The organism is Enterobacter sp. ECC-019 (assembly GCF_043974075.1).
Lineage (GTDB): Bacteria > Pseudomonadota > Gammaproteobacteria > Enterobacterales > Enterobacteriaceae > Enterobacter > Enterobacter asburiae_D.
Genome location: NZ_CP143759.1, coordinates 1,663,474 through 1,721,144, shown reverse-complemented (window position 1 = coordinate 1,721,144; position 57,671 = coordinate 1,663,474). Strand labels below are relative to the sequence as shown.

Annotated in this window: 53 protein-coding genes (1 of these 53 running past the window's edge); 21 read left to right on the top strand and 32 right to left on the bottom strand. The window is 55.6% G+C overall.

The features are described from left to right. Both V1566_RS08025 and V1566_RS08020 read right to left on the bottom strand, forming a co-directional pair. On the bottom strand, positions 1-1,702 hold the 5' portion of the coding sequence (locus V1566_RS08025) for a SmdA family multidrug ABC transporter permease/ATP-binding protein (protein WP_395305539.1). It extends 71 nt beyond the left edge of the window; the window shows 1,702 of its 1,773 coding nt (coding positions 1-1,702); the start codon lies at positions 1,700-1,702; the stop codon falls past the left edge of the window. A gap of 30 nt (positions 1,703-1,732) precedes the next feature. Further along, the gene (locus V1566_RS08020) at positions 1,733-2,191 is read right to left on the bottom strand and encodes an Lrp/AsnC family transcriptional regulator (protein ID WP_023310581.1); all 459 of its coding nucleotides are present in this window, start codon (positions 2,189-2,191) and stop codon (positions 1,733-1,735) included. A 115-nt stretch (positions 2,192-2,306) separates the two neighbouring features. Here V1566_RS08020 and V1566_RS08015 point away from each other — a divergent pair, with 115 nt between their 5' ends. After that, complete coding sequence (locus V1566_RS08015) at positions 2,307-3,353, top strand: PLP-dependent cysteine synthase family protein (protein ID WP_048989744.1); 1,047 nt, start codon at positions 2,307-2,309, stop codon at positions 3,351-3,353. 41 nt (positions 3,354-3,394) lie between these two features. Here V1566_RS08015 and cof read toward each other — a convergent pair whose 3' ends face one another. Then, a complete protein-coding gene (gene cof / locus V1566_RS08010) occupies positions 3,395-4,213 on the bottom strand; it encodes an HMP-PP phosphatase (protein WP_395305538.1) in 819 nt (272 codons plus the stop codon). Positions 4,214-4,314: 101 nt separating this feature from the next. On the opposite strand from cof, the gene V1566_RS08005 reads away from it, so the two are divergent. Beyond that, a complete protein-coding gene (locus V1566_RS08005; RefSeq protein WP_395305537.1) occupies positions 4,315-6,015 on the top strand; it encodes an SgrR family transcriptional regulator in 1,701 nt (566 codons plus the stop codon). Between the two features lie 65 nt (positions 6,016-6,080). After that, entirely contained in the window at positions 6,081-6,776 is a 696-nt protein-coding gene (queC, locus tag V1566_RS08000) for a 7-cyano-7-deazaguanine synthase QueC (protein ID WP_032646166.1), read from the top strand. Positions 6,777-6,778: 2 nt separating this feature from the next. Here queC and V1566_RS07995 read toward each other — a convergent pair whose 3' ends face one another. From V1566_RS07995 to bolA, 10 genes are all read right to left on the bottom strand, one after another. After that, positions 6,779-7,108 carry an addiction module antidote protein gene (locus V1566_RS07995; RefSeq protein ID WP_395305536.1) on the bottom strand — a complete coding sequence of 110 codons (330 nt, stop codon included), beginning with the start codon at positions 7,106-7,108 and terminating at the stop codon, positions 6,779-6,781. Between the two features lie 312 nt (positions 7,109-7,420). Beyond that, positions 7,421-7,819 carry a YbgC/FadM family acyl-CoA thioesterase gene (locus tag V1566_RS07990; RefSeq protein ID WP_395305535.1) on the bottom strand — a complete coding sequence of 133 codons (399 nt, stop codon included), beginning with the start codon at positions 7,817-7,819 and terminating at the stop codon, positions 7,421-7,423. A 99-nt stretch (positions 7,820-7,918) separates the two neighbouring features. Further along, positions 7,919-8,299, bottom strand: coding sequence for a helix-hairpin-helix domain-containing protein (locus V1566_RS07985; protein WP_252034555.1), 381 nt, complete (start codon positions 8,297-8,299; stop codon positions 7,919-7,921). A gap of 148 nt (positions 8,300-8,447) precedes the next feature. Further along, positions 8,448-10,319 (bottom strand): peptidylprolyl isomerase, encoded by a 1,872-nt coding sequence (gene ppiD / locus V1566_RS07980; protein WP_395305534.1) that lies wholly within the window; start codon positions 10,317-10,319, stop codon positions 8,448-8,450. A gap of 212 nt (positions 10,320-10,531) precedes the next feature. Continuing rightward, the gene (hupB, locus tag V1566_RS07975) at positions 10,532-10,804 is read right to left on the bottom strand and encodes a nucleoid-associated protein HU-beta (RefSeq protein WP_002444653.1); all 273 of its coding nucleotides are present in this window, start codon (positions 10,802-10,804) and stop codon (positions 10,532-10,534) included. 210 nt (positions 10,805-11,014) lie between these two features. Next, positions 11,015-13,369: an endopeptidase La gene (gene lon, locus V1566_RS07970; RefSeq protein ID WP_023334706.1), complete on the bottom strand. Its 2,355-nt coding sequence runs from the start codon at positions 13,367-13,369 to the stop codon at positions 11,015-11,017. Between the two features lie 182 nt (positions 13,370-13,551). Beyond that, on the bottom strand, positions 13,552-14,826 hold the full coding sequence (gene clpX / locus V1566_RS07965) for an ATP-dependent protease ATP-binding subunit ClpX (protein ID WP_395305533.1): 1,275 nt from the start codon (positions 14,824-14,826) through the stop codon (positions 13,552-13,554). 126 nt (positions 14,827-14,952) lie between these two features. Further along, complete coding sequence (gene clpP / locus V1566_RS07960) at positions 14,953-15,576, bottom strand: ATP-dependent Clp endopeptidase proteolytic subunit ClpP (protein ID WP_010428105.1); 624 nt, start codon at positions 15,574-15,576, stop codon at positions 14,953-14,955. Positions 15,577-15,836: 260 nt separating this feature from the next. Then, positions 15,837-17,135: a trigger factor gene (gene tig / locus V1566_RS07955; protein WP_063144770.1), complete on the bottom strand. Its 1,299-nt coding sequence runs from the start codon at positions 17,133-17,135 to the stop codon at positions 15,837-15,839. Positions 17,136-17,465: 330 nt separating this feature from the next. Beyond that, positions 17,466-17,783 (bottom strand): transcriptional regulator BolA, encoded by a 318-nt coding sequence (gene bolA / locus V1566_RS07950; RefSeq protein ID WP_021241655.1) that lies wholly within the window; start codon positions 17,781-17,783, stop codon positions 17,466-17,468. 305 nt (positions 17,784-18,088) lie between these two features. Between bolA and V1566_RS07945 the strand changes: the two genes are divergently transcribed. From V1566_RS07945 to V1566_RS07910, 8 genes are all read left to right on the top strand, one after another. After that, positions 18,089-18,667 carry a lipoprotein gene (locus tag V1566_RS07945; protein ID WP_023310568.1) on the top strand — a complete coding sequence of 193 codons (579 nt, stop codon included), beginning with the start codon at positions 18,089-18,091 and terminating at the stop codon, positions 18,665-18,667. Positions 18,668-18,713: 46 nt separating this feature from the next. Then, positions 18,714-20,189, top strand: a complete 1,476-nt coding sequence (gene ampG, locus V1566_RS07940; RefSeq protein ID WP_395305532.1) for a muropeptide MFS transporter AmpG — start codon at positions 18,714-18,716, stop codon at positions 20,187-20,189. A gap of 478 nt (positions 20,190-20,667) precedes the next feature. After that, complete coding sequence (cyoA, locus tag V1566_RS07935) at positions 20,668-21,615, top strand: cytochrome o ubiquinol oxidase subunit II (protein WP_395305531.1); 948 nt, start codon at positions 20,668-20,670, stop codon at positions 21,613-21,615. A gap of 16 nt (positions 21,616-21,631) precedes the next feature. Beyond that, entirely contained in the window at positions 21,632-23,623 is a 1,992-nt protein-coding gene (gene cyoB / locus V1566_RS07930) for a cytochrome o ubiquinol oxidase subunit I (RefSeq protein WP_063144774.1), read from the top strand. Continuing rightward, positions 23,613-24,227, top strand: coding sequence for a cytochrome o ubiquinol oxidase subunit III (locus tag V1566_RS07925; RefSeq protein WP_023334703.1), 615 nt, complete (start codon positions 23,613-23,615; stop codon positions 24,225-24,227). The genes cyoB and V1566_RS07925 overlap by 11 nt, the downstream gene beginning before the upstream one ends. Beyond that, the gene (locus V1566_RS07920) at positions 24,227-24,553 is read left to right on the top strand and encodes a cytochrome o ubiquinol oxidase subunit IV (protein WP_006176899.1); all 327 of its coding nucleotides are present in this window, start codon (positions 24,227-24,229) and stop codon (positions 24,551-24,553) included. Before V1566_RS07925 ends, V1566_RS07920 begins: the two co-directional genes overlap by 1 nt. Positions 24,554-24,564: 11 nt before the next feature. Further along, on the top strand, positions 24,565-25,452 hold the full coding sequence (gene cyoE, locus V1566_RS07915; RefSeq protein ID WP_013095848.1) for a heme o synthase: 888 nt from the start codon (positions 24,565-24,567) through the stop codon (positions 25,450-25,452). A 149-nt stretch (positions 25,453-25,601) separates the two neighbouring features. Beyond that, complete coding sequence (locus V1566_RS07910) at positions 25,602-26,963, top strand: MFS transporter (RefSeq protein WP_395305530.1); 1,362 nt, start codon at positions 25,602-25,604, stop codon at positions 26,961-26,963. Positions 26,964-26,994: 31 nt separating this feature from the next. Here V1566_RS07910 and V1566_RS07905 read toward each other — a convergent pair whose 3' ends face one another. After that, positions 26,995-27,486, bottom strand: a complete 492-nt coding sequence (locus tag V1566_RS07905) for a YajQ family cyclic di-GMP-binding protein (protein WP_042320808.1) — start codon at positions 27,484-27,486, stop codon at positions 26,995-26,997. Between the two features lie 125 nt (positions 27,487-27,611). Here V1566_RS07905 and panE point away from each other — a divergent pair, with 125 nt between their 5' ends. After that, positions 27,612-28,523: a 2-dehydropantoate 2-reductase gene (gene panE / locus V1566_RS07900; RefSeq protein ID WP_395305529.1), complete on the top strand. Its 912-nt coding sequence runs from the start codon at positions 27,612-27,614 to the stop codon at positions 28,521-28,523. Next, positions 28,486-29,079 carry a protein deglycase YajL gene (gene yajL, locus V1566_RS07895; RefSeq protein WP_395305528.1) on the top strand — a complete coding sequence of 198 codons (594 nt, stop codon included), beginning with the start codon at positions 28,486-28,488 and terminating at the stop codon, positions 29,077-29,079. Before panE ends, yajL begins: the two co-directional genes overlap by 38 nt. Positions 29,080-29,173: 94 nt before the next feature. Here the strand turns inward: yajL and thiI are convergent, their stop codons facing one another. After that, positions 29,174-30,622, bottom strand: coding sequence for a tRNA uracil 4-sulfurtransferase ThiI (gene thiI, locus V1566_RS07890; protein ID WP_395305527.1), 1,449 nt, complete (start codon positions 30,620-30,622; stop codon positions 29,174-29,176). Between the two features lie 191 nt (positions 30,623-30,813). On the opposite strand from thiI, the gene xseB reads away from it, so the two are divergent. From xseB to V1566_RS07870, 4 genes are all read left to right on the top strand, one after another. After that, positions 30,814-31,056, top strand: coding sequence for an exodeoxyribonuclease VII small subunit (xseB, locus tag V1566_RS07885; RefSeq protein ID WP_008503331.1), 243 nt, complete (start codon positions 30,814-30,816; stop codon positions 31,054-31,056). After that, entirely contained in the window at positions 31,057-31,956 is a 900-nt protein-coding gene (gene ispA / locus V1566_RS07880) for a (2E,6E)-farnesyl diphosphate synthase (RefSeq protein WP_008503332.1), read from the top strand. Between the two features lie 24 nt (positions 31,957-31,980). Beyond that, entirely contained in the window at positions 31,981-33,843 is a 1,863-nt protein-coding gene (dxs, locus tag V1566_RS07875; protein WP_395305526.1) for a 1-deoxy-D-xylulose-5-phosphate synthase, read from the top strand. A 65-nt stretch (positions 33,844-33,908) separates the two neighbouring features. Then, positions 33,909-34,883, top strand: coding sequence for an aldo/keto reductase (locus V1566_RS07870; RefSeq protein ID WP_395305525.1), 975 nt, complete (start codon positions 33,909-33,911; stop codon positions 34,881-34,883). 61 nt (positions 34,884-34,944) lie between these two features. Here V1566_RS07870 and thiL read toward each other — a convergent pair whose 3' ends face one another. The 5 genes from thiL to nrdR all read right to left on the bottom strand — a co-directional run bounded on the left by thiL (position 34,945) and on the right by nrdR (position 38,549). Next, complete coding sequence (gene thiL, locus V1566_RS07865) at positions 34,945-35,916, bottom strand: thiamine-phosphate kinase (RefSeq protein WP_395305524.1); 972 nt, start codon at positions 35,914-35,916, stop codon at positions 34,945-34,947. A gap of 76 nt (positions 35,917-35,992) precedes the next feature. Next, on the bottom strand, positions 35,993-36,412 hold the full coding sequence (gene nusB / locus V1566_RS07860) for a transcription antitermination factor NusB (protein ID WP_006809908.1): 420 nt from the start codon (positions 36,410-36,412) through the stop codon (positions 35,993-35,995). A 21-nt stretch (positions 36,413-36,433) separates the two neighbouring features. Beyond that, positions 36,434-36,904, bottom strand: coding sequence for a 6,7-dimethyl-8-ribityllumazine synthase (gene ribE, locus V1566_RS07855; RefSeq protein ID WP_006176874.1), 471 nt, complete (start codon positions 36,902-36,904; stop codon positions 36,434-36,436). A gap of 87 nt (positions 36,905-36,991) precedes the next feature. Continuing rightward, on the bottom strand, positions 36,992-38,095 hold the full coding sequence (gene ribD / locus V1566_RS07850) for a bifunctional diaminohydroxyphosphoribosylaminopyrimidine deaminase/5-amino-6-(5-phosphoribosylamino)uracil reductase RibD (protein ID WP_395305523.1): 1,104 nt from the start codon (positions 38,093-38,095) through the stop codon (positions 36,992-36,994). 4 nt (positions 38,096-38,099) lie between these two features. Further along, a complete protein-coding gene (gene nrdR, locus V1566_RS07845; RefSeq protein WP_059306740.1) occupies positions 38,100-38,549 on the bottom strand; it encodes a transcriptional regulator NrdR in 450 nt (149 codons plus the stop codon). A gap of 152 nt (positions 38,550-38,701) precedes the next feature. Between nrdR and V1566_RS07840 the strand changes: the two genes are divergently transcribed. After that, positions 38,702-39,241: a DUF3251 domain-containing protein gene (locus V1566_RS07840; protein ID WP_395305522.1), complete on the top strand. Its 540-nt coding sequence runs from the start codon at positions 38,702-38,704 to the stop codon at positions 39,239-39,241. A 267-nt stretch (positions 39,242-39,508) separates the two neighbouring features. Further along, positions 39,509-40,372, top strand: coding sequence for a nucleoside-specific channel-forming protein Tsx (locus tag V1566_RS07835; RefSeq protein WP_024906806.1), 864 nt, complete (start codon positions 39,509-39,511; stop codon positions 40,370-40,372). Between the two features lie 88 nt (positions 40,373-40,460). Here the strand turns inward: V1566_RS07835 and V1566_RS07830 are convergent, their stop codons facing one another. From V1566_RS07830 to queA, 7 genes are all read right to left on the bottom strand, one after another. After that, a complete protein-coding gene (locus V1566_RS07830; RefSeq protein ID WP_395305521.1) occupies positions 40,461-41,141 on the bottom strand; it encodes a helix-turn-helix transcriptional regulator in 681 nt (226 codons plus the stop codon). 14 nt (positions 41,142-41,155) lie between these two features. Continuing rightward, positions 41,156-41,521 (bottom strand): VOC family protein, encoded by a 366-nt coding sequence (locus tag V1566_RS07825; protein ID WP_023310553.1) that lies wholly within the window; start codon positions 41,519-41,521, stop codon positions 41,156-41,158. Positions 41,522-41,663: 142 nt separating this feature from the next. Beyond that, positions 41,664-42,635, bottom strand: a complete 972-nt coding sequence (gene secF / locus V1566_RS07820) for a protein translocase subunit SecF (RefSeq protein ID WP_114977918.1) — start codon at positions 42,633-42,635, stop codon at positions 41,664-41,666. 10 nt (positions 42,636-42,645) lie between these two features. After that, positions 42,646-44,493, bottom strand: coding sequence for a protein translocase subunit SecD (secD, locus tag V1566_RS07815; RefSeq protein WP_072250572.1), 1,848 nt, complete (start codon positions 44,491-44,493; stop codon positions 42,646-42,648). Positions 44,494-44,520: 27 nt separating this feature from the next. Beyond that, the gene (yajC, locus tag V1566_RS07810; protein WP_042320789.1) at positions 44,521-44,853 is read right to left on the bottom strand and encodes a preprotein translocase subunit YajC; all 333 of its coding nucleotides are present in this window, start codon (positions 44,851-44,853) and stop codon (positions 44,521-44,523) included. Positions 44,854-44,875: 22 nt separating this feature from the next. Further along, a complete protein-coding gene (gene tgt, locus V1566_RS07805) occupies positions 44,876-46,003 on the bottom strand; it encodes a tRNA guanosine(34) transglycosylase Tgt (RefSeq protein WP_003859110.1) in 1,128 nt (375 codons plus the stop codon). Positions 46,004-46,056: 53 nt separating this feature from the next. Further along, entirely contained in the window at positions 46,057-47,127 is a 1,071-nt protein-coding gene (gene queA, locus V1566_RS07800) for a tRNA preQ1(34) S-adenosylmethionine ribosyltransferase-isomerase QueA (RefSeq protein ID WP_395305520.1), read from the bottom strand. A gap of 92 nt (positions 47,128-47,219) precedes the next feature. Here queA and acpH point away from each other — a divergent pair, with 92 nt between their 5' ends. Both acpH and V1566_RS07790 read left to right on the top strand, forming a co-directional pair. After that, the gene (gene acpH, locus V1566_RS07795) at positions 47,220-47,801 is read left to right on the top strand and encodes an ACP phosphodiesterase (protein WP_024906800.1); all 582 of its coding nucleotides are present in this window, start codon (positions 47,220-47,222) and stop codon (positions 47,799-47,801) included. 127 nt (positions 47,802-47,928) lie between these two features. Continuing rightward, on the top strand, positions 47,929-48,531 hold the full coding sequence (locus V1566_RS07790) for a peroxiredoxin (protein ID WP_014168840.1): 603 nt from the start codon (positions 47,929-47,931) through the stop codon (positions 48,529-48,531). Between the two features lie 43 nt (positions 48,532-48,574). On the opposite strand, the gene V1566_RS07785 is transcribed toward V1566_RS07790, so the two are convergent. The 5 genes from V1566_RS07785 to brnQ form a co-directional block, all read right to left on the bottom strand. Further along, on the bottom strand, positions 48,575-49,960 hold the full coding sequence (locus tag V1566_RS07785) for a DUF3999 domain-containing protein (RefSeq protein WP_395305519.1): 1,386 nt from the start codon (positions 49,958-49,960) through the stop codon (positions 48,575-48,577). Then, positions 49,957-52,572 (bottom strand): DUF2339 domain-containing protein, encoded by a 2,616-nt coding sequence (locus V1566_RS07780; RefSeq protein ID WP_395305518.1) that lies wholly within the window; start codon positions 52,570-52,572, stop codon positions 49,957-49,959. The genes V1566_RS07785 and V1566_RS07780 overlap by 4 nt, the downstream gene beginning before the upstream one ends. An 88-nt stretch (positions 52,573-52,660) precedes the next feature. After that, positions 52,661-54,478: a maltodextrin glucosidase gene (gene malZ / locus V1566_RS07775; protein WP_395305517.1), complete on the bottom strand. Its 1,818-nt coding sequence runs from the start codon at positions 54,476-54,478 to the stop codon at positions 52,661-52,663. A gap of 164 nt (positions 54,479-54,642) precedes the next feature. Next, positions 54,643-56,016, bottom strand: a complete 1,374-nt coding sequence (proY, locus tag V1566_RS07770; protein WP_395305516.1) for a proline-specific permease ProY — start codon at positions 56,014-56,016, stop codon at positions 54,643-54,645. An 81-nt stretch (positions 56,017-56,097) separates the two neighbouring features. Continuing rightward, positions 56,098-57,417, bottom strand: coding sequence for a branched-chain amino acid transporter carrier protein BrnQ (brnQ, locus tag V1566_RS07765; protein ID WP_024906795.1), 1,320 nt, complete (start codon positions 57,415-57,417; stop codon positions 56,098-56,100). Between the last annotated feature and the right edge of the window lie 254 nt (positions 57,418-57,671).

Genomic DNA, 57,671 nt, shown 5'->3' with positions numbered 1-57,671 from the left:
ACATATCGCGATACCAGCCCGGCTGCTCGGCAAGCGTTTCATGCTGTCCGCGCTGGGCAATGTGTCCGTGCTGCAATACCAGAATTTCGCTGGCCTCAGTGAGCGCCGACAAACGGTGGGCGCTGATAATCACCGTGCGTCCGTCGCCCCACTGGCGAAGGTTATGCAAAATTTGATGCTCGGTACGGCCGTCCACGGCGGAAAGCGCATCATCCAGGATCAGGATTTCAGCATTCAGCAGCAGGGCGCGGGCAATAGAGATACGCTGCTTTTGCCCGCCGGACAGCATGACGCCGCGCTCCCCGACTTCCGTTTCGTAGCCCTGCGGCAGACGCAAAATGTCATCATGAACGCTGGCCAAACGCGCCACATGCTCAATTTCTTCCTGCGTTGCCGCAGGGCGTCCCAGGGCAATGTTGTTGGCCACGGTGTCCGAAAATAAAAACGGCGTCTGGCTGACGACCGCCAGGCGACCACGCCACTCATCCAGTTGCAGCCTGGTCAGGGGAATATCGTGGAAGCGGATATCGCCTTCGGTGACGTCAAAGTGGCGCTGAAGCAGAGAGAGTACGGTACTTTTGCCGGATCCCGTCGGGCCGCAGATGCCCAGCATCTGCCCTGGCTGCAGGGTAAAGCTGACGTTTTCCAGCACCGGATGCTCCGTATGCGGGTAGACAAACTTGCGGACGTCGACGGTCATGACGCCGCGCCCTTCCGGCACCGCTTCGCTACCGTCGATGACCACCGGCGCTTCGGCCAGCATGGCGCGAATGCGGCTATAGGCGGCGCTGCCGCGCTCCACGATGTTAAACATCCAGGCCAACGCCAGCATCGGCCAGATCATGAGCCCCAGATACATCGCAAAGCTGGTCAATTGCCCCAGGGTCAACGAGCCCTGCACCACCATCCAGCTTCCGCCGCCAATCGCCAGCAGGTTTGCCATGCCAATCGCGATATAAATCGTCGGGTCAAACCGGGCGTCGATACGCGCGACGCGCATGTTCTTCGCTCCCGTGTCCGCCGCATCGGCTGCAAACAGTGCAGACTGACGGTCTTCCAGGCCAAACGCTTTGATCATGCGGATGCTGGTCATGCTCTCCTGGGTGCGATCGTTCAGAGAAGAAAACGCCGCCTGCGCCAGCTTAAAGCGCTCGTGCAGCTGTTCACCGTAGCGATTAATCGCCAGCGCCATGATCGGCATCGGCAGCAGGGCAAGCAGGGTCAACTGCCAGCTGATCTGCGTGGACATCACGATCAGCACCGCACAGCCCATCACCAGCGAGTCCACCAGCGTCAGCACCCCTTCCCCGGCGGCAAAAACCACGCGATCGACGTCGTTAGTCGCGCGGGCGATGAGATCCCCGGTGCGATGGCGCAGATAAAATTCGGGATGCTGTCGGCTCAGCTGGCGGTAAAAATCTTCACGCAGCTCAACGGCCAGCTGATAGGACGCACCAAACAGCAGCACGCGCCAGACGTAGCGCAGCAGATAAACAATGACGGCCGTCAGCACCAGCGTGCCGACCCACATCAACACCCGTGCGGTGGTGTAATGCTGTTCGGTGACGCCATCCACGACATACCCCACCACTTTCGGCGGGATCAGCTGCAGGATGGCAATGATAATAAGCAGGCATACTGCGCCGAGGTAGCGTTGCCACTCCCGACGAAAGTACCAGCTTAGTTGGGCAAATAATCGCACGCGGTTTGTTCCTGAAGGTATTTTACGAAGTTATTCAATAGGTAATGCTGTGGTGTATTTAATCTGTTCCATGGCGAAGCTTGAGGTGACGTCCGACAAACCCGGTACGCTGTTCACCAGCCGCTTGTAGAAATCATCATAGCGCTTCATGTCGGCCACCTGGACGCGCATCAGGTAATCGTACTCTCCGGCCATACGCCAGAAACCGAGCACCTCGGGCATCTCCGACACCTGAGTAACGAAGCGGCAATACCACTCGCTGCTGTGATGCTGGGTTTTTATCAGCACAAATGCCGTCAGCCCAAGACCCAGCTTTTCGGGATCTAACAGCGCGACGCGTCCCAGAAGAATGCCGTCATCTTCCAGCTTCTTAAGGCGCTTCCAGCACGGGGTGGTGGTCAGATTAACGGCATCTGCCAGCGCCTGCAAAGAGAGGGTACAGTCATTTTGCAGCAATGAAAGGAGCTTGCGGTCAATTTTATCTAGCATACCCACCTCACAGAGAAAAATTTTCTCCCTTCATTCTATTTTAAAGGCCAGATAGCAACAATTTTTTCTGTGCTTTTCGCTATGCTAGGCACAAAATGACAAACGGATAACGACGATGAATAGCACCTGGGTTAAACATGCGATCAGCGAAATCAATGCCGACTATCAGCGCTCGGCGGATACGCACCTGATTCGCCTTTCCCTGCCGGGATTTGACGGCATTCAGCTCTATCTGAAAGACGAAAGCACCCATCCTACCGGTAGCCTGAAGCATCGCCTGGCGCGCTCACTGTTTTTATACGGTTTGTGTAACGGCTGGATCAAAGAAGGCACCACCATCATTGAATCCTCATCCGGTTCAACGGCGGTGTCCGAAGCCTATTTTGCCCGCCTGCTGGGCCTGCCGTTTATCGCGGTGATGCCGTCCTGCACCGCAAAACGCAAAATCGAGCAGATCGAATTTTACGGCGGTCGCTGCCACTTTGTGGAAAGCGCCTGCGAAATCTACGCCGCCTCCGAAATGCTGGCCCGTGAGCTGAACGGCCACTATATGGACCAGTTCACCTTCGCCGAGCGCGCAACGGACTGGCGCGGCAATAACAACATTGCCGACAGTATTTTCCGCCAGATGACCCACGAACCGCATCCGGTTCCGTCGTACATTGTCATGAGCGCCGGTACCGGCGGCACCTCAGCCACGATCGGACGCTACATCCGCTGTCAGGGCTACGATACCCAACTGATGGTGGTTGACCCGCAGAACTCCGTGTTCCTCGACTACTGGCAAAACCGCGATGCCGGTCTGCGCAGCCCGGTGGGCAGTAAAATTGAAGGGATTGGCCGCCCGCGCGTGGAGCCCTCTTTCATCCCCGACGTTGTGGATGAGATGATGCGCGTGCCGGATGCCGCAAGCGTGGCAACGGCGCACTGGCTGGAAACGCAGCTTGGGCGCAAAGTGGGCGCATCGACGGGCACCAATATGTGGGGCGCACTGCAGCTTGCCGCACGTATGCGCGAAGAGGGCCGCACCGGCTCCATCGTCACTCTGCTGTGCGACAGCGGCGAGCGCTATCTCGAGACCTACTACAATGCGGAGTGGGTACAGGCCAACATCGGCGATATCACCCCGTGGAAAGCGCAGATTGCACAGCTTGTGAAATAAAAAAAAGCCAGACCGAAGTCTGGCTTGCTGGATGGGTCTCACTATTCGGGGGAATACGGGAGGTTGTTGTTGTCCAGCCAATGCGTCAAAAAATGGGACACTGCTTCATTGCGGCAGTGGCCAATAACCGGCAGATGGGGAAGTTCTGCTTTCAGTTGCGCCATCGCATTCCCCATGATCAGACCGCGACCTACGCTACCCAGCATTTCGCGGTCGTTCATGGCGTCACCAAACGCCATACACTCCTGCAGCGTTAAGCCCAGATGGTCACTCAGTACCGCCAGAGCGGAACCTTTGTTACAGCCCACCGGCAGCACTTCCAGACAATCCACCGCCGAGAAGGTCAGGTGCGCCCGGTCGCCCAGCGCCTCATTCAGTTGAATCCTTAAGCGGCACAGATCGTCATGATCGCCGCAGAAGCAGATCTTAGTGACCGCATGGGCGGGGATCCGACGCAGATCGATAAGCTGGTATTTGAATCCGCTGTATACATGCGCGTGCAATAATTCCGGGATTTCGCTTCCGGTAAACCAGCCCCGATCGTTAAAGACGTGGATACTGGCCTGCGTGTCCCAGGAGCTGTGCAGCACGATGTCCGCCACTTCCGGGTTAAGATCCTGTCGGTGCAGCACATCGCCTTCTACGGAGTGAATTCGCGTCCCGTTGCCGGTGATCAGAAAAGCGTCGAGGGAAAACGCCCCCAGCAAATGGCGCATCTCCAGCACATGACGCCCGGTGGCAAACGTCAGGGTGACATTACGCTCGTGCAGGCGCTTCAGCGTGTTCAGGGTTTTTTCTCCTAAACGGTGATCCGGCATTAACAGCGTACCGTCCATATCAAATGCAGCGAGCCGAGCCATGATTACTCCCGAAATGTGATGCGGTTAACTTGTGCATCAGTATCGTGTGAGATATACGGAAGTAATAGTGAATAGATGATAATTATTGTTCCGGGTTTCTTATGCGCCAGCTCAATCGACTCAACCGGTATCACCGCCTGTGGCAGCCTTCCCAGGGGGCAATGCAACAGGTCACCATCAGCGAACTCGCCGCCCGCTGTTTTTGCAGCGAGCGGCATGTCCGAACCCTGCTGCGTCAGGCCCAGGAGGCGGGCTGGCTGCGCTGGCGAGCGCAGTCTGGGCGCGGTAAGCGGGGTGAGCTGACGTTCCATGTCGCGCCGGAGTCACTGCGCAATGCGATGATGGAGGAGGCGCTGAAGAGCGGGCAGCAGCATAACGCGCTGGAACTGGCCCAGCTTGCCCCCGCAGAATTACGATCGTTGCTGCATCCGTTTTTGGGCGGGCAGTGGCAAAACGACACGCCGACGCTGCGCATCCCCTATTACCGTTCGCTGGATCCGCTTCAGCCGGGGTTTTTACCTGGCCGGGCGGAGCAGCATCTGGCGGGACAGGTATTCTCAGGTTTAACGCGTTTTCACGGCAACAGCAGTGAACCCACGGGCGATCTTGCTCATCACTGGGAGGTGTCGGAGGACGGTTTGCGCTGGCATTTCTACATTCGTTCCACTCTGCACTGGCATAACGGCGATAAAATCGAAACCGGACAGCTTCAGCAAAGCCTGGATGCGCTTTTTGCCTTGCCTGCCCTGCGTAAACTGTTCCAGAGCGTCTTACGCGTTGACGTTACCCATCCTCAGTGTCTCACCTTTATGCTGCACCAGCCGGATTACTGGCTGGCTCACCGCCTGGCCACCTACTGTAGTCGGCTCGCACATCCCGAACAGCCCATGACGGGCAGCGGCCCCTTCAGAGTCAGCGTGTATGAACCGGATCTGGTTCGTCTGGAAAGCCACGAACAGTACCATCTCAGCCATCCGCTGCTTAAGGCTATCGAGTACTGGATCACACCGTCGCTGTTTGACTATGGGTTAGGGACCAGCTGTCGCCATCCGGTGCAGATCGCCATTGGCGAGCCGGATGAACTGGAGAGCCTGCGCCTGGTGACGAACAGCACCAGTCTGGGCTTTTGTTATCTCACCCTGAAGCAAAGCCCGCACCTGAGCGAAATGCAGGCTCGACGACTCATCAACATCATTCATCTCTCGACGCTTCTGCATACGCTTCCGCTCAATGAAGGGCTGATTACCCCGACAGAGGAGTTACTCCCCGGATGGGCGATCCCTCAGTGGCCGGATTTAACACATGTCCCTCTGCCGAAGAAATTAACCCTGATTTATCATTTACCGGTTGAGTTACACACGATGGCGCGCCAGCTAAAACAGTACCTTGCAAAACACGACTGCGAGCTTACGGCGATCTTTTACGATGCGAAAACCTGGGACGGGTGCCATCAACTGGCGGACGCGGACATCATGATGGGCGACAGGCTGATTGGCGAAGCGCCGGAATATACGCTTGAACAGTGGCTGCGCTGTGATGCCCTCTGGCCACACGTGCTTAGCGCACCGCAATATGCTCATCTGCAGGCCACCCTGGATGCGGTACAGACCCAGGCAGACGAACAGGCCAGACGTGCCGGGCTCAGGGCCATTTTCTCCCGGCTCATGGAAAAGGCGGTGATAACTCCCCTGTTCAATTATCAATACCAGGTCAGCGCCCCGCCGGGGGTCAACGGCATACGTCTCAACACCCGCGGCTGGTTTGATTTTACCGAAGCCTGGCTGCCCGCCCCTAAATCGTGAAGAAGCTGGTCGCCGTCGTGGTCAGACGGTAACATAACGCTTTACCGTAACAGTCGAGATGATTTATGAAACGTGCCGTCGTCGTGTTCAGCGGAGGACAAGACTCTACTACCTGCCTGGTCCAGGCCCTTCATCAGTACGATGAAGTTCACTGTGTCACTTTCGATTATGGTCAGCGTCACCGCGCTGAAATCGACGTTGCGCGTGAACTTGCCCTGAAACTGGGCGCACGCGCGCATAAGGTGCTGGACGTTACGCTGTTAAATGAACTGGCCGTGAGCAGCCTCACCCGGGACAGTATCCCCGTCCCGGACTACGAACCTGATGCCAGCGGCATTCCGAATACCTTCGTGCCGGGCCGTAATATCCTCTTCCTGACCCTGACGGCGATCTACGCCTATCAGGTAAAGGCCGAAGCGGTGATCACCGGCGTGTGCGAGACCGACTTTTCCGGCTACCCGGATTGTCGCGATGAGTTCGTGAAAGCCTTAAACCACGCCGTCAATCTGGGGATGGCGAAAGAGACGCGCTTTGAAACCCCGCTCATGTGGCTGGATAAAGCCGAAACCTGGGCGCTGGCGGACTACTGGGGCAAGCTGGACCTGGTTCGCAGCGAAACGCTCACCTGCTATAACGGTATCAAAGGCGACGGTTGCGGCCAGTGCGCGGCCTGTAATCTTCGCGCTAACGGGCTGAACCACTATCTTGCCGATAAAGTCGGCGTGATGGCCGCAATGCAGAAAAAGACCGGGCTTAAATAGAGTTATTTGACCGTGCTGTCGAACAGTTTCACACCGGCAGCACGGGTGACTTTCATCAGCGTTGTCAGCGTTGGGTTGCCGTTGTCTGATAAGGTTCGGTATAGCTGCTGACGGGACAGACCTGCTTTGGTAGAAATTTCTCCGATACCGCCTCGCGCTTCGATGACCTGACGGAGTGCAATGAGATAGGCAGGGATCCCCTGGTCTTCATAGATCTCTTCCAGTGCTGTTTGCAGATAACGCTGAGCGTAGGAAGGATTCTCTCGCAGCATTTTCACAACAGCATCATGGTGGCTAACGGAGCTCGAATATTCTCGTTCAGCGGCGCTCATTGGAATGTCCTTTTGTTTGATGATCTTTCCAGTAATCTATTGCCAGTTTGATATCTGCTTTTTGGCTCTTTTTGTCACCACCGATCAGTAACAATAAAACCTGCCGATTCTCTACTGAAAATTACGTTTTATCGCACGGTTAATCCGCATAAGGATCCGGAAAACCATATCCGGATCCTTTCGATTCATTCTGGCAACCCACTCCTCAAACGGTACTTTTCCGTCACGGGTCCGGTAACGTTCAACAACGTAGTCCCTGTCCATAATTCTATCCCTGAAAAATCCTTTTGTCTTTTATAAAAGACAAACTTTCTAAGCGATCATCAACTCCAGCTTTTCGCGCAGCTCCCCTTCCAGCGGCAGAGCTTTCTGCGTTTTCAGATCGATACAGACAAAGGTGATCAGCGCATCAGCCACCACCTGCCCTTCTGGATCGAGCGTCACCATCTGGCTTAACACCCCGCTTTTGCCATTGATCTGTTGTACCTGGCTGGTCACCGTGAGCACATCGCCCAGCACGGCCGGACGGCGGTAGTTGGTGTTGATATTGACGACTACGAACGCGATGTTGTGCGCGGTCAGCCACTGAAAGCTTTCGCTGTTTTCCAGCCCGTCCCAGCGCGCTTCTTCAAGAAACTCAAGATAGCGAGCGTTGTTCACATGCTGGTAAACGTCGAGATGAAAACCGCGTACTTTGATTTTTGTCTGCATAGCGCTATAGCCTTTACTGTTATTGTAGGATGAGAGATCATAACTGGTATGACCTCTTTATCCTGGCAAAATTTTGCCGCAGTGCAAGAAATTGCGTAATTACAACGTCAGGTGTGAGAGGTTGCGCTCAACCAGCGCGCTGCCCATGCCCGGCACCTGTTTGAGATCGTCGACCGTCTTGAAAGGACCATACTCTTCGCGGTAGCTGACGATGGCCTGCGCTTTTTTCAGGCCGACACCATTCATCGCGCGAGCCAGATCTTCCGCAGAGGCCGAATTGATGCTGACCCGCGTACCGTCATCATCCGCATTTTTACCGGCGTCAGTCGCTTTGGTTTGCCCTTGCACCGGCGCTGCCGCATCGGACTTGCTCTGCGTAGCCTGCGCTTTGGCGGCAGGCGTCGCCGCCAGCGCGCCCGCGCTCATCCCGGTGGTGGCAATGGCCAGCGTAATTAACAGTGCTTTGATTCCACATTTCATGCTGTTATCTCCTTGTTTGTTGACAGCCACGTCACGATAGCCGCCAGATAAACCCGGCACAAACAGCAGATTGCAGAAATGGAAAAGGCCGCGAAAGCGGCCTTTAGTTTTTGCAGAGCGTTACGAAAATCTGCGAGCAGACACGTAATTACTGCTGCTGAGTCATCACATCACCCAGCTTGATTTTGGCTTCTTTACGCAGGTTGCTCATCATGGCTTCGAAGGCAATCTGAGCATTGTTCTGGGTAATCCCCTGAACCATTGCTTTCTTCTGCGCTTCTGGCAGGGTGCCGGCTTTCACTTCATCCAGCGCCAGCAGAACGACGTTGCCCTGCGTATCGGTGGTGGTACCGAAGCTTGGCTTGTCCTTCGCAGGCAGAGTCAGACCAAACGCGGCCTGGCTGATTGGGTCCTGGCCGGTACGACTCAGCGTTTTCGCTTCACCGAAGCTCAGGCCAGCCGCTTTCAGCGCGTCTTCTTTACCCGCTTTCAGATCGGACAGAATCTTCTCAGCATCCAGCTTCGCCTGCTGTTCCGCTTTGTTGTGCTTAACCTGGGCAACGACCTGATCCTTCACGTCCGCCAGCGGTTTGACCGCTTCTGGCTTGTGCTCGCTGACGCGCAACACAAACGCACGATCGCCGTCGACGGTAATGATGTCAGAGTTACTGCCCGGCGTGCCGTTCTCGCCCACCAGACCACCATTGAAGATGGCATCGGAAACCGGCTTGAAGTTCAGCTCTTCCGGCAGGTTGTCACGACCAAACCAGCCCGTCTCAACCGCCTTCACACCCGCCGCCTGCTCTGCACCTGCCAGAGATTCGTTATCGTTGCTGGCAGCATCGCTCACCTTCTGCTGCAGCGCATAGTAGGCATCCAGCGCTTTTTCCTGTTTCACTTTCGCCGCGATATCTTCGCGAACGTCAGCCAGCGGCTTGGTTTTCGCCGCGGTGATGTCGTCCAGACGCACGACCAGGAAACCGACGGAAGACTTAATGACGCCTGAAAGCTGACCTTTCTCTTTCAGACCGGCATTTTTCAGCTCGTCCGGCGTGGTCGCGTCTTCCAGCCAGCCCATATCACCGCCGTTTTTCGCAGAGATAATGTCGGTGGATTTCGCTTTCGCAACAGTCGCGAAATCAGCGCCTTTGTTCAGCTCATCCAGCGCCGCTTTAGCATCAGCCTCGGTCTTCGTCTGAATCACGCTGTAGCGGTTACGCTGCGGCTGAGTAAACTGATCCTGATGCTGGTCGTAGTAAGACTGGATTTCTGCATCAGACGCGGTTTCCTGCAGCGCGGCTGCATCCAGCTTGATGTAGCTCACGCGGAACTGCTCTGGAGAAACAAAGGAATTCTTGTTCTGCTCGTAGTAAGCGTTAACGTCAGCGTCGCTCACCTGCTGTTTCGCCGCCAGGGCGTTCACATCAATGGTCGCTTCGCGTACAACGCGCTGCTGCGCCACCAGCGCGGCCAGTTCGTCCGTTTCACCTTTGAGCATGAAATCGGTGCCCACAACGGCATTGATGAGCTGCTGAGTGGTCAGCTGGTTACGCAGCGCCTGAGCGTACTGATCGGCCGTCATCCCCATCTGGTTGACGATACTGTTGTAACGCGCGTTGTCGAATTTACCGTTAGACTGGAAGGCCTGGGTGGAGAAGATGGCTTTTTTCACCTGCTCATCACTGATGCCAAGGCCCAGTTTTTTGGCGTACTGGTCCAGCAGCGCTTCGTCAATAAGACGGTTCAGTGTCTGTTGGCGCAGGGTCTTCATGTACCCTTCGTTCGCTGCCAGTTCAGAGAATTGGTCGCCCAGCTGTTGCTGCATACGGTTACGTTCACCGGCAAAAGCATTCTCGAACTGACCACGGCTGATTTCCTGGCCATTCACTTTTGCGGCATAGTTTGCGCCACCGCCAATAAGGTAACTGCTCACGCCGGTCAATATGAACGACACGATAATGATACCGAAAATAATCTTGAGCACGAGACTGTTAGCAGCCGTGCGTAAGCTGTCCATCATGGTGTAACAACACTCCGCTGTAGGTGACTGGTTACCTGACGCTGACGGAAAATCCTGCCCGTCGCGCGTGAAGGCGTATTGTGACAAGAAAACGGGGCGATTGTCAGCCCACAACTCGCATAAACTCGCACAAATCAGGTCTGGACAAACAAAAAAGGCACATCAAATGATGCGCCCTTGTACTTTCCGGCTTCCCTGAAACGGGAAAGCAATCAGTTTACTGCGTCTTTCAGCGCTTTACCTGCACGGAAACCCGGCACTTTAGCAGCAGCAATGGTGATCTCTTTACCGGTCTGAGGGTTGCGGCCAGTACGGGCAGCACGCTCTTTAACAGCAAAAGTACCGAAGCCTACCAGTGCAACGTCGTCCCCAGCCTGCAGAGATTCAGTAACAGAAGCAATTAATGCATCTAACGCACGTCCAGCTGCAGCTTTAGAAATATCAGCACCAGCAGCAATTTTGTCAATCAGTTGAGATTTATTCACTGTTCTCTTCCTCTCTTTATAATTTATATCGCGCCTGAATCCTTCACAACGCGACCGCGCAGCAGTTATATCAGGCCTGCCATGACCTTACAACACCCGTTGTTGATGGCTGACCTAATCAGCAATCTAAATTAGCTATACAAAAAAAGGCTGGCAAGTGCGAAATGACTTACCAGCCTTATTTTTATTGACGCTCTTTGCGCGAGGTCACTATTTTGCGGTTACAACCTGCATTCCGGACGGTTCATTCTGCAATGCGAGACTGAGAACTTCCTCAATTCGCTTCACAGGATGGATCTGCAGATCGGCAATCACGTTGTCCGGAATCTCTTCCAGATCGCGTTTATTTTCGTAAGGGATCAATACGGTTTTGATCCCACCGCGGTGTGCCGCCAGCAGTTTTTCTTTTAAACCACCAATCGGCAGAACCTGACCACGCAGCGTAATTTCACCGGTCATTGCCACATCGGCACGCACCGGGTTCCCTGTCAGGCAGGAAACCAGCGCGGTACACATGGCAATACCCGCGCTTGGACCATCTTTCGGCGTCGCCCCTTCCGGAACGTGCACGTGGATGTCGCGTTTTTCGTAGAAATCAGGGTTGATACCCAGTTTCTCCGCGCGCGCGCGCACCACGGTCAGCGCCGCCTGGATGGATTCCTGCATCACTTCACCCAGCGAGCCGGTGTAGGTCAGCTTCCCTTTGCCCGGCACACAGGCGGTTTCGATGGTCAGCAGATCGCCGCCCACTTCCGTCCATGCCAGGCCGGTCACCTGACCAACGCGGTTTTCGTTATCCGCGCGACCGTAGTCAAAGCGCTGAACGCCCAGGTACGCATGCAGATTGTCGCCGTTAATCACAATGTGTTTCAGGCTCTTATCCAGCAGCAGCTGTTTCACCGCTTTACGACACAGTTTAGAGATTTCACGCTCAAGGCTACGCACGCCCGCTTCACGGGTGTAGTAGCGAATGATGCCGATAATCGCGCTGTCCTCGACGGTCAGCTCGTTGGCTTTCAGCGCGTTACGCTCAATCTGTTTCGGCAGCAGGTGCTGCTTAGCGATATTCAGCTTCTCATCTTCGGTATAACCGGAGAGACGGATCACTTCCATACGGTCCAGCAGCGGGGCCGGAATGTTCATGGAGTTGGAGGTCGCCACGAACATCACATCGCTCAGGTCGTAGTCCACTTCCAGATAGTGATCGCTGAACGCCACGTTCTGTTCTGGATCAAGCACTTCCAGCAGTGCAGACGCAGGGTCGCCACGCATGTCCGACGACATCTTGTCGATCTCATCGAGCAGGAACAGCGGGTTTTTAACGCCCACTTTCGCCATCTTCTGGATCAGTTTACCAGGCATAGATCCGATGTAGGTACGGCGGTGACCGCGGATTTCCGCTTCATCGCGTACGCCACCCAGCGCCATACGGATATACTTACGTCCGGTCGCTTTGGCGATGGACTGACCCAGAGAGGTTTTACCCACCCCCGGCGGTCCTACCAGGCACAGAATTGGGCCTTTGATTTTGTTTACACGGCTTTGTACCGCGAGGTACTCAAGAATGCGGTCTTTCACGCGTTCCAGGCCGTAGTGGTCGGTATCCAGGATTTCCTGCGCCTGACGCAGGTCTTTTTTGACCTTGCTGCGGGCGTTCCACGGAACCTGCACCATCCACTCAATGTAGCCGCGTACAACGGTTGCTTCAGCCGACATTGGAGACATCATTTTCAGCTTCTGCAGTTCTGCTTCGGCTTTCTCTTTCGCCTCTTTCGGCATCTTCGCCGCGTCGATCTTACGCTTCAGCGCTTCGTTTTCGTCCGGCGCATCGTCCATCTCGCCCAGTTCTTTCTGAATGGCCTTCATTTGCTCATTCAGATAGTACTCGCGCTGAGATTTCTCCATCTGCTTTTTCACGCGGTTGCGAATACGCTTCTCAACCTGCAGCAGATCGATTTCAGACTCCATCATCGCCATCAGATATTCCAGACGTTCGTTAACGTCTGACATTTCCAGCACGGACTGTTTGTCAGCCAGCTTCAGCGGCATATGGGCAGCGATGGTGTCCGCCAGACGCGCAGGATCGTCGATGCTGTTCAGCGACGTCAGCACTTCTGGTGGGATTTTCTTGTTCAGCTTGATATAGCCTTCAAACTGGCTAATCGCGGTGCGCACCAGCACTTCCTGCTCGCGCTCATCAAGCTCAGGCGAATCAAGGTACTCTGCCTTCGCAGAGAAGTGCTCGCCGTCGTCTGACAAAGTGGTAATACGCGCACGCTGCAGGCCTTCTACCAGCACCTTCACGGTGCCGTCAGGCAGCTTCAGCATCTGCAAAATAGAGGCCACGGTCCCGACGGTGAAAAGATCGTTTACACCCGGCTCATCCGTTGATGCTTCTTTCTGCGCCACCAGCATGATTTTTTTATCATGATCCATGGCGGCTTCGAGGCAACGGATAGATTTTTCCCGCCCTACAAATAAGGGTATGACCATGTGCGGATAAACCACCACATCGCGCAACGGCAATACGGGGATTTCAATGCGTTCAGAACGCTCAGGATTCATAGAGCTCTCTCTTAGTTAGTGTCCGCCAGGTAAGCTGGTCATGTCACTGTGCTTCACATAACCATTAACATGTATCCAGTATATGGGGATGTTTGCCACACATTCAACGCTATGAATACGGAAAAAGTAAAGGGGAGATAAAATCCCCCCTTTTTGATTAACTGCTTGTATGATTTGGTGAATTATTCGCCAGATGCCTGCTGTGCTTCCGGTTTGCCGTAAATCAGCAGCGGCTTGGTTTGACCGCTAATCACGGACTCGTCAATTACAACTTTCTCAACGTCTTCCATCGACGGCAGATCGTACATGGTGTCGAGCAGTGCCGCTTCGACAATTGAACGAAGACCACGGGCACCGGTTTTACGGATCATCGCTTTCTTGGCAATGGCATTCAGCGCTTCGTCGCGGAATTCCAGATCAACGCCTTCCAGATTGAACAGCGCCTGATACTGCTTGGTTAGCGCATTTTTCGGCTCTTTCAGGATCTGGATCAGCGCGTCTTCGCTCAGCTCATTCAGCGTTGCCACAACTGGCAGACGGCCAATGAATTCAGGGATCAGACCGAATTTGATCAGATCTTCCGGTTCAACCTGAGACAGCAGTTCGCCTTCGTTTGGTTTTTCGGACGTCGATTTCACCGTTGCGCCAAAACCAATGCCGGAGCCGGTTTCAACACGGTGGGAAATGACTTTATCCAGACCAGCAAACGCACCACCACAGATGAACAGGATCTTGGAGGTATCAACCTGGAGGAACTCCTGCTGCGGATGTTTACGGCCACCCTGTGGCGGAACGGCGGCAACCGTACCTTCGATCAGCTTCAGCAGTGCCTGCTGTACGCCTTCACCCGATACGTCACGGGTGATAGACGGGTTGTCTGATTTACGGGAGATCTTGTCGATCTCATCGATGTAAACAATCCCGCGCTGGGCTTTCTGCACGTCGTAATCGCACTTCTGCAGCAGTTTCTGGATGATGTTTTCGACGTCCTCACCCACATAACCGGCCTCGGTCAGGGTGGTGGCATCCGCCATTGTGAACGGAACGTCAAGCAGGCGCGCCAGGGTTTCAGCCAGCAGCGTTTTACCGGAACCGGTTGGGCCGATCAGCAGAATGTTACTTTTACCCAGTTCTACGCCATTGCTGGTGTCGCCGTTACGCAGACGTTTGTAGTGGTTATAGACCGCTACCGCCAGCACTTTCTTGGCCTGTTCCTGTCCGATGACGTAGTCGTCAAGGTGATGACGAATTTCATGCGGCGTTGGCAGCGCGCTGCGCTCACGGTGCGGTGCGACTTCTTTAATCTCTTCGCGAATGATGTCGTTACATAAATCGACACATTCGTCGCAGATATACACGGACGGCCCGGCAATCAGTTTACGCACTTCATGCTGGCTTTTGCCGCAAAAAGAGCAGTACAGCAGTTTGCCCGAACCATCTTTGCGTTTATCTGTCATGAGTCCAAACCTCTTTTTAAGTTCTTTGTGCCGCACATGACGACGCAAATGCCATTCTAAGACGCAAGCTGCAATAAGCAGCGTGCCGCCCTACCTTAGTATAGCGGCACACTCGCGTCGCGGGCATCAATTACGATGGGTCAACACGGAGTCGACTAAGCCGTACTCAACTGCCTCTGGAGCAGAGAGGAAGCGATCGCGCTCGGTATCGCGCTCGATCTGCTCGAGTGGTTGACCCGTATGCTGCGCCATAAGTTCATTCATGCGCGCTTTTACTTTCAGAATTTCGCGGGCGTGGATTTCGATATCCGTCGCCTGCCCCTGGTAACCGCCCAGCGGCTGGTGAATCATCACGCGGGAATTTGGCAAGCAGAAACGCTTACCTTTCGCCCCTGCTGTTAACAGGAACGCGCCCATCGATGCAGCCTGACCCATACAGATAGTGCTTACATCAGGCTTGATGAATTGCATGGTGTCATAAATAGACATTCCTGCTGTAATCACGCCACCCGGGGAGTTGATGTACAGGTAAATGTCTTTTTCCGGGTTTTCCGCTTCCAGAAACAGCATCTGCGCCACGATCAGGTTAGCCATGTGGTCTTCCACCTGGCCGGTCAGAAAGATAACGCGTTCCTTGAGCAGACGGGAATAGATATCAAAAGAACGCTCACCACGTGAGGTCTGTTCAATAACCATTGGCACCAGAGCCATATGGGGTGCAAAGTTATCTCGTTCGCCACTGTATGACATTTCCGTCTCCTGGATCAAAATTGAAAACACCTGCTGTACTGATTGTAACCTTACGGACGGATTATCAGCCAGTCTCATTCATCGTGATTACGTACTTATGGGGTTTACAGTGCCCTATTTCAAGCATAACAACCTTTTGTTGTTACGCTAACACCGAAAGGGCGTTTTAGCACTCTTCCTGGGCTATCGCTGTGATAAAAAAAACCCGCTGCCGCAAGGCAACGGGTTTTCTGTTCAAACTTTAAACCTTTGGGGCGAAATTACGCCTGCTGGTTCATCAGTTCGTTGAAAGAGGTCGCTTTTTCGGTCACTTTCGCTTTCGCCAGTACCGCTTCAACAGCCTGCTCTTCCAGGGCAACGTTGCGCATGTTGTCCATCAGCTCTTTGTTCTTACCGTAGAACTCAACAACTTCTGATGGATCTTCGTATGCAGAAGCCATCTCTTCGATCAGGCCTTTCACACGCTCTTCGTCAGCTTTCAGCTCGTGGGTACGAATCACTTCGCCCAGCAGCAGGCCAACAACAACGCGGCGTTTCGCTTGCTCTTCGAACAGCTCGCGTGGCAGTTCCATCGCTTGCTGCTGGTTGCCACCGAAACGCTGTGCAGCCTGACGGCGCAGAACGTCGATTTCGCTGTCGATCAGGGCAGCTGGAACGTCGATTTCGTTGGCTTTCACCAGACCTTCGATCGCCTGAGATTTCACACGGTTACGCACCGCGCCGTTCAGTTCGCGTTCCATGTTCTTACGCACTTCGGTACGCAGACCCGCTACGGAACCATCTTCCACGCCGAAACGCTTGATGAATTCTTCAGTCAGTTCTGGCAGTTCGCGCTCTTCAACTTTCTTCAGGTTGATAGCGAACTTCGCTGCTTTCCCTTTCAGGTTTTCAGCGTGGTACTCTTCCGGGAAGGTCACGTCGATGGTGAACTCTTCGCCAGCCTTGTGGCCTTTGATACCGTCTTCGAAGCCTGGGATCATACGACCCTGGCCCATAGCCAGTACGAAGTCAGACGCTTTGCCGCCTTCGAACTCTTCGCCGTCTACAGAACCGGTGAAGTCGATGGTGACACGGTCTTCAGCGTCAACAGCGCCTTCTTTCTCTTTCCAGTTCGCCTGCTGCTTGCGCAGGGTATCCAGCATGCCGTCAACGTCTTCGTCAGTCACGGAAACAACTGGTTTTTCAACTTCGATAGATTCCAGACCTTTCAGCTCAACTTCCGGGTACACTTCGAACTCTACGGAGTAGGTGAAGTCTTCGCCCAGTTTGTATTCGCCTGGAACGTAGTTCGGCGCGCCGGCCGGATTGATTTTTTCTTTGATGATCGCATCAATAAAGTTACGGCTCATCAGTTCACCCAGCACATCCTGACGCACGGAAGCGCCATAACGCTGAGCAACAACATTCATTGGTACTTTGCCCTTGCGGAAGCCGTCAATACGTACTTTTTTTGCTACGTTGACCAGCTCGCTTTTCACAGCAGTTTCGATGCTGTCAGCAGCGATAGTAATCGTTACACGGCGGCCAAGGCCTTGAGTGGTTTCAACTGAAACTTGCATCTTGTTACCTCAAAAAAATCACAGTGCTCGGTCAACTCTGAATCTGTCTGTTATACCGGGATGCTCTCTTAGTGCAGATTCACATTCCCTGTCGCCAGAATCATCCCGAAGACATTCAATAAGACGCGGCATTATAGCGGCATCACTTAGGTGAGTCGAGAACGGTTGGGGCATGTTGCTGCGGCTTTTTTCACACTTTAAGGCTATTTTTAGCCTTAAAATCGCACCATCCGCTCAAAACTCAGACAAAACAAAACGGCCCGGAGGCCGTTTTGAGGAAATCTGTAAGCAACATACTGGAAAAGCTCCAGCCGTTGCAAATCCGATTTATCAGGCGATAGTGCCTGCACCGCGACAGGGCGGTGATGCGAAAACCGTATCCTGCAAGCCTTCCCATTCCTTAATGGTGTAGGTATGCAGTGCCAGCGCATGCACGGTCGTGGAGAGCTCTTCCGTCAAGGTGCTGTAGATCAAGCGGTGTCGATTCAGGAAACGTTCTCCCGTGAAGCGATCGCTGACCAGAACCACTTTAAAGTGGCTTTCAGAACCTGCCGGCACGTTATGACGATAGCTTTCGTCGACGACTTCGAGGAACACAGGGTTGAACGCTGCCCTTAATTTATCTTCTATATGCTCACGTATCATCATGAAATTACTCCTCCGACAACGCCAGGATGTCACCCATCCCTTTAAATGTTAGCCGCTTTTACCGTTTCCATTACACCTTGACAACAAATATTTAGCTTTCGTCTGATTTTCTCATTCAAACGAATGAAGTTCACTGTGAGACTCATACGTTTTGTCATACACGGAATGGGAAAAACGGTGAACTGGTCAGTTTTCGGACAAGGCGATGAATTTACATGCGTTGACCACTTCCCCTCGCCGTTGGCAATGTTATGATGGCGACAATTTTTCTCTTTATATGCTTACGATTCGTTGAGAACCCGAAAATGTTAAAAAAACTCTTCTTTCCGTTGGTAGCCCTTTTTATGCTGGCAGGCTGTGCTACTCCGCCTACCACTATTGATGTCTCACCAAAAATCACCCTGCCTCAGCAGGACCCAAGCCTGATGGGCGTCACCGTGAGCATTAACGGTGCCGATCAGCGTCAGGATCAGGCGCTGGCAAAAGTGACCCGCGATAACCAGCAGGTTACCCTTACCGCGTCCCGCGACCTGCGCTTCCTGCTCCAGGAAGTGCTGGAGAAACAAATGACCGCTCGCGGCTACATGATTGGCCCAAGCGGCGCGGTCGATCTGCAGATCATCGTGAACAACCTGTACGCTGACGTGTCTCAGGGCAACGTGCGCTACAACATCGCGACCAAAGCGGATATCGCCATCATTGCCACCGCGAAGAATGGCAACAAGATGACCAAAAACTACCGCGCCAGCTACTCTGTTGAAGGTGCGTTCCAGGCCTCCAACCAGAACATTGCTAACGCCGTCAATAGCGTGCTGACCGACACCATCGCCGATATGGCGCAGGACACCAGCATTCACGATTTCATCAAGCAGAACGCGCGTTAATCCCGCTCGCTGACCCGGTGTATCACCGGGTCAGTTTTATAAGAACATGTCCAGCCATTACTTACGCATTTTTCAGCAACCGAAATCAGCTATCCTGCTGATCCTCGGCTTCGCCTCGGGTTTACCCCTCGCACTCACTTCCGGCACGCTTCAGGCATGGATGACGGTTGAGAACATCGATCTTAAAACGATTGGTTTCTTCTCGCTTGTGGGCCAGGCCTATGTCTTTAAGTTCCTGTGGTCTCCGGTCATGGATCGCTATACGCCGCCTTTTCTCGGGCGTCGACGCGGCTGGTTAGTGATGACGCAGATCCTGCTGCTGCTGGCCATTGCGGCGATGGGTTTTCTTGAACCTACCACGCAGCTTCGCTGGATGGCGGCACTTGCGGTAGTGATTGCCTTCTGTTCCGCCTCTCAGGATATCGTGTTCGACGCCTGGAAGACGGACGTGTTACCTGCGGAAGAGCGCGGCGCCGGTGCGGCAATCAGCGTGCTGGGCTATCGCCTCGGGATGCTGGTTTCCGGCGGGCTGGCGCTGTGGCTCGCCGACCGTTACCTCGGCTGGCAGGGCATGTACTGGCTGATGGCCGCCCTGCTGATCCCCTGCATTATCGCGACGCTGTTCGCGCCCGAACCGAGTGACGTCATCCCGGTTCCCCGCTCGCTGGAGCAGGCCGTCGCCGAACCGCTTCGTGACTTCTTTGGCCGCAACAACGCCTGGCTGATCCTGTTACTTATCGTCCTTTATAAGCTGGGCGATGCCTTTGCCATGAGTCTGACCACCACCTTCCTGATCCGGGGCGTCGGTTTTGACGCCGGCGAAGTCGGCGTGGTGAATAAAACGCTGGGGCTGTTTGCGACCATCGTCGGCGCACTTTATGGCGGCGTGCTGATGCAGCGCCTGACGCTGTTTCGCGCGCTGCTGATTTTCGGCATCCTTCAGGGCGCCTCTAACGCAGGCTACTGGCTGCTGTCGATTACCGACAAACATACAATCAGCATGGCCGCAGCGGTGTTCTTCGAAAACCTCTGCGGCGGTATGGGCACCGCGGCGTTTGTCGCCCTGCTGATGACCCTGTGCAACAAGTCGTTTTCCGCCACCCAGTTCGCGCTGCTCTCGGCGCTCTCCGCCGTTGGCCGGGTGTACGTTGGCCCGATTGCCGGCTGGTTCGTGGAAGCCCACGGCTGGCCAACATTTTATCTCTTCTCGGTCGTGGCTGCCGTGCCGGGAATTTTATTGCTGCTGGTCTGCCGTCAGACGCTGGAATATACCCAGCGAACAGAACACTTTATGCCGCGCACCGAATATCACCGCGCCTACCGTTTTGCGTTACGTCTGTTAATGGTGGGCTGCGCTGCTCTCGCACTCTGGCTGGTGGTGCTCATTATTAATGCCAGCACGTCACTGGCACTCCCCTTCGAAGCCCTTCTGCTGGACGCAGGCGCCCTGCTGGCTATCGCCGGGATCCTGACCGGGGGTCTGCTCGATTTCATGGCGTTGCGTAAAACGCAAGTGACCTGAAGAAAAATGCGAAAGGTTATTTCCCGTTGTAATCACTAAGCGAAATTATAACGGCGAAATAGCCACCAACCGCTAAAAAAAATATTTGTTGTTTTGTGCGGGATAGGATTTGGAAATTATTGGCTCCCATTCCAAAACGCTATTTTTCATTAAACGATTCAGCATGAGAAAGTTTGATTTTTCGTTTTTTAGATGTCTTTTTATTGATAATTAATTGTTAATTTTTTGTTTATTTTCAACAATGGTTATACCAATTGTCCCTTTTAGGGTATGCTTGGGGGTCCTTTCGTTATAAAGCCCACGCCATGCGGCTTCAGTCATAAAAACCGACATAATTTGCAACACTTGTGACACGTGCGGCAGAACCCGGTAACACCTTCCTGACACAGGCCTAATGATGTTTACAGTAATGTAACCTTCCCGTAAAATGCCCGCACACTTTAAACGCCACCAGACTCCGTGGAATTGAGGTCGTTAAATGAGACTCGGGAAATACAATAAAAGTTTGGGATGGTTGTCATTATTCGCGGGCACTGTATTACTCAGTGGCTGCGATTCTGCACTACTAGACCCCAAAGGACAGATTGGACTGGAACAACGTTCACTGATTTTGACGGCATTTGGCCTGATGATGATTGTGGTTATTCCTGCCATTTTGATGGCTGTTGGTTTCGCCTGGAAGTATCGTGCGAGCAATAAAGATGCGAAGTATAGCCCTAACTGGTCACACTCCAATAAAGTGGAAGCTGTGGTCTGGACGGTACCTATTCTGATCATCCTGTTCCTTGCCGTACTGACCTGGAAAACCACTCACGCACTTGAGCCAAGCAAACCGCTGGTTCACGATGAGAAACCTATTACCATTGAAGTGGTCTCCATGGACTGGAAATGGTTCTTCATCTATCCAGAGCAGGGTATTGCTACCGTGAATGAAATCGCCTTCCCGGCGAACACTCCGGTTCAGTTCAAAGTGACCTCCAACTCCGTAATGAACTCCTTCTTCATCCCACGTCTGGGTAGCCAGATTTACGCGATGGCCGGAATGCAGACTAACCTGCATCTTATCGCGAATGAAGCAGGCACCTATGATGGTATCTCCGCCAGCTATAGCGGCCCGGGCTTCTCAGGTATGAAGTTCAAAGCTATTGCGACGCCGGACCGTGCCGCTTTCGACCAGTGGGTTGAAAAAGCGAAGCAGTCTCCAAACACCATGTCTGACATGGCGGCGTTCGATAAAGTGGCTGCACCTAGCGAATACAACAAGGTGGAGTACTTCTCTAACGTGAAACCCGATTTGTTCAAAGAGGTTATTGGCAAATTTATGGATCACGGTAAGAGCATGGACATGACCCAGCCTGAAGGCGAGCACAGCGCGCATGAAGGTATGGAAGGCATGGACATGAGCCACGCGGAAACCGCTCACTAAGGGGCCGAGGAAGAAAATGTTCGGAAAATTGACACTGGATGCAGTGCCGTATCACGAACCGATTATCGTGATTACGGTGGCTGCAATTATCATTGGTGGCGCGGCCTTACTGGCCCTGATCACTTACTTCGGTAAGTGGAGCTACCTGTGGAACGAGTGGCTGACTTCGGTTGACCACAAAAAACTCGGTATCATGTACTGCATCGTCGGTATCGTCATGTTAATTCGTGGCTTTGCGGATGCGATCATGATGCGTAGCCAGCAGGCACTCGCTTCTGCGGGTGAAGCCGGCTTCCTGCCGCCGCACCACTACGATCAGATCTTTACCGCCCACGGCGTTATCATGATCTTCTTCGTGGCGATGCCGCTGGTTATCGGTCTGATGAACGTTGTCGTTCCGCTGCAAATCGGCGCGCGCGACGTGGCGTTCCCGTTCCTGAACAACCTGAGCTTCTGGTTCACGGTTGTCGGCGTTATCCTGGTTAACCTGTCACTGGGTGTGGGCGAATTCGCGCAGACCGGCTGGCTGGCTTACCCGCCGCTGTCAGGAATTGAGTACAGTCCGGGCGTTGGCGTCGACTACTGGATTTGGGCGCTTCAGCTCTCCGGTGTCGGTACTACCCTGACCGGTATCAACTTCTTCGTGACCATTATCAAGATGCGTGCCCCTGGCATGACCATGTTCAAGATGCCGGTATTTACCTGGGCATCTCTGTGCGCCAACATCCTGATTATTGCCTCCTTCCCAATTCTGACCGTCACCGTCGCGCTGCTGACCCTGGACCGCTACCTGGGCACCCATTTCTTCACGAATGATATGGGTGGCAACATGATGATGTACATCAACCTGATTTGGGCCTGGGGTCACCCGGAAGTGTACATTCTGGTTCTGCCTGTGTTCGGTGTGTTCTCCGAAATCGCGGCAACCTTCTCGCGTAAACGTCTGTTTGGTTACACCTCTCTGGTGTGGGCAACCGTGTGTATTACCGTTCTGTCGTTCATCGTTTGGCTGCACCACTTCTTCACCATGGGTGCGGGCGCGAACGTAAACGCCTTCTTCGGTATCACCACTATGATTATCGCCATCCCTACCGGGGTGAAGATCTTCAACTGGCTGTTCACCATGTACCAGGGCCGTATCGTGTTCCACTCAGCGATGCTGTGGACCATCGGCTTCATCGTAACCTTCTCCGTAGGTGGGATGACCGGCGTACTGCTGGCGGTACCAGGTGCTGACTTCGTTCTGCACAACAGTCTGTTCCTGATTGCGCACTTCCATAACGTTATCATCGGTGGCGTGGTCTTCGGCTGCTTCGCTGGCGTAACCTACTGGTGGCCAAAAGCGTTCGGCTTCACGCTGAACGAAAAATGGGGTAAACGCGCGTTCTGGTTCTGGATCATCGGCTTCTTCGTCGCATTTATGCCGCTGTACGTGCTGGGCTTCATGGGTATGACCCGTCGTCTGAGCCAGCAGATCGATCCGCAGTTCCACCCAATGCTGATGGTTGCAGCGGGCGGCGCCGTGCTGATTGCCTGTGGTATCGCGTCTCAGCTGATTCAGTTCTACGTGTCTATTCGCGACCGCGACCAGAACCGTGACCTGACCGGTGATCCATGGGGTGGCCGTACGCTGGAGTGGGCAACCTCTTCTCCACCTCCTTTCTATAACTTTGCCATCGTGCCGCAGGTTCATGAACGCGACGCATTCTGGGAAATGAAAGAAAAAGGTGAAGCGTACAAGCAACCAGCTCATTACGAAGAGATCCACATGCCGAAAAACAGCGGTGCGGGCATTGTGATTGCCGCTTTCGCAACGGTATTTGGTTTCGCAATGATCTGGCACATCTGGTGGATGGCGATTGTTGGCTTCGCCGGCATCGTAATCAGCTGGATTGTGAAGAGCTTTGACGAGGACGTGGACTACTACGTACCAGTCCGTGAAGTTGAGAAGCTGGAAAATCAGCATTTCGACGAGATTTCTAAAGCGGGGCTGAAAAATGGCAACTGATACTCTGGCGCACTCAACTGCCCACGCGCATGAGCATGCGCACCACGATACAGGACCGACCAAAGTCTTCGGTTTCTGGATCTACCTGATGAGCGACTGCATTCTGTTCTGCTGTCTGTTCGCGACCTATGCCGTTCTGGTGAACGGCACGGCGGGCGGCCCGGCTGGCAAGGACATCTTTGAACTGCCGTTCGTTCTGGTTGAAACCGCACTGCTGTTATTCAGCTCCATCACCTACGGCATGGCGGCTATCGCCATGTACAAAAACAACAAGAGCCAGGTTGTTTCCTGGCTGGCGTTGACCTGGCTGTTTGGTGCTGGATTTATCGGGATGGAAATCTATGAATTCCATCACCTGATTCTGGAAGGTTTCGGTCCGGATCGCAGTGGCTTCCTGTCAGCGTTCTTCGCGCTGGTGGGTACCCACGGTCTGCACGTTACCTCTGGTCTGATCTGGATGGCGGTACTGATGTTCCAGGTATCCCGTCGCGGCCTGACCAGCACTAACCGTACCCGTATCATGTGCCTGAGCCTGTTCTGGCACTTCCTGGACGTGGTGTGGATCTGTGTGTTCTCTGTTGTATATCTGATGGGGGCGATGTAATGAGTCATTCAAACGATCATGGCGCTTCCCACGGTAGCGTAAAAACCTACATGACAGGTTTCATCCTGTCGATCATCCTGACGGTGATCCCGTTCTGGATGGTGATGAGCGGTTCTGCGTCTAAGCCGGTTATTCTGGGTGCAATCCTGGTAACTGCGGTGATTCAGATTCTGGTGCATCTGGTTTGCTTCCTGCACATGAACACCAAGTCCGATGAAGGCTGGAATATGACCGCCTTTATCTTTACCGTGATTATCATCGCTATCCTGGTAGTCGGTTCCATCTGGATTATGTGGAACCTCAACTACAACATGATGGTTCACTAAGAGCGGCGAGTATGTTTAAGCAATACCTGCAAGTAACGAAACCAGGCATCATCTTTGGCAACCTGATCTCCGTGATCGGAGGGTTCCTGTTGGCCTCTAAGGGCAGCATTGATTACACCCTCTTTATCTACACGCTGGTCGGTGTGTCACTGGTTGTTGCGTCCGGTTGTGTATTTAACAACTACATCGACATGGATATCGACAAGAAGATGGAAAGGACCAAAAATCGGGTGCTGGTGAAAGGCCTGATCGCCCCTTCCGTCTCGCTGGTGTACGCCACCTTGCTGGGTATTGCTGGCTTTATGCTGCTGTGGTTTGGTGCTAACCCGCTGGCCTGCTGGCTGGGGGTGATGGGGTTCGTAGTGTATGTGGGCGTCTATAGCCTGTATATGAAACGCCACTCCGTCTACGGCACGCTGATTGGTTCTCTCTCCGGCGCTGCGCCGCCGGTGATTGGCTACTGCGCGGTCACGAACGAGTTCGACAGCGGTGCGCTGATCCTGCTGGCTATCTTTAGCCTGTGGCAGATGCCGCACTCCTATGCCATCGCGATTTTCCGCTTTAAGGATTATCAGGCAGCGAACATCCCGGTTCTGCCGGTCGTGAAAGGCATTTCCGTTGCAAAGAACCACATCACGCTGTACATCATCGCCTTTGCCGTGGCAACGCTGATGCTTTCTCTGGGTGGTTACGCCGGATACAAATATCTGGCGGTAGCGGCTGCGGTGAGCGTCTGGTGGCTCGGTATGGCGCTGCGCGGTTACAAAGTGGAAGATGACAAAGTCTGGGCGCGCAAACTGTTTGTGTTCTCGATTGTGGCCATCACCTCGCTGTCCGTGATGATGTCCGTGGACTTCATGGTGCCAGATTCACACAACCTGCTGACTTACGTCTGGTAAGCCACAACAGGTGAATAAAGGGGTGCTTCGGCACCCTTTTTTATTCACCGAATTTATTAATAACGCATGTAATATTTGTTAAATAACCCTTTATTTACCCCGCCCCTTCCCCGCACTACACTATGGCCTGCTTTTGAACTGAGGTGGTAATGAACGATTATAAAATGACGCCAGGCGAGCTACGCGCGACCTGGGGCTTAGGGACTGTCTTCTCGCTACGGATGCTTGGCATGTTTATGGTCCTGCCTGTTCTGACCACGTACGGTATGGCGCTGCAGGGAGCCAGCGAGGCGCTGATTGGGCTCGCGATCGGCATCTACGGTCTGGCGCAGGCGGTGTTCCAGATCCCGTTTGGCCTGCTCTCTGACCGGGTGGGTCGAAAGCCGCTGATCGTCGGCGGACTGCTGGTCTTTGTGCTCGGAAGCGTTATTGCCGCCCTCTCCCACTCCATCTGGGGGATTATTCTCGGCCGCGCCCTGCAGGGTTCCGGCGCGATTGCCGCCGCGGTGATGGCGCTGCTGTCAGACTTAACCCGCGAGCAGAACCGCACCAAAGCGATGGCGTTCATCGGCGTGAGCTTTGGCGTGACCTTTGCGATTGCGATGGTGCTGGGCCCCATCATTACCCACACATTGGGTCTGCACGCCCTGTTCTGGATGATTGCCGTGCTGGCGACTATCGGTATTGCCCTAACCCTGTGGGTCGTGCCAGACAGTAAGAACCACGTTCTGAACCGTGAATCGGGGATGGTAAAAGGCTGCTTCAGCAAAGTGATTGTCGAGCCGCGCCTGCTGAAGCTGAATTTTGGCATTATGTGTCTGCACATCCTGCTGATGTCGACCTTTGTCGCCCTGCCCGGCCAGCTTGCCGCAGCGGGTTTCCCGGCGGCTGAGCACTGGAAAATCTATCTGGTCACGATGCTGATTTCGTTTGTCTCCGTCGTGCCGTTCATCATCTACGCCGAAGTGAAGCGCAAAATGAAGCGCGTCTTCGTGGGCTGCGTGGCGGTACTGCTGATTGCCGAAATTGTGCTCTGGGGTGCCGGCCCGCACTTCTGGGAACTGATTGCCGGCGTACAGCTGTTCTTCCTGGCCTTTAACCTGATGGAAGCACTGCTCCCGTCGCTGATCAGCAAAGAGTCCCCCGCCGGGTATAAAGGTACGGCGATGGGCATCTACTCCACCAGCCAGTTTCTCGGCGTGGCGATCGGCGGCTCGCTCGGCGGCTGGGTGGACGGCCTGTTTGATTCACAAACCGTGTTTCTCGCCGGCGCGCTATTGGCGACAGTCTGGCTGCTGATCGCCAGCACCATGAAAGAGCCGCGCTACGTGAGCAGCCTGCGCGTAGAAATTCCGGATGATGTGGAGATTAGCGATGCGCTGAAACAGCGTCTGGAAGCCAAAGAGGGCGTGACGGACGTGCTCATTGTCGCGGAAGAGCGCAGCGCTTACGTCAAAATAGACAGTAAAATGACCAACCGCTTCGAAGTCGAGCAGGCGCTCAAAGCGTGAAAAAAAGCCCGGTTAAACCGGGCTTTTTATATTAATCGCGGAAGTTTTTAAACTGGAACGGTTGTCCCAGATCGCCGCCGCGGATCAGCGCCATCACGCCCTGCAGGTCGTCACGGGATTTACCCGTCACGCGAATCTCTTCGCCCTGGATCTGCGCCTGCACCTTCAGCTTGCTGTCTTTAATGAGCTTAACGATCTTCTTCTGCACCGCACTCTCGATGCCCTGCTTCAGCTTGGCTTCAACGAACCAGGTTTTGCCGCTGTGGACAAACTCTTCCGGCACATCCAGAGACGTCCCTTCGATGCCGCGCTTTAACAGCTTGGCGCGCAAGATATCGAGCAGCTGATTCACCTGGAAATCTGACTCGCTCAGCACCTTAATGGTTTTATTGGCATCGTTCAGCTCAAACGTTGCCTCAACGCCACGAAAATCGAAACGTGACTCAACTTCACGGCTTGCGTTGTCCACGCCGTTGCGAACTTCCTGGATATCAACTTCGGAAACAATATCGAAAGATGGCATCTTTTCTTCTCCCTTCATTTTTGTTGCGTTGCATAATACCCGCAACAAGGCATAACTCAAAAGCATAGTCGACGGCGCTATACTTAGGCCGTAACACCTGGCGCAGTTGCAGGTGAGGAGGAACAATGAAAATTACGGTGCTCGGATGCGGAGCGCTAGGTCAGCTGTGGCTGACCGCGCTGTGCAAGCACGGACATGAGGTTCAGGGCTGGCTGCGCGTGCCCCAGCCCTATTGCAGTGTAAACCTGATTGGTGAAGACGGAAGCATCTTTAACGAATCCCTCACCGCGAACGATCCTGATTTCCTGGCGCAAAGCGACCTTTTACTGGTGACGCTCAAAGCGTGGCAGGTCTCAGACGCGGTAAAGACACTGGCCGCGCAGCTCCCCCACACTTCGCCCATACTGCTGCTGCATAACGGCATGGGGACCCTTGATGAGCTGAAAAGCGTCCCGCAGCCCCTGCTGATGGCGACCACCACGCACGCTGCACGTCGTGACGGCAACATCATCGTGCATGTCGCCAGCGGCGTAACGCATATCGGCCCGGCCAGAACGCAGGATGGCGACTACAGTTACCTGGCTGATGTGCTGCAAAAGGTGCTGCCGGACGTGGCCTGGCACAACAACATCCGCCCTCAGCTGTGGCGTAAGCTTGCGGTAAATTGCGTGATCAATCCGCTGACGGCGCTGTGGGACTGCCCGAACGGGGAGCTGAAAAATCATCCGCAGGACGTTGCGATGTTGTGTGCGGAAGTCGCGGCAGTCGTTGAGCGGGAAGGCCTGCATACCTCGGCAGACGATTTGCGCTGCTATGTCGAGCAGGTCATTGAGAGTACAGCAGAAAACATCTCCTCGATGTTGCAGGATGTTCGGGCATTACGCCACACGGAGATCGACTACATCACTGGCTATCTGCTTAAACGCGCCCGCGCGCACGGCATCGCCGTACCGGAAAACGCCCGTCTGTATGACCTGGTTAAACGTAAGGAGAGTGAATATGAGCGCGTCAGCCCTGATCTGTCTCGCCCCTGGTAGCGAAGAGATGGAAGCGGTCACCACCATTGATTTGATGGTGCGCGGCGGCATTAAGGTCACCACCGCCAGCGTCGCCAGCGATGGCAATCTGGAAATCACCTGTTCACGCGGGGTGAAAATCCTCGCGGATGCCCCCCTTGTTCAGGTGGCTGATGGAGATTACGACATCATCGTGCTGCCCGGCGGCTTAAAAGGCGCGGAATGTTTTCGCGACAGCCCGCTGCTGGTCGAGACCGTGCGTCAGTTTCATGTATCCGGCCGCATCGTCGCGGCAATCTGTGCCGCCGCCGGAACGGTTCTGATTCCGCACGATATCTTCCCCATCGGCAACATGACCGGTTTCCCGGGGCTTAAGGATACAATCCCGGAAGAGCATTGGGTGGATAAACGCGTCGTCTGGGACCCGCGCGTCAACCTGCTAACCAGCCAGGGGCCCGGCACCGCAATTGATTTTGGCTTAAAGATTATTGACCTGCTGGTCGGACGCGAGAAAGCGTATGAAGTGGCGTCATCGCTGGTGATGCCGGCGGGGATTTATAATTACTATGAAGAGTAGTGCATAAAAAAAGCCGGGTGGCGGCTACGCCTTACCCGGCCTACAAATGCACGGTACCGTAGGCCCGGTAAGCGAAGCGCCACCGGGCAATGAACTACGGGCGATACACTTTCACATTCGCAAAGCCCTGCTCGCGCAGGTACAGCGCCTGCAGGCGGCTCATCACCCCGCGCTCACACCACAGCAGGTACGTTTTGCTCTGGTCGAGATCGCCAAATTTCGTGCTCAGCTTATAGAACGGCAGGGAAACCACGTCGACGCCTTCAACCTTCAGCGGCTTATCATCCTGCTCGTCAATGGAGCGGATATCCAGAATCGCATCGTTAGCGCCAAAACCGCTGACGGTTTCAACTTCAACGACTTCCTGCTCGGTCTGCTGGGCAATTTCGCGGATATCAATGTTGGAGGCTTCCTCCACCACTTTGTCCAGAATGGCAAAATCGAAGTTCTCTTCTTCCGCTTCGATCTTCGCCTTCACCGCTTTCACCGTTGGGCTTTTTGAGATCACGCCGCAGTATTCCGGCATGGTGCGGGCAAAATCTTCGGTGCCGATTTCACGCGCCAGATCGATGATGTGCTCTTTGTCGTGGGAGATCAGCGGACGCAGGATCAGCGTATCAGACACGTTGTCGATCAGACGCAGGTTGGTCAGCGTCTGGCTGGAGACCTGGCCCAGCGCTTCGCCGGTGACCAGCGCCTGCACGCCGTAGCGTTCAGCCACTTTGGACGCCGCGCGCACCATCATGCGCTTCAGCACCACGCCCATCTGGCCGTCATCCACTTTTTCGAGGATTTCGCCAACCACGGGTTCGAAGTTGATCGCCACGAAACGCACGCGGTGGGAACTGCCGAAGCGGTTCCACAGGTAATGCGCGACCTGACGAACGCCGATTTCGTGCGCCGCGCCGCCCAGGTTGAAGAAGCAGTAGTGCACACGGCAGCCGCGACGCATCAGCATATAGCTGGAGACGCCGGAGTCGAAGCCGCCGGAGATCAGGGACAATACGTCTTCCTGGGTGCCAATCGGGAAGCCGCCGATACCTTCATAGCGCCCTTTCACCAGCAGCAGGCGATCGTTCTCGATCTCCAGGTTCACGGTCACGTCCGGGTTGGTCAGACGTACGCGCGCCGTTTCAACGTGCTGATTCAGACCGCCGCCGACGTAACGCTCCACTTCAATGGAGCTGAACTCATGCTTGCCGCGACGCTTCACGCGCACGCAGAAGGTTTTGCCTTCGATCTGGTCGCGGTACTGGACCAGCGCTTTCTCGAAGATGTCGTGCATATCGCTGAACGGAACATCTTCCACTTCCAGGATATGGTGGATCCCCGGAATACGGGTCAGCGCGTCGCGAATATCAAGACGTTTGTTTTCGTCTTTGGCGCGCACTTCAACGTGGTCCCAGTGGCGCACCACGGCGAGGGTTTCGTCGTAGTGCTTTAATACGTTACGAATGTTCCCGGTGAGAATTTTAATAAAGCGCAAACGCACAGATTGGCTTTTGATGGTGATTTCAGGGAACAATTTAATGATAAACTTCATGGCGGCAATGTTTCTTAGGCAAGCGTATTAAGGCTTGTAATGGAAAAGAGTACAGCAGCCCACACCCGTGGCTGCATCCAGGCGCGCAAGTATACCACCATCGCGCCGCTCCTGTGCACATTGCGCGTTATTTGATAATTGCCCTGAGTCCGTTACCATGTCGGGGCTGAGAATATAAGAGTCAATTCACTATGCCGAAGAAGAACGATGCACCGGCCAGTTTCGAAACTGCGCTGAGTGAACTGGAGCAAATCGTTACCCGTCTTGAGAGCGGCGATCTCCCGCTGGAAGAGGCGCTCAACGAATTCGAGCGTGGCGTACAGCTGGCGCGCCAGGGGCAGGTCAAACTGCAGCAGGCCGAGCAGCGCGTGCAAATCCTGCTTTCCGACAGCGAAGACGCGAAAACTACGCCTTTCACACCGGACGCCGAGTAAATGGATTTTGCCAATGAGCTTCAGGCGCGTGTCGTACGCGCCAACGACGCCCTGCGCCGTTTTATTGCGCCACAGCCTTTTCAGAACACTCCACTGGTTGAAGCCATGCACTATGGCGCACTCTTGGGTGGAAAGCGCCTGCGCCCGTTCCTGGTGTACGCCACAGGCAATATGTTTGGTATCAGCGATAACACGCTGGACGCCCCGGCAGCCGCCGTGGAGTGCATCCATGCCTACTCGCTGATCCACGACGATCTCCCTGCCATGGACGACGACGATTTGCGTCGGGGTCAACCCACCTGCCATATCAAGTTTGGCGAGGCGAATGCCATTCTGGCGGGGGATGCCCTGCAAACGCTGGCGTTCTCGATTCTGAGCGATGCGCCGATGGCGGAAGTGGCTGACCGCGACCGCCTGGCGATGATCTCCGAGCTGGCAATGGCCAGCGGCGTGGCCGGCATGTGCGGCGGACAGGCGCTGGATCTTGAAGCGGAAGGACGTCAGGTTAATCTGGAACAGCTGGAGCGTATTCATCGCCATAAAACAGGGGCCTTGATTCGTTCCGCCGTTCGCCTGGGCGCGCTGAGCGCGGGTGAACAAGGGCGCAAAGCCCTGCCGATTCTGGACAGATACGCAGAAAGTATCGGTCTGGCATTCCAGGTTCAGGATGACATTCTGGATGTGGTGGGCGATACTGCAACATTGGGAAAACGTCAGGGTGCGGACCAGCAGCTTGGCAAAAGTACCTACCCCGCCCTGCTGGGCCTCGAGCAAGCCCAACGTAAAGCCCGGGATCTGATTGACGATGCCCGCCAGTCGCTAAATGAACTGGCCGCGCAATCGCTGGATACCTCGGCACTGGAAGCGCTAGCGGACTATATAATCCAGCGTGATAAATAAACTATATATCTCGATGAGCCTTTGATGAGTTTTGATATTGCCAAATACCCGACACTGGCGTTAGTTGACTCCACCCAGGAGTTACGTCTGTTGCCGAAAGAGAGCCTGCCGAAGCTGTGCGACGAGCTGCGTCGCTACCTGCTCGACAGCGTTAGCCGCTCCAGCGGCCATTTCGCCTCCGGGCTTGGCACGGTTGAGCTGACCGTGGCGCTGCATTACGTCTATAACACGCCGTTCGATCAGCTCATCTGGGACGTGGGCCACCAGGCTTATCCGCACAAAATTCTGACCGGACGTCGCGATAAAATTGGCACCATTCGTCAGAAAGGCGGCCTGCACCCGTTCCCGTGGCGCGGTGAGAGCGAGTATGACGTACTGAGCGTCGGCCACTCCTCAACGTCCATTTCCGCGGGCATCGGTATTGCCGTTGCCGCAGAAAAAGAGAACAAGCAGCGCCGCACCGTCTGCGTGATTGGCGACGGTGCCATCACCGCCGGGATGGCCTTCGAAGCCATGAACCATGCGGGCGATATCAAGCCGGACATGCTGGTTATCCTTAACGATAACGAAATGTCGATCTCCGAGAACGTCGGCGCGCTGAACAACCATCTGGCCCAGCTGCTCTCCGGCAAGCTTTACTCCTCGCTGCGTGAAGGCGGCAAGAAAGTCTTCTCCGGCGTACCGCCAATTAAAGAGCTGCTCAAGCGCACCGAAGAACACATTAAAGGCATGGTCGTGCCGGGCACCCTGTTTGAAGAGCTGGGCTTTAACTATATTGGACCGGTTGACGGCCATGACGTGCTGGGTCTGGTGACCACGCTCAAGAACATGCGCGACCTGAAAGGCCCGCAGTTCCTGCACATCATGACCAAAAAAGGGCGTGGCTACGAACCGGCGGAAAAAGATCCGATCACCTTCCACGCGGTACCGAAATTTGACCCGTCGAGCGGCTGTCTGCCAAAAAGCAGCGGCGGCATGCCGAGCTATTCAAAAATCTTCGGCGACTGGCTGTGCGAAACCGCAGCGAAAGACAACAAGCTGATGGCGATCACCCCGGCCATGCGTGAAGGCTCCGGCATGGTGGAGTTCTCCAGAAAATACCCTGACCAGTATTTTGACGTGGCCATTGCCGAGCAGCATGCGGTGACGTTTGCAGCGGGCCTGGCGATTGGCGGCTACAAGCCGGTTGTCGCTATCTACTCCACCTTCCTGCAACGCGCCTACGATCAGGTGATCCACGACGTGGCGATTCAGAAGCTGCCAGTACTGTTTGCTATCGATCGTGCGGGCATCGTCGGTGCCGACGGCCAGACGCACCAGGGCGCGTTTGACCTGTCGTTCCTGCGCTGTATTCCGGATATGGTTGTCATGACGCCAAGCGACGAGAACGAATGTCGTCAGATGTTGTTTACCGGCTACCACTATCAGGATGGTCCAAGCGCCGTTCGCTACCCGCGCGGCAATGCGGTAGGCGTTGAGCTCCAGCCGCTGGAAAAACTGCCGATCGGTAAAGGTCAGGTGAAGCGTCGCGGTGAAAAAGTGGCGATCCTGAACTTCGGCACGCTGATGCCAGAGGCGGCGAAAGCGGCTGAAGCGCTGAATGCGACCCTGGTGGACATGCGTTTTGTGAAGCCGCTCGACGACTCTCTGATCCTGAGTATGGCTGAGACGCATGACGTGCTGGTCACGCTGGAAGAAAACGCCATCATGGGCGGCGCGGGCAGCGGCGTGAACGAGGTGCTGATGGCAAATCGTAAAGCCGTGCCGGTGCTGAACCTCGGCCTGCCGGATCATTTCATTCCTCAGGGTACCCAGGATGAAGCCCGTGCGGCTATTGGCCTGGACGCCGCCGGGATCGAAGCCAAAATCCGCGCCTGGCTGGACTGACCCCTTCCCCCCTTTTCCGCTCCTGCTATGCTTAAACCTGGTGTTTAAACAGCAGGAGCGGAACCGTGCAATACACAACATTAGGAAAAACGGGCCTTAAGGTTTCCCGACTTTGTCTGGGCTGCATGACCTTTGGCGAACCCGATCGGGGTAATCACGCCTGGACGCTGCCGGAAGAGAGCAGCCGTCCGATTATCAAACGCGCCATCGAGGGCGGCATTAACTTCTTTGACACCGCCAACAGCTACTCCGACGGCAGCAGCGAGGAGATTGTCGGTCGCGCCCTGCGCGATTTTGCCCGTCGTGATGACATCGTCGTCGCCACCAAGGTCTACTATCCGGTGGGCGACCTGGCTGAGGGCCTTTCTCGCGCGCAGATCCTGCGCTCCATTGATGACAGCCTCAGACGCCTGAACATGGATTACGTCGACCTGCTGCAAATTCACCGCTGGGATTACAACACGCCAGTCGAGGAGACGCTTGAAGCGCTGAACGACGTGGTCAAAGCCGGTAAAGCACGCTACATCGGCGCATCGTCTATGCACGCGTCGCAGTTTGCCCAGGCGCTGGATCTCCAGGCGCAGCATGGCTGGGCGCGCTTTGTCACCATGCAGGATCACTACAATCTGATCTATCGTGAAGAAGAGCGCGAGATGCTGCCGCTGTGCCATCAGGAGGGCGTGGCGGTGATTCCGTGGAGCCCGCTGGCGCGCGGCCGCCTGACCCGCCCGTGGGGTGAAACCACGGCTCGCCTGGTATCGGATGAAGTGGGGAAAAATCTCTATGGCGGTACAGAAGCCAGCGATGCGCTAATTGCCGAACGCTTAGCCGGAATTGCCGACGATACCGGGGCAACCCGCGCCCAGGTAGCGCTGGCCTGGCTGCTGGGCAAGCGCGGGGTCGCGTCGCCGATTATTGGAACGTCGCGGGAAGAACAGCTGGATGAGTTGCTGAATGCGGTGGATATCACGCTAACGCCGGAGCAGATTGCCGAGCTGGAGACGCCGTATCAGCAGCATCCGGTGGTAGGATTTAAATAAGCCCATCTTTTGTAGGCCGGGTAAGGCAGAGCCGCCACCCGGCAATACAGAGCGCACAAACTTACGCGAAGTGATCGTACCCTTTCCAGTCCAGCGTAACGGGCGCACCGTCTTTCACAAACTTCAGCCCTTCACTCTCCGGCATGATCTGACCGATGCAGGTAAATTTCGCGCCGAGATGCGCTAACGCCACGTCCAGCGTTCCACGGTTGAGCTCAGGCACCGTGAAGCACAGCTCGTAGTCTTCACCCCCGGACAGCGCCCAGCGCAGCGCCTGCTCAGGCTCCACATGGCGAAGCAGTTGCTCAGACAGCGGGAAGAGATCCAGGTCAACGCGCGCACCCACGCCGCTGGCCTTCAGGATATGCCCGAGATCGGAGATCAGCCCGTCAGAGAGATCGATAGCCGAGCTTGCCCGCTCGCGCAGCGCCTGGCCGTGCAGAATACGCGGCGTTGGCCGCAGATGGCGTTTCACCAGATACGCCGCATCGTCAGCCTCTTCAACCGTTAAACGGCTCTGAAGGATCGCCAGCCCTGCCGCGCTGTCTCCCGGCGTACCGGTCACGTAGATCCAGTCGCCTGGTTTTGCACCCGAGCGCTTCAGCGCGCGGCCGAGCGGCACATAGCCGTGGATCGCCAGCGTCATCGACAGCGGCCCGGCGGTGGTATCACCGCCAATCAGCTGCATATCGTAGTAGTTGAGCTGCTCAAACAGCGCATCGCTGAAGGCTTCCAGCCAGGCTTCATTCACCTCTGGCAGGGTCAGGGCCAGCGTCAGCCACGCGGGATCGGCGCCCATCGCCGCCAGATCGCTGACGTTAACCGCCAGCGCTTTATACGCCAGATCCGCAGGATCGATATCCGGCAAGAAATGACGTCCGCACACCAGGGTGTCGGTGCTGATTGCCAGCGTCTGTTTTTCGGGAATATTGAGAAGTGCACAGTCATCGCCAATGCCGGTTTCAACATCAAGACGAGAGGTTCTGACACGGTCGAAATAACGGGCAATCAGGGAGAATTCGCCGCATGCCATACGTTATGCCTCAGCAAATAAAAGAAAAACCGGAGCCGCACTGCCCGTCAGGCAACGCAGGACTCCGGTTTGCGGATCACTTTTTGTGGGGACGGATCGCAGGTGCTGCTTTATCAAGTACGCCGTTTACGAACTTGTGGCTGTCTTCAGCGCCGAAGGTTTTCGCCAGTTCGATCGCTTCGTTGATGGCCACTTTGTACGGCACATCATCACGTTTAGACAGCTCAAACAGCGCGATACGCAACACTGCTTTTTCTACCTGACCCAGCTCTTCGAGCAGGCGGGACAGGTAAGGCTTCATCAGACCATCGAGATACGCGCTATTAGTCGCCACTCCCGACAGCAGTTCACGGAAGTACAGAACGTCAACGTCTTTCACGTCCTGTTCTGACAGGAACTGGTATTCAACATCAGCGATGTCGTTCTGGGACAACTGCCAGGAGTAAAGTGCCTGGACGGCACATTCACGGGCGCGGCGACGAGCAGCAGGTTTCACGGAATTCCCCTTACAAAAAAATCAGGCCTTGATGGCTTTCAATACATTGATCATTTCAAGCGCGGTCAGTGCAGCTTCTGCACCTTTGTTACCGGCTTTAGTGCCAGCACGTTCGATGGCTTGTTCAATACTTTCGGTGGTCAGCACGCCGAACGCGACAGGAATTTCAGCATCCTGCGCAACGTGTGCCAGACCGTTGCTTGCACCGCCCGCAACGTATTCGAAGTGCGCAGTGCCACCACGAATAACGGTACCCAGCGCAATCACCGCGTCGTATTTACCGGTTTTCGCCAGCGCGCCCGCCGCCAGTGGCAGTTCGTAAGCGCCTGGAACCCAAACAACGGTAATGTTGTCATCTTTAACCTGGCCGATGCGTTTCAGGGCGTCAATCGCACCTTCCAGCAGGCTGTCGTTGATGAAGTTGTTGAAACGCGCAATGGTGATGGCGACGCGAGCGTCCGGGGTAGCTACAGCAGCTTCAATAATGTTCATACTCTTCCTTTACGGGTTCATTTGGCCCCGCAGGGGGGCGGATTTTATCATAATACTTTGCGCGCTGCTTCCCTATTTCGGGAGCAATTACGCTGTCGTTAAGTGGAGGCAGACATCCGGACCTACCGGACGAATCTCGCTAAATTTGAGTTGCGGTGCGTCGGCCAGTTTTTCAAGGCCGGGCAGCACAAACAGGCCGCGCGCGTCGTGACCTAACAGTTTAGGCGCAACGTAAACAATCAGTTCATCCACCAGCCCGGCCTGTAAGAGCGCACCGGCGAGCGTTGGCCCCGCTTCGACCCAGATGCTGTTCACCTGCTGCTTGCCGAGCAACATCATCAGCACCACCAGATCCAGATGACCGTTATGCTCCGGCACCATAATGCTGCGCACGCCTTCCGGCCATTCGCGCGTATCGTCTTTGGTGCGGGCAATCCAGGTTTCACCCGGCTGCTGGACAATGCGGTGCTCCGGCGTCACCCGATTCTGGCTATCAATGACAATACGCAGCGGCTGACGCAGGTTCTCCTGCGGGTAAAGCGCCTGGGTATCGGCATTCAGTTCGTCCCAGCGCACGGTCATAGCCGGATCGTCAGCCAGAACGGTTTCACTGCTGGTGAGAATAGCATGGCTTTGCGCGCGCAGACGTTGCACATCGCGCCTTGCCTGTGGCGAGGTTACCCACTGGCTTTCACCGTTTGCCATCGCCGTACGACCGTCCAGCGAGGCGCCCAGCTTGAGCTGAATATACGGGAACCCCGTGCGCATGCGCTTCAGAAAGCCTTTGTTGAGCGCTTCCGCGTCCTGCATCATCAGGCCATGGCTGACGTCAATGCCTTCCTGCTGCAGACGATACAGACCGCGTCCGGCTACCTGCGGATTCGGGTCCTGCATCGATGCAACCACGCGTGAAACACCCGCCGCGATCAGCGCTTCGCAGCACGGCGGCGTACGCCCGTGATGGCTGCAGGGCTCCAGCGTGACGTAGGCTGTGGCACCGCGCGCTTTCTCACCGGCCATGCGCAGCGCATGAACCTCGGCATGCGGCTCGCCAGCTCGATAGTGAAACCCCTCCCCCACGATCTTGCCATCTTTAACGATAACGCACCCGACGTTCGGGTTAGGATGGGTGGTAAAACGACCGCGCTGCGCCAGCTTCATGGCTCTCGCCATGTAAATCTCATCCTGCATGAGCTTAATCCTGTAAGCGGGCGATCTCTTCGCCAAACTCTTTGATATCTTCGAAGCTGCGGTAAACAGAGGCGAAGCGGATATAGGCGACCTTATCGAGCTTTTTCAGCTGCTCCATCACCTGGTTGCCGATCATTTTGCTTGGCACTTCACGCTCACCCAAACCACGAAGGTAAGATTTTATGTGGTTTAACGCCATCTCAACGTCGTCCGCGCTGACGGGACGTTTTTCGAGGGCCTTCAGCATCCCGCTGCGCAGTTTTTCTTCGTTAAACGGCTCGCGCACGTCGTTACTTTTTACCACGCGCGGCATTACCAGCTCTGCAACCTCAAAGGTCGTGAAACGCTCGTTGCACACCAGACACTGCCGACGACGGCGTACGGATGACCCTTCGCCCACGAGACGAGAGTCGATGACTTTGGTATCCACAGCGGAGCAGAATGGGCAATGCATACGGTATCCCTGTTATCCGGTTAACTGATTTTCATTTTACCCTGATCTGGCCTGACAACAAAGGAAGAGCTTTTTGAGACAAAGGATCTATGTCAGGCGGCACGTTGCTGGCTACCATTATGGGGATCCGTTATTCCAAGGAAATAAACGCAATGACAAGACGTTACCTGAGAATTTTACTGGTGGGGAGCCTCTTCACTCTCAGTGCCTGCGCACAGCAAACCGAAGTCCGTCAGATGAAACAGAGCGTGAATACGCTCAATACGGCGATGGACAAGCTGAACAAAGAAACGGTGAAGATCACCCAACAAAACGCGCTGAATGCCAAATCCAGCAGCGGGGTTTATCTCCTGCCGGGCGCGAATACGCCTGCGCGGCTCAATAGTCAAATTGGCACGCTGAAAATGTCGCTGGTGAACGTGGCGGCGAATGCAAATGGTACTCGCGCAACATTACGCATCCAGGGCGAGTCCAACGATCCGCTGCCAGCCTTCAGCGGCACCGTCGAATGGGGGCAAATCCAGGGCACCACTGAGAGCTACCAGGAGGTGAATGTTAACAGTCAGCTTTTCACCGCACCGGCCAGCGTGCTGGCTCCAGGCGATGTTGACATTCCGCTGCAGCTTAACGGACTGACTCCGGAGCAGTTAGGTTTTATCCGCATTCACGATATCCAGCCCGCCGCGCAGTAACCCCTCTTTTAGCGGAGTGCAATGTCACTCCGCTAACATTTACATTTCGTATGGATTGGCAACATAAATGATTGCCGCTACAATCCCGGCCGTTTAAAGTACGCAAACGTGAACGCAATCGATTACGTGCATGAGAGATATGTGAAACAACACATATTTTTGTGAGCAGGGATTCCTATAATAGGCACCGCAGAAACACGAAATATTTTGAAACGCAATTCGCGCATTTTTCACTCCCGGAAGGGAATTTCAATCAGTGGCATGATTATGAAAAAAACATTACTCGCAGCCGGTGCTGTACTGGCACTTTCTTCCTCTTTCACTGTTAACGCAGCGGAAAACGATAAACCACAATACCTCTCCGACTGGTGGCACCAGAGCGTTAACGTCGTCGGCAGCTACCACACCCGCTTTTCTCCGAAGCTGAACAACGACGTTTATCTGGAATACGAAGCGTTTGCTAAAAAAGACTGGTTTGATTTCTACGGCTACATCGATATTCCTAAGACCTTTGACTGGGGTAACGGTAACGATAAAGGTATCTGGTCCGACGGTTCCCCGCTGTTCATGGAAATCGAACCGCGTTTCTCTATCGATAAACTGACGGGCACTGACCTGAGCTTTGGTCCATTCAAAGAGTGGTACTTCGCGAACAACTATATCTACGATATGGGTGATAACAAAGGCAGCCGTCAGAGCACCTGGTACATGGGTCTGGGTACAGACATCGATACAGGTCTGCCAATGGGCCTGTCTCTGAACGTGTATGCTAAATATCAGTGGCAGAACTATGGCGCTTCTAACGAAAACGAGTGGGATGGCTACCGTTTCAAAGTGAAATACTTTGTGCCAATCACTCAGGTTTGGGGTGGCCAACTGACCTACATCGGCTTCACCAACTTTGACTGGGGCTCAGATCTGGGTGATGACAAGAACCGTACCAGCAACTCTATCGCGTCCAGCCACGTTCTGGCTCTGAACTACGATCACTGGCACTATTCCGTAGTCGCGCGTTATTTCCATAATGGCGGCCAGTGGAAAGGTGGAGATACCGTGAACTGGGGTGAGGGTGACTTCACTTCTAAATCAACAGGTTGGGGTGGCTACTTGGTTGTAGGTTATAACTTCTAATCAGCGCGGGTTTCGCCCGGTGGCGCTACGCTTACCGGGCCTACGATCCGAATGTAGGCCGGGTAAGGCGTAGCCGCCACCCGGCTTTTTACTGCTTAACCTTCCGCAAAAAATCTGCCAGAGACCTGTCCGCACTCTCGCTAAACCGCCTCTCCGTCAGCACAATATTGAGGCATCGGTCAAGCCGGAAACAGCGATAGTCATCGCGCCGTTCGCACCACGCCGCCAGCAGCCAGCGCTCCCCCCAGAAGAACAGCCCCAGCGGCTGAACCTCGCGCTTTGAGAGCTGCCCGGCTTCATCACGGTAATGCAGCGCCAGCACGCGCTGGGCGGAAATTGCCTGATGAATCATGTCAAAATCGCTGCGGGAGTGGCTTTGCATGCAAAAATCCGGGGCGTAGATCCGCGTCTGCTCCGCCTTCCGACGACTCTCCTCTGGCAGGATAGCCAGCACCTTCTCCTGAGCCGACTCCAGCTCGCGCGACAGCGATTCCCCTCCCCAGGTTTTGAGCAGGCGAATCGCGACGATCAGTGCCTCTGACTCCTTATTTGTCAGCATCAGTGGCGGCAGGTCAAAACCCGACATCAGCCGATATCCGCTCCCTGCCTCACCTTCCACCGGCACACCGGAAAGCGACAGGTCGCGGATATCGCGGTAGACCGTGCGCTCGGACACGCCAAGCCGGTCCGCCAGAAGCGCTGCCGTTGTCAGACGCCTGCCCCGCAGGATCTGCACAATCTGAAACAAACGGTCAGCGCGTCGGGTCATCTCTTATTCCGCTCTCAGGCAGGTTGATGGAGGCCGACGCGGTTACCCTCGCTGTCGGTAAACAATGCGATAGTGCCAATGCCATGCGGCAGTTCCAGCGGGCCAAACACGCACTCGCCGCCCGCAGAGGCGATGCGATCGAGCGTGGCCGCCAGATTGTCAGTATGCAGGTAAATAATAGCGCCCTGCAAAGACGGTGTAACGCCGTCAAATTTTGCCAGCGCCCCGCCGGTACCCGGATCCTCATGCGGGAAAACGGCCAGCTCCGCGCAGTCCATTTTCTCGCGACGCAGCGCGAGCTGCATCACTGGCTCATAAAATTTGATAGCGCGATCCATATCCGCGACCGGAATTTCAAACCAGTTAATTACGCTTTTCATACATCCTCCTGACTGTTGTTTGGGTTCAGAAGGAGTCTACGACAGGGCTCCTGACAGCATACTGTCAGGAGTGTTTGTCAGGATCAGATAAAAAAAATCCCGGTCAACCGACCGGGATTTCGATAACGCGCTAAACGTCGTCTTACGGCAAAATGGACGGCTGATCCGCCCCTTCTTTCTCGACTTTCTGCTGGAGCAAGTGCTCGCGCTTCATACCGAGTTTCAGTGCCAGTGCGGACGCGACGTAGATAGAAGACGCCGTACCGATGGTGACACCAATCAGCATGGTCAGCGAGAAGCCTTCCAGTACCGGGCCACCGAAGAGATAGAGCATAAGGATAACCATTAAGGTCGTTCCGGATGTGATCAAGGTACGGTGCAGCGTCTGGGTCAACGACACGTTAAAGATTTCGTACGGCGTACCGCGACGGATCTTACGGAAGTTTTCACGAATACGGTCAGATACCACGATACTGTCGTTCAGTGAGTAACCGATAACGGACATCAGGGATGCCACAATCGTCAGGTCAATCTCAATGTGGAACAGCGACAATACGCCCATGGTGATCACCACGTCGTGCGCAAGAGCGATAACCACACCTGCCGCCAGTCGCCACTCGAAGCGGAAGCCAACGTAGATCAGGATGGAGATCAGCGCCACCATCAGCGCCATCGCACCGGTTTGCGCCAGATCCGCGCCCACACTCGGGCCGACGAACTCAATACGCTTCACCGCCGCATTCTGGCTGGTCGATTCATTAATGACGTTCAGAACCTTGCTACCCAGCTCCTGGCTGCCGTTGGCATCGTGTACCGGCGGCATACGCACCATGATATCGCGACTGCTGCCGAAGTTTTGCAGCAGCGGCTCTTCAAAGCCCGCTTTCTGCAGCGATTCGCGCATCTGGTCCATATCGATCGGTTTTTCCAGGGAGATTTCAATTACCGTACCACCGGTAAAATCGAGACCCCAGTTAAAGCCTTTCACGCCCATAATGACGATGGACAGAATCAGCAGAAAACCTGAAATGCCGAAGGCCCAGTAGTCCCAGCGCATAAAGTCCCAGACTTTACGGCCATGGTTTAATTGTTCAACAGTATATTCCTGTGCCACAACGCACTCCTCAGATAGACAGCTTTTTGACGCGCTTGCCGCCGTACAGCAGGTTCACGATGGCACGGGTGCCGACAATAGCGGTAAACATCGACGTTGCAACACCGATACCGGTTGTAATCGCAAAGCCTTTGATCGCGCCAGTACCCACTGCATACAGGATAAGAACCTTAATCAGTGTTGTTACGTTCGCATCGAAGATGGAGCTGAACGCCCCTTTGTAGCCTTCTTCAATCGCCTGTTGCACAGAGCGACCGTTGCTCAACTCTTCTTTGATACGTTCGTTTATCAGTACGTTGGCGTCGACCGCCACCGCAAGGGTCAGAACGATACCCGCAATCCCCGGCATGGTCAGCGTCGCCCCCGGCAGCAGGGACATGATGCCGATGATCAGCACCAGGTTAGCCAGCAGCGCAGACGTCGCAATCAGACCAAACTTCTTATAGAAGAAGATCATGAAGAGTATGGAGACAACCAGACCGGCCAGACACGCTTCCAGACCTTGCTGGATGTTTTGCATACCCAGAGTAGGACCAATGGTACGTTCTTCAACAATCTGAATTGGCGCAATCAGCGCACCGGCACGCAGCAGCAGAGAGAGCTGGCGCGCTTCGTTCGGGTTGTTAATACCGGTAATACGGAAGCTGTTACCCAGACGAGACTGGATATTGGCGATGTTAATCACCTCTTCCTCTTTCACCAGTACCGCACGACCGTTTGCATCTTTCTTACCGCTGTCTTTGTACTCCACGAACAGGGTCGCCATCGGTTTGCCGATGTTATCCTTGGTGAAGTTGGACATGATGTTACCACCCGCGCTGTCGAGCGAGATGTTAACCTGCGGCTGGTTGTATTCGTCCTGGCTGGAAGTGGAGTCGGTGATATGGTCACCGGTCAGGATCACGCGTTTGTACAGCACAACCGGCTGACCTTCGCGGGTCTGTTTCACTTCGGAGTCACCCGGAATACGGCCTGCGGCAGCAGCGGACTGATCGACATTAGAGTTAACCAGACGGAATTCCAGAGTCGCGGTTGCACCCAGAATCTCTTTCGCACGTGCGGTATCCTGGATACCCGGCAGTTCTACCACAATACGGTCAGCACCCTGACGCTGTACCAGCGGCTCAGCCACGCCCAGCTGGTTTACACGGTTACGCAGAATGTTGATGTTCTGCTGAACGGCGTATTCACGCGCTTCGCTCAGACGTGCATCCGTCATTACCGCACGCAGCTGGTTGCTGCCCTGAGAGGTAATCACCAGATCGCGGTGACGCTGAGACAGGTAAGTTACAGCCTGGTCGCGTGCCGCGCTGTCGCGGAACGTGATGCTCAAGCCGTAGTTATCTTCTTTACGCACGGTGGTATAGGCGATGCCTTTCTCACGCAGATCGCTGCGCAGGCTGTCGATATTCTGTTCCTGCAGCTTGCCGAGCGCGGTATCCATATCCACTTCCATCAGGAAGTGAACGCCGCCACGCAGGTCAAGACCCAGTTTCATTGGCTCTGCATTCAGAGCAGCCAGCCAACGCGGAGTTGCAGGAGCAAGGTTAAGCGCCACGACGTATTTATCACCCAGCACGCCCATCAGCGCTTCACGAGCGCGGAGCTGCGTGTCGGTGGTGTCGAAGCGAGCAAGAATAGCGCCCTCTTCCAGTGCCACAGACTTAGCGGTAATTTTTTCTTCTTGTAACGTTTTCTGGACCTGGATCAGCGTTTGCTCACTGGCGGCGACACCGCGCGCGCCAGTGATTTGAACGGCCGGATCCTCACCATACAGGTTGGGAAGCGCGTACAGCAGGCCGACGATAATCACGACGACCAGCATGATGTACTTCCACAAAGGATAACGGTTTAACACGGCAGTTCCCTTTGGGAAAAGTTGGGATTACAGCGCCTTCATGGTGCCTTTCGGCAGAACGGCAGCTACGAAGTCACGTTTGATAACCACTTCAGTGGTGTCATTCAGGGCGATAGCAATGTAGCCGCTTTCCGCTACTTTGGTCACGCGACCCACCAGGCCACCGTTGGTCAGCACTTCATCGCCTTTCGCGATAGAGTTCATCAGGTTTTTGTGCTCTTTGGTGCGCTTCTGCTGTGGACGCAGGATCATGAAGTAGAAGATCAGACCGAACACAACCAGCATCAGAATCAGAGACATCGGGCTGCCCTGAGAAGGCGCGCCAGTTGCTGCTACCGCATCAGAAATAAAAAAGCTCATTCAAATTCCCTCATTATTAAAATTAATCAACGTTCAAAGGTGGGACATCCCGGCCCTGACGTTGGTAGAAATCGGTCACGAAGCTCTCTAATTTACCCTCTTCGATAGCCTTACGTAAACCAGCCATTAAGCGCTGATAATAACGAAGATTATGAATGGTATTGAGACGCGCGCCCAAAATCTCGTTGCAACGATCGAGATGATGCAGATACGCGCGAGAATAATTGCGACAGGTATAGCAATCGCACTCGGAATCGAGCGGGCTGGTGTCACTCTTATGCTTCGCGTTACGGATTTTCACCACGCCATCGGTAACGAACAAATGGCCGTTACGCGCGTTGCGGGTTGGCATGACGCAGTCGAACATATCAATGCCGCGGCGTACGCCTTCAACCAGATCTTCTGGTTTACCCACGCCCATCAGGTATCGTGGTTTATCCGCCGGGATTTGCGGGCAGACATGCTCCAGAATGCGGTGCATGTCTTCCTTCGGCTCACCCACAGCCAAACCGCCGACAGCGTAGCCATCAAAACCTATCTCTACCAGACCTTTAACAGAGATATCGCGTAAATCTTCGTAAACGCTGCCCTGGATAATGCCGAACAGCGCATTTTTGTTCTGCAGGGAGTCAAAACGGTCACGGCTACGCTTCGCCCAGCGCAGGGACATTTCCATGGAGCGCTTGGCGTAGTCCCAGTCGGCCGGATACGGCGTACATTCGTCGAAGATCATCACGATGTCGGAGCCGAGATCGTACTGAATCTCCATCGATTTTTCTGGATCGAGGAAAATCGGATCGCCGTTGATCGGGTTACGGAAGTGAACGCCCTGCTCGGTGATCTTGCGGATATCGCCCAGGCTGAAGACCTGGAAGCCGCCGGAGTCGGTCAGGATTGGGCCTTTCCACTGCATGAAATCGTGCAGGTCACCGTGGAGCTTCATGATCTCCTGACCCGGACGCAGCCACAGGTGGAAGGTGTTGCCGAGGATAATCTGCGCGCCAGTGGCTTCGACTTCTTCCGGCGTCATCCCTTTTACGGTGCCGTACGTGCCCACAGGCATAAACGCGGGGGTTTCCACCACGCCGCGATCAAACACCAGGCGACCGCGACGCGCGCGGCCATCGGTGGTATCGAGTTCAAATTTCATTTTTTCTCCGACGTCAGAAAAACAGTCCAACGTTGTAAAACGGTGCCGCGGACTTATTCCCCGACACGCTCATTCAAAGCCAGCGGATTGTACGTGATAAACATCGCGTCCCCGTAGCTAAAAAAGCGATATTTTTGTTCTACCGCAGACTTGTAGGCGTTCATCGTATGCTGATAACCGGCAAACGCGGAAACCAGCATAATCAGCGTCGATTCAGGCAGATGGAAGTTGGTCACCAGCGCATCAATCACTTTGTACTGATAGCCCGGGTAGATAAAGATCTGCGTATCGCCAAAGAACGGCTCGATAAGATCGCTCTTCGCGGCCTGCGCGGCGCTCTCAAGCGAACGCACGGAAGTTGTGCCCACAGCAATCACGCGGCTACCGCGGCCTTTTGCCGCCAGTACCGCATCTACAACCTCTTGCGGTACTTCGGCATACTCAGAGTGCATGATGTGATCTTCAATACTGTCCACGCGCACCGGCTGGAAGGTCCCCGCGCCGACGTGCAGCGTCACGAACGCCATCTCCACGCCCTTCGCACGCAGTTTTTCCAGCAGCGGCTCATCAAAATGCAGGCCCGCGGTCGGCGCAGCGACCGCACCCGGCTTCTGGCTGTAGACGGTCTGATACAGCTCGCGGTCGGCCTCTTCGTCCGGACGCTCAATATACGGCGGCAGCGGCATGTGGCCGATGGCGTTCAGAATATCGAGCACCGTGCGATCGTCGTCGAACGCCACCTCAAACAGCGCGTCGTGGCGCGCGGTCATGGTCGCTTTGATGCTCTCATCATCGCCCAGCAGCAGTTCAGCGCCCGGCTTCGGTGCCTTAGATGCGCGAATATGTGCCAGAATACGTTTATCATCGAGCATACGTTCGACCAGCACTTCAATCTTGCCGCCGCTGGCTTTACGGCCAAACAGGCGCGCCGGGATCACGCGGGTATTGTTAAAGACCAGCAGATCGCCAGGGTTGAGCTTGTCGAGCAAATCGGTGAAAGTACCGTGCGTCAGCTCGCCCGTTGGCCCATCCAGTGACAGTAAGCGACAGCTGCTGCGCTCAGGCATGGGATAATGAGCAATCAGGGATTCAGGTAGTTCAAAGGAGAAATCGGCGACGCGCATGACGTATACTCGTGACTTAAAAACAGGCGGCATAGTCTAGTGCTCACACCCTTTTGCTGCAACAACTAGCCGCCCCCGGACAAATAAAACGCATGAATTTTCTCGCTCACCTGCATCTCGCTCACCTCGCTGACAGCTCCCTGTCCGGCAATTTGCTGGCCGATTTCGTACGCGGTAACCCCGCTGAGGACTATTCCCCTGAGGTTGTCGACGGGATTTTTATGCACCGCCGCATCGACGTGCTGACAGATAAGCTGCCGGAAGTGACGGAAGCCAAAGCGTGGTTTCGCCCTGAAACGCGCCGCGTTGCGCCGATCACGCTCGACGTAATGTGGGACCACTTTCTGTCGCGCCACTGGGAACAGCTGTCGCCGGAGATGCCCTTGCCGGCGTTTGTGCGCTATGCCCACCAGCAGGTGTCAATCATTCTGCCCGACTCGCCGCCGCGTTTTGTGAATCTGAATAACTATCTGTGGTCGGAACGCTGGCTGGAGCGCTATCGCGAGATGGATTTCATCCAGAATGTGCTGAACGGGATGGCGAGCCGTCGCCCGCGACTGGATGCGCTGCGCGACTCCTGGTATGACCTGGATGAGCATTACGATGCGCTGGAAACGCGTTTCTGGCAGTTTTATCCGCGCATGATGGCACAGGCGAAAAACAAACAGCTGTAACAGAATTCACATTGATAGGTAAAAGCTGGCGGAACGATTGTCACCACCTCTTTGTCTTATCCATGAACACTCTCTATACTGGCTCGCGTTGCGTTCCAAATAACCTTAGTATCTACAGGAGAATCATATGGTTCTGGTAACTCGTCCGGCTCCGGATTTTACAGCTGCAGCAGTTCTGGGCAACGGTGAAATCGTTGAAAACTTCAACTTCAAACAGCACACCAACGGTAAAGCGACCGTTCTGTTCTTCTGGCCAATGGACTTCACTTTCGTTTGCCCGTCTGAGCTGATCGCATTCGACAAACGTTATGAAGAATTCCAGAAGCGTGGCGTGGAAGTTGTTGGCGTCTCCTTCGACTCTGAATTTGTACACAACGCATGGCGTAACACCCCTGTCGACAAAGGCGGCATCGGTGCGGTGAAATACGCAATGGTTGCGGACATCAAACGCGAAATCCAGCAGGCTTACGGTATCGAACATCCGGACGCTGGCGTTGCGCTGCGTGGTTCCTTCCTGATCGACGCAAACGGCATCGTTCGTCACCAGGTTGTGAACGATCTGCCGCTGGGTCGTAACATCGACGAAATGCTGCGCATGGTTGACGCGCTGCAGTTCCACGAAGAGCACGGCGAAGTATGCCCGGCTCAGTGGGAAAAAGGCAAAGAAGGCATGAACGCGTCTCCAGACGGCGTGGCTAAATACCTGTCTGAGAACGTATCCAGCCTGTAATCGGCACGGTTTACGAAAAAGGCCCGCACAAGCGGGCCTTTTTTTATGCCTTACGCTGCGTCTCTCGCCAGATGCGCCAGGCCATGCCCGCCAGCAGAATCACCCCTGCAATCAGCACGCCCCATACCAGCAGCGTGTTCATCCTGCTCTCCCGCTCGGCCGCAGAGGTGGCGGTCAGACGCCCCTCGCCGCCTAATGCGACATCTTCCAGCATGTCGGCCTGCGGGAGGTTTGCCATATCATAGGTCTTGCGCAGGTCGGCTGGGATCAGCATGCCGGGCTCCACGCTGGCAGGCTTTGCGGCACCGTTACCCCAGGCGAGCACGTACGGCGCTTTCCCCTGCGCGTTGAACACCAGATCGTAGCGGTCGCGATGTCCCGTCACGCTCGGCAGGTATTCTGGCAGACGCGCATTCAGCGTCGTGATTTTCACTGCCTGTACCAGGCCCCCGTTAAGCGAAACCGGTGGCGACGTTTTTCCCTCAAGACGGTAAAGGACTTCTTTCTTCAGGGGGTGCCATGCGTCTTTTTCCGTGCTCCGCCACGCTATCTCCACGGGAAGGACGCCGTCGCCATTCAATGAGATGCTGACAGCACTCAGCGGCTGCGGGCGCGCCCAGTGCCACTGCGCTTCGCTTGTCGATAGCTGCTCCCCTTCCCCCTCAAGATCGACCGCTTCCGGGGCCGCCTGAGCAGGTGCGCTGATTGCGTTTACGCCGGTCAAGGTTATCCCCTGGCTCTGCGCGTTCAGCACCACCATGAGATAGCGATTCGCATCGGGAGATAAAACCGTATCGGTATCGATCCGATCGAGCTTAAGACGATCCTGGCCGCTGACGACGTCCAGCAAGGGCATATCCTCGCGCAGGGTATACCAGCGCTTAAGATCCTCGCTGTAATAGACCGACGCCGTTCCCTGCCACGGTTTCTGAGGGGAATTCCAGAGCAGCTGTAGCTGGGATATGGCCATCTCCCCCGTAGTCTGCTCCGGCAAGGTCAGCAGATAATGTTGCCCGGCTGCGGCGGCTTTTTGCCCCTCCAGCACAATCTCAACGCCGTTACGGGAACGGAGCAGGATCTTATCGCTATCACCGGCGTCTGACGCAGGAGCAAGCGGTGAGGCGTCCAGCGGGAAGAGGCGCAGCGCAGTGGATTGCGCTGGCGTCTGCGGACGCGTCGCGCTGACCAGGCTGAAGGGAACCGGCTCGCCCGACTGGTTAAAGACGCGGACATCATGCAGATCCGGCGATGTGCTTTGCTCATAGACGGCAAGCGGCAGCATCACCCGATACCACTGGGAAGGAACAGACGTATCGAGTGAAAGACCAAAAGCATAGTCCCGGGGCGATTCCGTTTGTCCCTCGTCGCAAAACGCCGGGCCGGAAAGCGCCAGCAGCGCGGTACATGCTACCGCTTTCATCCATTTCATTTTTCATCTCCTGTTTTGGGCGGTAGCGGTGAGAAATACCCCACGATCAGAACCAGTATCGCCACGCCGATAAACGCCACCGCGCGCGACAAACCGCCTCCGCCCGCGCTGTCCACCAGCATCAGTTTAACCATCACCACACCCAGCAGCGCGGCACCGCAGAGCCACTCCTGCCGGGAAGCCCGACGGGTGGCATGGATCATGACCACCAGCGCGCTCAGCATCCAGAACAGGGCAAAACTGGTCTGGATAAGCCGCGAATCCCACAGCGATGCCATATTCCAGGCCACGTCGCCGTACCAGGCCAGGGCGCGCATCAGCGCACCGTTCAGCCACCAGAAGCCAAACGCCATAATCGCGACGGCAGGCCACGGTCGGGCCTGCGAGAGCCACGCCGGGTAGTAGCGATCCACAGCCCGATAAAAGACGACCAGCCCCAGCAGCGCAAACGCCGCGCCTTCCTCAAGCGGGTTTACCAGCGGCAGCCAGGTCTGACGATAGACCACGCCGTCCTGGAAATTGGTCACCACCAGCAATACCAGCAGCGCCACAACCACGGGAATAGGTGCCAGGCAGGCGTAAAGCGCAGGCCACTCCCGGAACGGCCACGCGCGACGCCGTACGGCTGCAGAGAGCGCCATAATCACCCCGCCGCCTGCGGCCATCGCCAGTCCGCTACCCCAGGCCGCCATGCCCCACGGCAGAGACCGGGCAAACCAGTAAAGCTCGGCGGCCAGCGCCAGTAAAATCATCCAGAGCAGCGACAAATGCAGCCCCATTGCGATGCGTGGCAGGAGTCTTTCACCGTCGCGCCGCAACAGCATCAGCGCGCCAGGAAGCGCAACGCACCAGGCAAGATTTGACCAGCCGGCGGCAACGATCTGCTGGTGCCAGAGCTGATAACCTACCATCAGGAGCATAACCGGCCACAGCAGCCATTTGCTGGCATCCAGAGCCCGCCACGACAGACGCGCAGCCACCTGCCGCCAGCCCCAGACCGACGCCGCCGTCAGCGCCAGCACGCCCGCCAGAATCGGCAATTCCTGTGTCAGCACCAGCCGCGATGCGCCCAATAGCGCCACGAGCCAGAACAGCAGACCACCGGCCAGCAGCGCCCAACTGACCGGCACAAAGAGAGTTCGCCACAGCCAGGCCGCAGCCAGCCAGCAAAGGCTGAGGATGGTGAAGATCAGCAGCAGGCTCAGCGATGTAACGCCGTTCGTTTGTGCCCACAGCGCGCTGCCGAGCGCCAGCACCAGCAGCGCCGTCCCGCTATAGCTCATGCGACGCTGGTTCTGCTGCACGCCCAGCCAGAGGATACCCAGCCCTTCCAGCGCCCAGGCCATCGCCGTCCAGCGCGCCGACAGCGCCAGCGGAATCGCGAGCGTCGCGAACCCGCCGCCGATGGCCAGCGCTGCCAGGACCAGCGGTCGTCCGAGGGAGGGATAGCGCCGCAGCGCAAGGAACGCGAGGGTAAGATAAAATGCGCCGTAGCCCAGCGCGCTCAGGGCCGGGCCATATTCCCAGTGCCGGGTCATGCCGTACTGCATCCCGAAACCGATCAGCGGCGGGGCAAACAGCAGCACGCCGTCAATAATCTGCTTCCCTTTCTCCTGCGCCCGCAGCGACAGCGCCACGCTCAGGACGCCAAATATCAGCGTATTGGCGATCAGGAACAGCTGGCAGACCCAATAGTCTTCAGGCTGGTAGTCGTTCAGCCCCCACAGGCCGCCCACGCCGAACGTAAACAGCAGACCGAGCAGGTTCAGCTCGCGCCAGTGCTGCCAGATGCTGATAGCGAGAATGCCGATGGAAAGCAGGAGATAGAAAGAGAACAGCGCCACAAAGTTGCCGCCCCCGGTAGACAAGAGCAGCGGCGCAAGATACCCGCCGAGGCTCGCCAGCATGGCAAGGCTCAGCGCCTTCTGCAGGACCGCCAGCCCGACGCTTGCCGCGCATATCACCACCAGCAGCGCAAAGGCCAGCGTCATCGGCAGCATTTGCCAGAGCCGGAAGGCGCCAAACACCGTCAGGTAGAGCACACCGGTCGCCCCGCCCTGGAGGATCAAGGCATAAACACGCTGCCTGTGCCGCAGCCGCCACCCAATCGCCAGCAGAACGATGGCAAACAGCGCCGTTGCCACGAGGCGCAGCTCAAGCGGGAACAGGGAATGTTCAACGGTATATCGCAGCAGGAATGAAAGACCGAGGAAGAGCAGCAGGATCCCAAGCTTCGCCAGCGGATTACCCTGCATAAACCAGCGCGCCAGCGACGTCAGTATGCCGCCAAAGGCAGAAGGCTGTTTTGCCGCAGGCGCCGGGGCCGGAGCGGATTCTGCCACGGCAGCGGGAGTATCGGGCCGCCAGGGGTCGACAGGCGCGGGAGCGTCCTCAACCACCCGCGCGGTCACAGCCACCGGCGCAGCGGCCTGCACCGGCTCCGGCACGCTTTCAGGCACGCCGCGCTGCTCAAGCGCCTCAATGCGCTGGCGTAGCCGGGCGATCTCCTGTCGCGCCGCCGTACTTCGATTAAAGCCTATCACCGCAAGCACGGGTGCAACCACCAGCGCAAAAACCAGGAACAAACAGCCAAGGATGTAAAGCTCGTCCATGTTTCCACCTTCACCGTAAACGATCCGTTAAGATTGACACAAATCGTTGCATTTGCGCCATCTTAAAAGGTGGAAACATTTACAGGTCTTAGCTGCCGGACCAGATCGTCGCGGATACCGCAGGCAACGCCAGCACGCCGTCCTGTATCGTCGCCTTGCCCTCTTTATTCTTCCACGTAGCCACCTTCAGCAGCGGTGAATCATCCAGTACCACTTCGCAGGCTTCGCCCCGGTTAATCGCCACCAGCACGCGCTGCTGGTTATAGACGCGAGCAAACACCACCACGTTATCGTGGGCGTACACCACCTGACAGCCGCCGTAGCGCAGGGCGAGACTCTGCTTACGCAGCTTCGCCAGCCGCTGATACAGACTAAACAGCACCTTGTCCTGTTTCGCTGGCTCCCACGGGAAAGTTTTGCGGCAGAACGGATCGTTGTTGCCGTCCAGCCCCACTTCGTCTCCATAATAGATGCACGGCACGCCAGGCCAGGTGAAGAGCCAGGTCACCGCCAGCGGCAGACGCGCCACATCCTTGCCGAGCAGAGATTTAAAGCGGGCGGTATCGTGGCTATCGAGCTGGTTGAACATCCGCAGCTGCTGCTGATGAGACAGACCGGCGCGATAGTTCTCCATCCACACCATGCAGGTTTCAGCGTCGATATGATTCGGATCGTAGGAGATATCGGTGTTAGCGAGGAATCCCCACAGCGGGAAGGTAAAGCCGCGATAGTTCATCGCCGCATCTTCCGCATCGTTCTGCAGCCACTGGCGCGCGTCGCCAAAATGCTCGCCAAAGACGAACGCCTCCGGCTGGGCCGCTTTTGCCGAGCGCGCGATCCCGGCGACGTGCTGAAGGTTATTCCGCGCCCCGCCCGCTTCACCGAGCATATGCACTACGTCCAGACGCCAGCCGTCCATGTTCCACGGCGCCTTCAGCCAGTGTCGGACGATGCTGTCTTCGCCGCCGTAGATTTCATTCACGAGCGTTGGCGACTGGAAATCCAGCTTCGGCAGGCTGGCATAGCCCAGCCAGTCCAGCGCGCGGCCCTCCTCGTTAAAGCTATACCAGTCGCGCTGCGGCGAATCCGGGTTATGACATGCCCCGCCCATCGACTGATTATGTCGGTCAAACCAGGCGTGCGAATCTCCGCTGTGGTTGAACACGCCGTCCAGAATCAGACGCATGCCTTCGTTTTGGGTATTCTTACGCAGGCGCAGCAGCGCCTCGTCACCGCCAAACTGTTCGTCAACGTGGCGATAATCCTGCGTATCGTATTTGTGCACGCTTGGGGCTTTAAATACGGGGTTGAGATAGAGCGCCGTCACGCCGAGCTTTTTCAGGTACGGCAGCTTTTCGCTGATGCCGTCGAGATCGCCGCCGTAAAAGGTCGAGCCGCCAGCCTGCGCCGTCACCGGGTCATCCCACGCTTTCATAATGATGTCGTGGCCCGCCGCGTGGTGATAATAAACCTTATCCTGCTGCGCGGTGCGCTTTTCGCTGCGCGCAAAGCGGTCCGGGAAAATCTGGTAAAAGACCTGATCGTTAACCCACTGCGGGCCGTTATCCGGGTAGTCGACCGCAAACTGCTCCAGCCGTGCAGGCGGGAAACGGCTAACCCCCTGCGGGGTAAACCACAGCTGGCGGTTATTCCACAGCAGTTTGAAGCTGTAACGGCGGCGCGGCTGCCCAGTCTTCAGGTCGATATTCGCCCGCCACGCCGTGATCCCCGGCTGCGGCTGGCTGCGCAGTTTATGCATTTTCAGCCCGGTCTCTTCGTTATCTATTTCGGCGCGGAGCGTCACACGTTCAGGCTGATTTTCCCCCGCCAGCCAGAGCGTAATCACAAGGTTGTCTTTGTTTTGCTTAACAAATGGGGCAACCGGAAGGTGCCAGGCGTTTAACATCACGAATCCCCTTAGATGAAATTGACGACACCTTGCCACAGGGTGGTTAAGGATAGCTCACCATGACGTGATTTATTGGGGGAGGAGGACGGGGGAGGAGTTTTTTTACGGGGGCAAAAGGGAGTGTAGGCCGGGTAAGCGCAGCGCCACCCGGCATTTTTACCTTACTGGGCTTCCGCCAGTTGACGGTCGCGGCGGCATTTGAATATCCAACCTACCAGCAGCAGGACAATCCACGCGCAGCCCACGTACAGGGAAATGCGGGTATCCGGATGGTAGCCAATCAGGCCAATGATAAACACCAGGAAGATCAGCCCGACGACGGTCGTCGCAACGCCGCCCGGTACTTTGAACTTCAGCGCTTTCGCCTCATCCGGCGACAGACGGCGGCGGAACGCAATCTGCGACAGCAGGATCATGATCCACACCCACACCGTCGCGAAGGTCGCCAGCGATGCAATCACCAGGAAGACGTTTTCCGGCATGATGTAGTTCAGATAAACCGAGAACAGCAGCGCTACGGTCATCACCACGACGGTCACCCACGGCGTGCCGCGGCGTGAGGTTTTGGCGAACACCTTCGGCGCGCTGCCCTGCTCCGCCATGCCGTGCAGCATACGGCCCACACCAAAGACGTCGCTGTTGATCGCGGAAAGCGACGCGGTCAGCACCACAAAGTTGAGAATGCTGGCGGCAAAGGCGATGCCCATGTGCTGGAAGGTCAGAACAAACGGGCTACCGTTGGTACCCACCTGATTCCACGGGTAAATGGACATGATCACAAACAGGGTGCCCACATAGAACACCAAAATACGCATCGGCACTGAGTTGATGGCGCGCGGAATGGATTTCTCCGGGTCTTTCGCTTCCCCGGCGGTGATACCGATAATCTCGATACCGCCGTAGGCGAACATCACCATCTGCAACGACATGACCATTCCGAGCCAGCCGTTGCTGAAGAAGCCACCGTTGCTCCAGAGGTTATGGATGCCGGTCGGCTGCCCGCCGTTGCCGATTCCCCAGATGATGATGCCGAAACCGGCCACGATCATGATGATAATGGTGGCGACCTTGAAGAAGGAGAACCAGAACTCCAGCTCGCCGAACACCTTCACGCTCATCAGGTTGACGGCGCAGATGATCAGCACCACGCTCAGCACCCAAATCCAGTGCGGCACCGCCGGGAACCAGACGCCCATATAGATGCCAAATGCCGTCACGTCGGCAATCGCCACAATCAGGATTTCAAAGCAGTAGGTCCAGCCGGTGATAAACCCGGCCAGCGGGCCGAGGTTTTCCTGCGCGTAGCGGGAGAATGAGCTGGCGGACGGGTTGTGAACCGACATTTCGCCGAGGGCGCGCATGATGATATACGCCGCCACGCCGCCGATGATGTACGCCAGCAGCACGCTGGGACCGGCCATTTTGATGGCATCTGCCGAGCCATAAAAAAGACCGGTGCCGATAGCAGAGCCCAGCGCCATAAAGCGGATGTGGCGCGTGCTCAATCCACGTTTAAGTTTGTTAGTGCTTTCCATTTAAATCTTGCCATTCAACACGAAAAAAACAAAAAACCACGGGGCCTTAAGCCCCGTGGTTAAACAGTTTGTTGCCGTTGATTAATGAGCGTTCGATGCGACCTGACGCCCTGCAGCACGGTCCCAGATAATAGCCAGAACCAGTGCAACAACGGTAGGCATCAGCCAGGCCAGCCCCTGCTCGGACAGCGGCAGACGCTGTGTCCATGCCGGCAGTATGTGCGCGAAAGCTGATGCTTTAATCCCGTCAAGGATACCAAAAATCAGGCTGATAAACATGGCTGGCGCAATAATTCGTGAAGAGTTGTTCCACCACGGGCGAGTAAAGCTCAGCACCACCAGCACGATACACGGCGGATAAATCGCCGTCAGCACCGGAATCGAGACCTGAATCAGGTGGCTCAGACCGAGGTTGGACACCGCCATAGAGAAGATGCCGAGGATAAACACCAGGGTGCGGTAAGAGAGCGGCAGATACTGTGCAAAAAACTCTGCGCAGGCGCAGGTCAGGCCAACCGCGGTGACCAGACAGGCCAGGAAGATAAGCGCCGCCAGCAGCATACTGCCCGCACCACCAAAGGTGTGCTGAACGTAGGCGTGCAGGATAGCCGCACCGTTGGCGTTCTGATCGACCAGCATGGCGCTGTCGGAACCCAGACGGAACAGCGCCAGATACAGCAGCGTCAGCCCCACACCGGCCATCAGGCCAGCCCAGATGGTATAGCGGGTCAGCAGACGCGCTTCGGTCACACCGCGGGAACGTGCGGCGTTAACGATAACGATACCAAACACCATCGCGCCCAGCGTATCCATCGTCAGGTAGCCGTTCACAAAGCCGTTAGAGAACGCAGCATTTTTATAGGCGTCCATCGCGTCGCTAATCGGGCCAGCGGGCCAGACGATGGCCGCCACTGCCAGAACAATCAGCGCCACAATTTTCAGCGGAGCCAGGAAGTTACCCACGGTATCCAGCAGTTTGCCCGGATAGAGGGAAACCAGAATCACGATCGCGAAGTAGATCAGGCTGTAGATAAACAGTGGCATCGCACCGTCACCGGTCAGGGGAGCAATACCCACTTCGAAAGACACGGTTGCCGTACGCGGGGTCGCAAACAGCGGGCCAACGGCGAGATAGCAGACGGTTGCCAGCAGAACGCCCGCCACTTTGCCAATCGGGGTGCTGAGGCTATCCACCCCGCCGCCGACTTTCGCCAGCGCAACGACGGTCAGAACCGGCAGACCCACGGCAGTAATCAGGAAACCAAACGCGGCGGTCCAGACGTGTTCACCCGCCTGTAGGCCAACCATTGGAGGGAAAATGATGTTGCCTGCGCCAACGAACAGCGCAAATGTCATAAAGCCCAGCGCGATGATGTCACGCGATTTTAAGTGATGGGTCATAAAACCTTACTGCCTGTGGATGTGGTGTTGAAAACATTGAGATTTTCGTATTTCCCTGACGGGACGATACAGCCGAAAATTTGCTCAATTTCAGCGGGAAATGCTCCCGTCCTGGCGTGGAGAAGAATAGTTTTTCGATTTACCACGCAAATACAGTCGGTCTGACAGTATCTGGGGCGCAATTTAAACGCTTATAACGTTTAAAGGCAAGGTGGGATCGCAAAACCAGAACAATATGCCAGCATGAAAATACA

Excerpts from the sequence above, each read along its gene's own strand:
- V1566_RS08020 (WP_023310581.1), bottom strand. The coding sequence starts at position 2,191 with ATGCTAGATAAAATTGACCGCAAGCTCCTTTCATTGCTGCAAAATGAC.
- V1566_RS08015 (WP_048989744.1), top strand. The coding sequence starts at position 2,307 with ATGAATAGCACCTGGGTTAAACATGCGATCAGCGAAATCAATGCCGAC.
- cof (WP_395305538.1), bottom strand. The coding sequence starts at position 4,213 with ATGGCTCGGCTCGCTGCATTTGATATGGACGGTACGCTGTTAATGCCG.
- V1566_RS08005 (WP_395305537.1), top strand. The coding sequence starts at position 4,315 with ATGCGCCAGCTCAATCGACTCAACCGGTATCACCGCCTGTGGCAGCCT.
- queC (WP_032646166.1), top strand. The coding sequence starts at position 6,081 with ATGAAACGTGCCGTCGTCGTGTTCAGCGGAGGACAAGACTCTACTACC.
- V1566_RS07995 (WP_395305536.1), bottom strand. The coding sequence starts at position 7,108 with ATGAGCGCCGCTGAACGAGAATATTCGAGCTCCGTTAGCCACCATGAT.
- V1566_RS07990 (WP_395305535.1), bottom strand. The coding sequence starts at position 7,819 with ATGCAGACAAAAATCAAAGTACGCGGTTTTCATCTCGACGTTTACCAG.
- V1566_RS07985 (WP_252034555.1), bottom strand. The coding sequence starts at position 8,299 with ATGAAATGTGGAATCAAAGCACTGTTAATTACGCTGGCCATTGCCACC.
- ppiD (WP_395305534.1), bottom strand. The coding sequence starts at position 10,319 with ATGATGGACAGCTTACGCACGGCTGCTAACAGTCTCGTGCTCAAGATT.
- lon (WP_023334706.1), bottom strand. The coding sequence starts at position 13,369 with ATGAATCCTGAGCGTTCTGAACGCATTGAAATCCCCGTATTGCCGTTG.
- clpX (WP_395305533.1), bottom strand. The coding sequence starts at position 14,826 with ATGACAGATAAACGCAAAGATGGTTCGGGCAAACTGCTGTACTGCTCT.
- clpP (WP_010428105.1), bottom strand. The coding sequence starts at position 15,576 with ATGTCATACAGTGGCGAACGAGATAACTTTGCACCCCATATGGCTCTG.
- tig (WP_063144770.1), bottom strand. The coding sequence starts at position 17,135 with ATGCAAGTTTCAGTTGAAACCACTCAAGGCCTTGGCCGCCGTGTAACG.
- bolA (WP_021241655.1), bottom strand. The coding sequence starts at position 17,783 with ATGATGATACGTGAGCATATAGAAGATAAATTAAGGGCAGCGTTCAAC.
- V1566_RS07945 (WP_023310568.1), top strand. The coding sequence starts at position 18,089 with ATGTTAAAAAAACTCTTCTTTCCGTTGGTAGCCCTTTTTATGCTGGCA.
- ampG (WP_395305532.1), top strand. The coding sequence starts at position 18,714 with ATGTCCAGCCATTACTTACGCATTTTTCAGCAACCGAAATCAGCTATC.
- cyoA (WP_395305531.1), top strand. The coding sequence starts at position 20,668 with ATGAGACTCGGGAAATACAATAAAAGTTTGGGATGGTTGTCATTATTC.
- cyoB (WP_063144774.1), top strand. The coding sequence starts at position 21,632 with ATGTTCGGAAAATTGACACTGGATGCAGTGCCGTATCACGAACCGATT.
- V1566_RS07925 (WP_023334703.1), top strand. The coding sequence starts at position 23,613 with ATGGCAACTGATACTCTGGCGCACTCAACTGCCCACGCGCATGAGCAT.
- V1566_RS07920 (WP_006176899.1), top strand. The coding sequence starts at position 24,227 with ATGAGTCATTCAAACGATCATGGCGCTTCCCACGGTAGCGTAAAAACC.
- cyoE (WP_013095848.1), top strand. The coding sequence starts at position 24,565 with ATGTTTAAGCAATACCTGCAAGTAACGAAACCAGGCATCATCTTTGGC.
- V1566_RS07910 (WP_395305530.1), top strand. The coding sequence starts at position 25,602 with ATGAACGATTATAAAATGACGCCAGGCGAGCTACGCGCGACCTGGGGC.
- V1566_RS07905 (WP_042320808.1), bottom strand. The coding sequence starts at position 27,486 with ATGCCATCTTTCGATATTGTTTCCGAAGTTGATATCCAGGAAGTTCGC.
- panE (WP_395305529.1), top strand. The coding sequence starts at position 27,612 with ATGAAAATTACGGTGCTCGGATGCGGAGCGCTAGGTCAGCTGTGGCTG.
- yajL (WP_395305528.1), top strand. The coding sequence starts at position 28,486 with ATGAGCGCGTCAGCCCTGATCTGTCTCGCCCCTGGTAGCGAAGAGATG.
- thiI (WP_395305527.1), bottom strand. The coding sequence starts at position 30,622 with ATGAAGTTTATCATTAAATTGTTCCCTGAAATCACCATCAAAAGCCAA.
- xseB (WP_008503331.1), top strand. The coding sequence starts at position 30,814 with ATGCCGAAGAAGAACGATGCACCGGCCAGTTTCGAAACTGCGCTGAGT.
- ispA (WP_008503332.1), top strand. The coding sequence starts at position 31,057 with ATGGATTTTGCCAATGAGCTTCAGGCGCGTGTCGTACGCGCCAACGAC.
- dxs (WP_395305526.1), top strand. The coding sequence starts at position 31,981 with ATGAGTTTTGATATTGCCAAATACCCGACACTGGCGTTAGTTGACTCC.
- thiL (WP_395305524.1), bottom strand. The coding sequence starts at position 35,916 with ATGGCATGCGGCGAATTCTCCCTGATTGCCCGTTATTTCGACCGTGTC.
- ribE (WP_006176874.1), bottom strand. The coding sequence starts at position 36,904 with ATGAACATTATTGAAGCTGCTGTAGCTACCCCGGACGCTCGCGTCGCC.
- ribD (WP_395305523.1), bottom strand. The coding sequence starts at position 38,095 with ATGCAGGATGAGATTTACATGGCGAGAGCCATGAAGCTGGCGCAGCGC.
- nrdR (WP_059306740.1), bottom strand. The coding sequence starts at position 38,549 with ATGCATTGCCCATTCTGCTCCGCTGTGGATACCAAAGTCATCGACTCT.
- V1566_RS07840 (WP_395305522.1), top strand. The coding sequence starts at position 38,702 with ATGACAAGACGTTACCTGAGAATTTTACTGGTGGGGAGCCTCTTCACT.
- V1566_RS07835 (WP_024906806.1), top strand. The coding sequence starts at position 39,509 with ATGAAAAAAACATTACTCGCAGCCGGTGCTGTACTGGCACTTTCTTCC.
- V1566_RS07830 (WP_395305521.1), bottom strand. The coding sequence starts at position 41,141 with ATGACCCGACGCGCTGACCGTTTGTTTCAGATTGTGCAGATCCTGCGG.
- V1566_RS07825 (WP_023310553.1), bottom strand. The coding sequence starts at position 41,521 with ATGAAAAGCGTAATTAACTGGTTTGAAATTCCGGTCGCGGATATGGAT.
- yajC (WP_042320789.1), bottom strand. The coding sequence starts at position 44,853 with ATGAGCTTTTTTATTTCTGATGCGGTAGCAGCAACTGGCGCGCCTTCT.
- tgt (WP_003859110.1), bottom strand. The coding sequence starts at position 46,003 with ATGAAATTTGAACTCGATACCACCGATGGCCGCGCGCGTCGCGGTCGC.
- queA (WP_395305520.1), bottom strand. The coding sequence starts at position 47,127 with ATGCGCGTCGCCGATTTCTCCTTTGAACTACCTGAATCCCTGATTGCT.
- acpH (WP_024906800.1), top strand. The coding sequence starts at position 47,220 with ATGAATTTTCTCGCTCACCTGCATCTCGCTCACCTCGCTGACAGCTCC.
- V1566_RS07790 (WP_014168840.1), top strand. The coding sequence starts at position 47,929 with ATGGTTCTGGTAACTCGTCCGGCTCCGGATTTTACAGCTGCAGCAGTT.
- V1566_RS07785 (WP_395305519.1), bottom strand. The coding sequence starts at position 49,960 with ATGAAATGGATGAAAGCGGTAGCATGTACCGCGCTGCTGGCGCTTTCC.
- V1566_RS07780 (WP_395305518.1), bottom strand. The coding sequence starts at position 52,572 with ATGGACGAGCTTTACATCCTTGGCTGTTTGTTCCTGGTTTTTGCGCTG.
- malZ (WP_395305517.1), bottom strand. The coding sequence starts at position 54,478 with ATGTTAAACGCCTGGCACCTTCCGGTTGCCCCATTTGTTAAGCAAAAC.
- proY (WP_395305516.1), bottom strand. The coding sequence starts at position 56,016 with ATGGAAAGCACTAACAAACTTAAACGTGGATTGAGCACGCGCCACATC.
- brnQ (WP_024906795.1), bottom strand. The coding sequence starts at position 57,417 with ATGACCCATCACTTAAAATCGCGTGACATCATCGCGCTGGGCTTTATG.